Annotated in this window: 57 protein-coding genes and 1 pseudogene; 45 read left to right on the top strand and 13 right to left on the bottom strand. The window is 44.5% G+C overall.

Going from position 1 to position 57,671, the window contains the following annotated elements; translation table 11 throughout:
- The first annotated feature begins 7 nt into the window (after positions 1–7).
- The 5 genes from WJQ40_RS01555 to WJQ40_RS01535 are packed head-to-tail and all read left to right on the top strand — an operon-like array spanning position 8 to position 4,378.
- Positions 8–943 (top strand): N-acetylmuramoyl-L-alanine amidase, encoded by a 936-nt coding sequence (locus WJQ40_RS01555; RefSeq protein WP_262574781.1) that lies wholly within the window; start codon positions 8–10, stop codon positions 941–943.
- Positions 944–984: 41 nt separating this feature from the next.
- Positions 985–2,034 (top strand): L-threonylcarbamoyladenylate synthase, encoded by a 1,050-nt coding sequence (locus tag WJQ40_RS01550; protein ID WP_118797954.1) that lies wholly within the window; start codon positions 985–987, stop codon positions 2,032–2,034.
- 22 nt (positions 2,035–2,056) lie between these two features.
- A complete protein-coding gene (gene rpiB / locus WJQ40_RS01545; protein ID WP_262574786.1) occupies positions 2,057–2,509 on the top strand; it encodes a ribose 5-phosphate isomerase B in 453 nt (150 codons plus the stop codon).
- Positions 2,510–2,557: 48 nt separating this feature from the next.
- Positions 2,558–3,187, top strand: coding sequence for a uracil phosphoribosyltransferase (gene upp / locus WJQ40_RS01540; protein WP_118797956.1), 630 nt, complete (start codon positions 2,558–2,560; stop codon positions 3,185–3,187).
- A gap of 27 nt (positions 3,188–3,214) precedes the next feature.
- The gene (locus WJQ40_RS01535) at positions 3,215–4,378 is read left to right on the top strand and encodes a cell wall hydrolase (RefSeq protein WP_262575007.1); all 1,164 of its coding nucleotides are present in this window, start codon (positions 3,215–3,217) and stop codon (positions 4,376–4,378) included.
- 77 nt (positions 4,379–4,455) lie between these two features.
- Here WJQ40_RS01535 and WJQ40_RS01530 read toward each other — a convergent pair whose 3' ends face one another.
- Entirely contained in the window at positions 4,456–4,932 is a 477-nt protein-coding gene (locus tag WJQ40_RS01530; protein WP_118797958.1) for a DUF402 domain-containing protein, read from the bottom strand.
- Between the two features lie 215 nt (positions 4,933–5,147).
- Here WJQ40_RS01530 and WJQ40_RS01525 point away from each other — a divergent pair, with 215 nt between their 5' ends.
- From WJQ40_RS01525 to WJQ40_RS01465, 13 genes are all read left to right on the top strand, one after another.
- A complete protein-coding gene (locus tag WJQ40_RS01525; RefSeq protein WP_262574788.1) occupies positions 5,148–5,438 on the top strand; it encodes an AtpZ/AtpI family protein in 291 nt (96 codons plus the stop codon).
- 1 nt (position 5,439) lies between these two features.
- A complete protein-coding gene (locus WJQ40_RS01520) occupies positions 5,440–5,895 on the top strand; it encodes a hypothetical protein (RefSeq protein ID WP_118797960.1) in 456 nt (151 codons plus the stop codon).
- 4 nt (positions 5,896–5,899) lie between these two features.
- Positions 5,900–6,625 carry a F0F1 ATP synthase subunit A gene (atpB, locus tag WJQ40_RS01515; RefSeq protein ID WP_337537681.1) on the top strand — a complete coding sequence of 242 codons (726 nt, stop codon included), beginning with the start codon at positions 5,900–5,902 and terminating at the stop codon, positions 6,623–6,625.
- Between the two features lie 46 nt (positions 6,626–6,671).
- On the top strand, positions 6,672–6,926 hold the full coding sequence (gene atpE, locus WJQ40_RS01510; protein ID WP_118797962.1) for an ATP synthase F0 subunit C: 255 nt from the start codon (positions 6,672–6,674) through the stop codon (positions 6,924–6,926).
- 36 nt (positions 6,927–6,962) lie between these two features.
- Positions 6,963–7,481, top strand: coding sequence for a F0F1 ATP synthase subunit B (gene atpF / locus WJQ40_RS01505; RefSeq protein WP_118797963.1), 519 nt, complete (start codon positions 6,963–6,965; stop codon positions 7,479–7,481).
- Positions 7,469–8,023: an ATP synthase F1 subunit delta gene (gene atpH / locus WJQ40_RS01500; RefSeq protein ID WP_118797964.1), complete on the top strand. Its 555-nt coding sequence runs from the start codon at positions 7,469–7,471 to the stop codon at positions 8,021–8,023. Before atpF ends, atpH begins: the two co-directional genes overlap by 13 nt.
- Positions 8,024–8,049: 26 nt before the next feature.
- Entirely contained in the window at positions 8,050–9,555 is a 1,506-nt protein-coding gene (atpA, locus tag WJQ40_RS01495) for a F0F1 ATP synthase subunit alpha (RefSeq protein WP_262574792.1), read from the top strand.
- 26 nt (positions 9,556–9,581) lie between these two features.
- On the top strand, positions 9,582–10,463 hold the full coding sequence (gene atpG / locus WJQ40_RS01490; RefSeq protein WP_337537680.1) for an ATP synthase F1 subunit gamma: 882 nt from the start codon (positions 9,582–9,584) through the stop codon (positions 10,461–10,463).
- Positions 10,464–10,504: 41 nt separating this feature from the next.
- Positions 10,505–11,896, top strand: coding sequence for a F0F1 ATP synthase subunit beta (atpD, locus tag WJQ40_RS01485; protein WP_118797967.1), 1,392 nt, complete (start codon positions 10,505–10,507; stop codon positions 11,894–11,896).
- Between the two features lie 11 nt (positions 11,897–11,907).
- Positions 11,908–12,312: an ATP synthase F1 subunit epsilon gene (atpC, locus tag WJQ40_RS01480; protein ID WP_118797968.1), complete on the top strand. Its 405-nt coding sequence runs from the start codon at positions 11,908–11,910 to the stop codon at positions 12,310–12,312.
- Between the two features lie 155 nt (positions 12,313–12,467).
- On the top strand, positions 12,468–12,857 hold the full coding sequence (locus WJQ40_RS01475) for a hypothetical protein (protein ID WP_147371207.1): 390 nt from the start codon (positions 12,468–12,470) through the stop codon (positions 12,855–12,857).
- A 12-nt stretch (positions 12,858–12,869) separates the two neighbouring features.
- Positions 12,870–14,027, top strand: coding sequence for an SAM-dependent methyltransferase (locus WJQ40_RS01470; RefSeq protein ID WP_337537679.1), 1,158 nt, complete (start codon positions 12,870–12,872; stop codon positions 14,025–14,027).
- Positions 14,028–16,562 carry a hypothetical protein gene (locus WJQ40_RS01465; RefSeq protein ID WP_337537678.1) on the top strand — a complete coding sequence of 845 codons (2,535 nt, stop codon included), beginning with the start codon at positions 14,028–14,030 and terminating at the stop codon, positions 16,560–16,562.
- A gap of 55 nt (positions 16,563–16,617) precedes the next feature.
- On the opposite strand, the gene WJQ40_RS01460 is transcribed toward WJQ40_RS01465, so the two are convergent.
- Positions 16,618–17,112, bottom strand: a complete 495-nt coding sequence (locus WJQ40_RS01460; protein ID WP_337537677.1) for a QueT transporter family protein — start codon at positions 17,110–17,112, stop codon at positions 16,618–16,620.
- Between the two features lie 160 nt (positions 17,113–17,272).
- On the opposite strand from WJQ40_RS01460, the gene WJQ40_RS01455 reads away from it, so the two are divergent.
- The 3 genes from WJQ40_RS01455 (at position 17,273) to guaA (ending at position 22,293) form a co-directional block, all read left to right on the top strand.
- Entirely contained in the window at positions 17,273–20,284 is a 3,012-nt protein-coding gene (locus tag WJQ40_RS01455) for an AAA domain-containing protein (protein WP_337537676.1), read from the top strand.
- 66 nt (positions 20,285–20,350) lie between these two features.
- Complete coding sequence (spoIIID, locus tag WJQ40_RS01450; protein ID WP_118797973.1) at positions 20,351–20,620, top strand: sporulation transcriptional regulator SpoIIID; 270 nt, start codon at positions 20,351–20,353, stop codon at positions 20,618–20,620.
- A gap of 131 nt (positions 20,621–20,751) precedes the next feature.
- Entirely contained in the window at positions 20,752–22,293 is a 1,542-nt protein-coding gene (gene guaA, locus WJQ40_RS01445; protein ID WP_337537675.1) for a glutamine-hydrolyzing GMP synthase, read from the top strand.
- 249 nt (positions 22,294–22,542) lie between these two features.
- Here guaA and WJQ40_RS01440 read toward each other — a convergent pair whose 3' ends face one another.
- A complete protein-coding gene (locus WJQ40_RS01440) occupies positions 22,543–22,884 on the bottom strand; it encodes a hypothetical protein (RefSeq protein WP_262574799.1) in 342 nt (113 codons plus the stop codon).
- A gap of 207 nt (positions 22,885–23,091) precedes the next feature.
- Here WJQ40_RS01440 and WJQ40_RS01435 point away from each other — a divergent pair, with 207 nt between their 5' ends.
- From WJQ40_RS01435 to WJQ40_RS01425, 3 genes are all read left to right on the top strand, one after another.
- Entirely contained in the window at positions 23,092–23,349 is a 258-nt protein-coding gene (locus WJQ40_RS01435; RefSeq protein WP_055054195.1) for a type II toxin-antitoxin system HicA family toxin, read from the top strand.
- Positions 23,333–23,695, top strand: coding sequence for a type II toxin-antitoxin system HicB family antitoxin (locus WJQ40_RS01430; RefSeq protein WP_087275051.1), 363 nt, complete (start codon positions 23,333–23,335; stop codon positions 23,693–23,695). The genes WJQ40_RS01435 and WJQ40_RS01430 overlap by 17 nt, the downstream gene beginning before the upstream one ends.
- A gap of 66 nt (positions 23,696–23,761) precedes the next feature.
- Positions 23,762–24,526, top strand: coding sequence for a hypothetical protein (locus WJQ40_RS01425; protein ID WP_337537674.1), 765 nt, complete (start codon positions 23,762–23,764; stop codon positions 24,524–24,526).
- Positions 24,527–24,951: 425 nt separating this feature from the next.
- On the opposite strand, the gene WJQ40_RS01420 is transcribed toward WJQ40_RS01425, so the two are convergent.
- Entirely contained in the window at positions 24,952–25,290 is a 339-nt protein-coding gene (locus WJQ40_RS01420; RefSeq protein WP_262574803.1) for a transposase, read from the bottom strand.
- A 334-nt stretch (positions 25,291–25,624) separates the two neighbouring features.
- Between WJQ40_RS01420 and WJQ40_RS01415 the strand changes: the two genes are divergently transcribed.
- The 5 genes from WJQ40_RS01415 to WJQ40_RS01395 all read left to right on the top strand — a co-directional run bounded on the left by WJQ40_RS01415 (position 25,625) and on the right by WJQ40_RS01395 (position 31,290).
- On the top strand, positions 25,625–25,984 hold the full coding sequence (locus WJQ40_RS01415) for a restriction endonuclease subunit S (RefSeq protein ID WP_262574804.1): 360 nt from the start codon (positions 25,625–25,627) through the stop codon (positions 25,982–25,984).
- Positions 25,985–26,159: 175 nt separating this feature from the next.
- On the top strand, positions 26,160–27,035 hold the full coding sequence (locus WJQ40_RS01410) for an Abi family protein (protein ID WP_337537673.1): 876 nt from the start codon (positions 26,160–26,162) through the stop codon (positions 27,033–27,035).
- 179 nt (positions 27,036–27,214) lie between these two features.
- The gene (locus WJQ40_RS01405) at positions 27,215–29,944 is read left to right on the top strand and encodes an AAA domain-containing protein (RefSeq protein ID WP_337537672.1); all 2,730 of its coding nucleotides are present in this window, start codon (positions 27,215–27,217) and stop codon (positions 29,942–29,944) included.
- A gap of 31 nt (positions 29,945–29,975) precedes the next feature.
- The gene (locus tag WJQ40_RS01400; protein WP_337537671.1) at positions 29,976–30,455 is read left to right on the top strand and encodes a hypothetical protein; all 480 of its coding nucleotides are present in this window, start codon (positions 29,976–29,978) and stop codon (positions 30,453–30,455) included.
- A 31-nt stretch (positions 30,456–30,486) separates the two neighbouring features.
- A complete protein-coding gene (locus WJQ40_RS01395) occupies positions 30,487–31,290 on the top strand; it encodes a DUF4299 family protein (protein ID WP_337537670.1) in 804 nt (267 codons plus the stop codon).
- 19 nt (positions 31,291–31,309) lie between these two features.
- Here WJQ40_RS01395 and WJQ40_RS01390 read toward each other — a convergent pair whose 3' ends face one another.
- The 4 genes from WJQ40_RS01390 to WJQ40_RS01375 are packed head-to-tail and all read right to left on the bottom strand — an operon-like array spanning position 31,310 to position 33,472.
- Positions 31,310–31,777, bottom strand: a complete 468-nt coding sequence (locus WJQ40_RS01390) for a hypothetical protein (RefSeq protein ID WP_337537669.1) — start codon at positions 31,775–31,777, stop codon at positions 31,310–31,312.
- Complete coding sequence (locus tag WJQ40_RS01385; RefSeq protein WP_337537668.1) at positions 31,774–32,214, bottom strand: LytTR family DNA-binding domain-containing protein; 441 nt, start codon at positions 32,212–32,214, stop codon at positions 31,774–31,776. The genes WJQ40_RS01390 and WJQ40_RS01385 overlap by 4 nt, the downstream gene beginning before the upstream one ends.
- Positions 32,215–32,880 (bottom strand): ABC transporter permease, encoded by a 666-nt coding sequence (locus WJQ40_RS01380; RefSeq protein WP_337537689.1) that lies wholly within the window; start codon positions 32,878–32,880, stop codon positions 32,215–32,217.
- Positions 32,786–33,472 carry an ABC transporter ATP-binding protein gene (locus tag WJQ40_RS01375; RefSeq protein ID WP_337537667.1) on the bottom strand — a complete coding sequence of 229 codons (687 nt, stop codon included), beginning with the start codon at positions 33,470–33,472 and terminating at the stop codon, positions 32,786–32,788. The genes WJQ40_RS01380 and WJQ40_RS01375 overlap by 95 nt, the downstream gene beginning before the upstream one ends.
- Positions 33,473–33,853: 381 nt before the next feature.
- Here WJQ40_RS01375 and WJQ40_RS01370 point away from each other — a divergent pair, with 381 nt between their 5' ends.
- Positions 33,854–34,693, top strand: a complete 840-nt coding sequence (locus tag WJQ40_RS01370; protein ID WP_337537666.1) for a TIGR02452 family protein — start codon at positions 33,854–33,856, stop codon at positions 34,691–34,693.
- A gap of 283 nt (positions 34,694–34,976) precedes the next feature.
- Positions 34,977–36,320: a sodium-dependent transporter gene (locus WJQ40_RS01365; protein ID WP_337403420.1), complete on the top strand. Its 1,344-nt coding sequence runs from the start codon at positions 34,977–34,979 to the stop codon at positions 36,318–36,320.
- Positions 36,321–36,329: 9 nt separating this feature from the next.
- Here WJQ40_RS01365 and WJQ40_RS01360 read toward each other — a convergent pair whose 3' ends face one another.
- Positions 36,330–37,193: a MerR family transcriptional regulator gene (locus WJQ40_RS01360; protein WP_337537665.1), complete on the bottom strand. Its 864-nt coding sequence runs from the start codon at positions 37,191–37,193 to the stop codon at positions 36,330–36,332.
- A 124-nt stretch (positions 37,194–37,317) separates the two neighbouring features.
- Here WJQ40_RS01360 and WJQ40_RS01355 point away from each other — a divergent pair, with 124 nt between their 5' ends.
- The 7 genes and pseudogenes from WJQ40_RS01355 to WJQ40_RS01325 all read left to right on the top strand — a co-directional run bounded on the left by WJQ40_RS01355 (position 37,318) and on the right by WJQ40_RS01325 (position 43,851).
- The gene (locus tag WJQ40_RS01355) at positions 37,318–38,565 is read left to right on the top strand and encodes an iron-containing alcohol dehydrogenase (protein WP_337537664.1); all 1,248 of its coding nucleotides are present in this window, start codon (positions 37,318–37,320) and stop codon (positions 38,563–38,565) included.
- On the top strand, positions 38,522–39,901 hold the full coding sequence (locus WJQ40_RS01350) for an aldehyde dehydrogenase (protein WP_337537663.1): 1,380 nt from the start codon (positions 38,522–38,524) through the stop codon (positions 39,899–39,901). Before WJQ40_RS01355 ends, WJQ40_RS01350 begins: the two co-directional genes overlap by 44 nt.
- Positions 39,902–40,079: 178 nt before the next feature.
- On the top strand, positions 40,080–40,874 hold the full coding sequence (locus tag WJQ40_RS01345; RefSeq protein ID WP_262574816.1) for an Rpn family recombination-promoting nuclease/putative transposase: 795 nt from the start codon (positions 40,080–40,082) through the stop codon (positions 40,872–40,874).
- 149 nt (positions 40,875–41,023) lie between these two features.
- Positions 41,024–41,518 carry a hypothetical protein gene (locus tag WJQ40_RS01340; protein ID WP_337537662.1) on the top strand — a complete coding sequence of 165 codons (495 nt, stop codon included), beginning with the start codon at positions 41,024–41,026 and terminating at the stop codon, positions 41,516–41,518.
- A gap of 186 nt (positions 41,519–41,704) precedes the next feature.
- Positions 41,705–42,250, top strand: a complete 546-nt coding sequence (locus tag WJQ40_RS01335) for a winged helix-turn-helix domain-containing protein (RefSeq protein WP_337537661.1) — start codon at positions 41,705–41,707, stop codon at positions 42,248–42,250.
- Positions 42,251–42,265: 15 nt separating this feature from the next.
- Positions 42,266–42,604: pseudogene (locus tag WJQ40_RS01330) on the top strand (restriction endonuclease); the annotation flags it as partial.
- A 23-nt stretch (positions 42,605–42,627) separates the two neighbouring features.
- The gene (locus WJQ40_RS01325) at positions 42,628–43,851 is read left to right on the top strand and encodes a hypothetical protein (protein WP_337537660.1); all 1,224 of its coding nucleotides are present in this window, start codon (positions 42,628–42,630) and stop codon (positions 43,849–43,851) included.
- Positions 43,852–43,925: 74 nt separating this feature from the next.
- Here WJQ40_RS01325 and feoB read toward each other — a convergent pair whose 3' ends face one another.
- Positions 43,926–46,274: a ferrous iron transport protein B gene (feoB, locus tag WJQ40_RS01320; RefSeq protein ID WP_337537659.1), complete on the bottom strand. Its 2,349-nt coding sequence runs from the start codon at positions 46,272–46,274 to the stop codon at positions 43,926–43,928.
- Positions 46,275–46,410: 136 nt separating this feature from the next.
- Here feoB and WJQ40_RS01315 point away from each other — a divergent pair, with 136 nt between their 5' ends.
- The 7 genes from WJQ40_RS01315 (at position 46,411) to WJQ40_RS01285 (ending at position 55,237) form a co-directional block, all read left to right on the top strand.
- Complete coding sequence (locus WJQ40_RS01315) at positions 46,411–47,895, top strand: C69 family dipeptidase (protein ID WP_337537658.1); 1,485 nt, start codon at positions 46,411–46,413, stop codon at positions 47,893–47,895.
- A 331-nt stretch (positions 47,896–48,226) separates the two neighbouring features.
- Positions 48,227–49,420 (top strand): starch-binding protein, encoded by a 1,194-nt coding sequence (locus tag WJQ40_RS01310; protein WP_337537657.1) that lies wholly within the window; start codon positions 48,227–48,229, stop codon positions 49,418–49,420.
- Between the two features lies 1 nt (position 49,421).
- On the top strand, positions 49,422–50,651 hold the full coding sequence (locus WJQ40_RS01305) for an extracellular solute-binding protein (protein WP_337537656.1): 1,230 nt from the start codon (positions 49,422–49,424) through the stop codon (positions 50,649–50,651).
- 46 nt (positions 50,652–50,697) lie between these two features.
- A complete protein-coding gene (locus WJQ40_RS01300; RefSeq protein WP_118797986.1) occupies positions 50,698–51,621 on the top strand; it encodes a sugar ABC transporter permease in 924 nt (307 codons plus the stop codon).
- Positions 51,622–52,464 (top strand): ABC transporter permease subunit, encoded by an 843-nt coding sequence (locus WJQ40_RS01295; protein WP_337537655.1) that lies wholly within the window; start codon positions 51,622–51,624, stop codon positions 52,462–52,464.
- Between the two features lie 17 nt (positions 52,465–52,481).
- A complete protein-coding gene (locus WJQ40_RS01290; RefSeq protein WP_337537654.1) occupies positions 52,482–54,212 on the top strand; it encodes a glycoside hydrolase family 13 protein in 1,731 nt (576 codons plus the stop codon).
- Positions 54,213–54,217: 5 nt separating this feature from the next.
- The gene (locus WJQ40_RS01285) at positions 54,218–55,237 is read left to right on the top strand and encodes a LacI family DNA-binding transcriptional regulator (protein WP_337537653.1); all 1,020 of its coding nucleotides are present in this window, start codon (positions 54,218–54,220) and stop codon (positions 55,235–55,237) included.
- 98 nt (positions 55,238–55,335) lie between these two features.
- On the opposite strand, the gene WJQ40_RS01280 is transcribed toward WJQ40_RS01285, so the two are convergent.
- From WJQ40_RS01280 to WJQ40_RS01270, 3 genes are all read right to left on the bottom strand, one after another.
- The gene (locus WJQ40_RS01280) at positions 55,336–56,361 is read right to left on the bottom strand and encodes a sugar kinase (RefSeq protein WP_337537652.1); all 1,026 of its coding nucleotides are present in this window, start codon (positions 56,359–56,361) and stop codon (positions 55,336–55,338) included.
- Between the two features lie 22 nt (positions 56,362–56,383).
- Positions 56,384–57,340, bottom strand: a complete 957-nt coding sequence (eda, locus tag WJQ40_RS01275; RefSeq protein ID WP_337537651.1) for a bifunctional 4-hydroxy-2-oxoglutarate aldolase/2-dehydro-3-deoxy-phosphogluconate aldolase — start codon at positions 57,338–57,340, stop codon at positions 56,384–56,386.
- 127 nt (positions 57,341–57,467) lie between these two features.
- On the bottom strand, positions 57,468–57,671 hold a 204-nt coding region (locus tag WJQ40_RS01270; protein WP_337537650.1), incomplete at its 5' end, for a hypothetical protein.

The raw sequence follows: 57,671 nt of genomic DNA, 5'->3' as shown, positions 1-57,671 counted from the left end.
AAGGAAAATGACAGAGAGTCTGCAAGAGAAAAGCAGATTCTCTGAGGCAGGAAAAGATGTGGGCAGAAGGAGCAGCCACCGGGAATACCGGCGGCTGTTTTTTCATATTTATATTAGGAAAAGAGCGGTATGGTTTGGAAATATGACAGAGAACCAGAACAGAATATTACGGCTTGTGATGACAGGGATCCTTTTGTTTTCCATGTTTCTGACAGCAGGAAGGGCTGGAAGCTATGTGTCTTCCATAAGGGTGCAGACATATGGGGACAGCGTCCAAAAGGGATCACAGAACAGTGGCAGCTCCTGGGTGGAAGAGCAGGATGAGAAGGGTGTGTGGAAAAAAAACAGAAAAATGGCAAAGTACTGTGTGGTAGTGGATGCAGGACATGGCGGCTCAGATCCTGGCAAGGTGGGAATCAACCAGGCACTTGAAAAGGATGTCAATCTGCAGATCGCAGAGAAGCTGAAAGCATTTCTGGAAGCAGAGGATATCCGGGTGGTGATGACCAGGGAAACAGATGGGGGACTGTATGACGAAAACGTTTCCAACAAAAAGGTGCAGGATATGAAGCGCCGGATCGCAATTATCGAGGAAGCGGATCCGGTACTTGTGGTAAGTATCCATCAGAACAGCTATCAGCAGGAAAGCGTAAAGGGGGCACAGGTCTTTTATTATGCGACCAGTGAAAGAAGCAGAATGCTTGCGTCTATGATCCAGAAGGAATTCCAGGTGCTCCAGCCCGATAACAGAAGGCTGGAAAAAGGCAATGACAGCTATTATCTTCTGAAAAAGACGGCAAAACCCATCGTGATCGCAGAGTGTGGCTTCCTGTCGAATGCGGAAGAAGCGGAAAAACTGGTGACACAAGAGTACCAGGAGAGGGTCGCATGGCGTATTCATATGGGAATCATGAAGTATATCGGTACTGGTCAAACGGCCTGAAATGTGATAGAGTGAAGAGGATTAGTAAGAAGGAAATATACATGAAGACAGAGATTGTAAAGATAGACGAAGAACAGATTGATCAGGAGGCAATTGCCAGGGCGGGAGAAATCCTGAAACGGGGTGGCCTTGTGGCATTTCCTACAGAAACAGTATATGGTCTTGGTGGGGATGCCCTGAATGAAAATTCATCCAGACTGATCTATGCTGCCAAAGGAAGACCTTCCGACAATCCGTTGATCGTGCATATTACGAACATGGAGGCACTTAAGAAGATCGTGACAGAGATTCCGCCGGCAGCAAGAAAGCTGGCAGAGAGATACTGGCCGGGACCACTGACCATGATCTTCCATAAATCAAGTGCTGTACCCCTTGCAACAACGGGGGGACTTGATACAGTGGCTGTCCGGATGCCTTCTCATAAGACAGCAAGGGCAATGATCGATGCAGCAGGTGGCTATATTGCAGCACCAAGTGCCAACCGGTCAGGAAGACCAAGCCCAACGGTTGCCAGATATGTGATCGAGGATCTGGATGGTCTTGTGGACATGATCATAGACGGGGGTGAAGTAAATATCGGACTGGAATCTACGATCATTGATCTGACGGGGGAGGTACCGACGATACTGCGGCCCGGGTATGTGACACAGGATATGCTCACGGAGACACTGGGACTTGTGGATGTGGACAGGACGATCCTGGATGCCAATTCCCGTCAGGCACCGAAAGCACCTGGCATGAAATACAGACATTATGCACCGAAGGGAAATCTTTCTATCGTGGAGGGAGAGCCGGAGCGTGTAGTTTCCTATATTAATGAGAGGATTTCTGCCCTTCAGAAAGAAGGCAGAAAAACGGGTGTGATCGCTACGGATGAGACAGTCGCCCGTTATCATGGAGATGATATCAAGAGTGTCGGCAGCAGGCGGGATGAAGAGGTGATTGCAAGGCATCTGTTCCGGATACTCAGAGAGTTCGATGATGATAACGTAGAAGTGATGTTCACAGAGTCTTTTGAGACAGCAGGGATCGGACAGGCAATCATGAACCGGCTGCTGAAGGCGGCAGGTCATCAGGTGATACAGGTATAGAAAACAGACAGGAGGAAAAGAAATGATAGCAATAGGCAGTGATCATGGTGGATACGACCTGAAAATGAAAATAATCGCACATCTGCAGGAGAGAGGACTGGAAGTAAAGGATTTTGGATGTTATGACAAGTCATCCTGTGATTATCCGGATTTTGGACAGGCAGCAGCCAGGGCAGTGGCAGACGGAAGCTGTGAAAAGGGGATCGTTGTCTGTACTACAGGAATCGGAATTTCCATTGCAGCCAATAAAGTGAAGGGGATCCGCTGTGCACTGTGCACCAATTCCTATCTTGCTAAAATGACAAGACTTCACAATGATGCCAATATGCTGGCTCTTGGCGAGGGGAATACAGGTGTAAATCTTGCCGTGGAAATAGTGGATACTTTTCTTGATACTCCTTTTTCGGGCGAGGAAAAACATGCAAGAAGGATCAGAAAACTGGAAATGGCAGCCGAAGAAACATCAAAAGACTGACAGATATAGAAGAAAATAAAATGTAAAAGAAGGTACGGAGGTAGAAAAATGGCAAGAACAGTCATCATGGATCATCCGCTGATCCAGCACAAAATTGGTTATATCAGGAGAACAGACACAGGTACCAAGAGCTTTCGTGAAACGATCAGCGAGATCGCAACTCTGATCTGCTATGAAGCAACCAGAGATCTTCAGCTTTCTGATGTGAAGATCCAGACACCTATCTGTGAGACAACAGTTAAGGAACTGAAGGGTAAGAAAATGGCGATCGTTCCAATCCTGAGAGCAGGACTTGGCATGGTAGATGGTATGCTGACACTGATCCCTGCGGCAAAGATCGGACATATCGGTCTTTACAGAGATCCCAAAACCTTAAAGCCCGTAGAGTATTACTGCAAGCTTCCTGCTGACTGTGCAGAGAGAGAGGTATTTGTAGTTGATCCCATGCTGGCTACAGGCGGCTCCTCTATTGCCGCAATCCAGATGCTGAAGGAGAGAGGCTGTAAGAATATCCGTTTCCTTTGCATTATTGCTGCACCAGAAGGTGTAAAGGCCATGCAGGAAGCACATCCGGATGTAGATATGTATATCGGCTCCCTGGATGAGAAGCTCAATGACCACGGGTATATCGTACCCGGTCTTGGAGATGCGGGTGACAGGATTTTCGGTACCAAATAAAGAACAGAAAGCAATGCGGTGAAACGGATGAAGGGAGCAGGCAGGCAGGTAGTCGCCGTATTGACAGCAACTGCGCTGCTTGCAGTTTCTGGACATACGACTGCTTATGCCGGAATCAAAGAAACAGAACAGAAGTTAAATGAGGCCAAGGAAGAGAAGAAAAAGACGGAAGAAGCTATTGGAGATACCAAGGAGGAAATTTCATCTCTTCAGGGTACGGTTGCGGGATTGCAGCAGCAGCTTAGCGGATTGAATGAAGATCTTGAAGAGGTCAGCAATAATCTGGCTGATCTCGAGAACAGGATCACTCAAAAAGAAGAAGAGATCACACAGACACAGGCTGAGCTCGAGGAAGCGAAACAGATCGAAGCTGATCAGTATGCAGCCATGAAAAAACGTATCCAGTTCATGTATGAAAAGAGAGATTATGTAATGCTGGAGGTCTTGTTCGGGTCAGCTGATTTCGCAGATCTGCTGAACCGGAATGATTATTTTGAACAGCTTTCTGCCTATGACAGAAAGAAGCTGACAGAATTTCAGGAAACAAGGGCAGCAGTAGAGGATAAGGAAGCTACTCTTCTGCAGGAAAAGGAAGATCTGGATGATCTGAAGGTAAAGGTAGAGGCAGAGCAGAGTAAGGTGTCCGGTCTTGTAAGCCAGACCTCCGGGGCGATTTCTGCAAATCAGCATCTGGTATCGGAAGCAGAGAAGGAAATGCTTGCCTATGAGCAGCAGCTTGCAGAGCAGAACAATAACATTGCGGAGCTGCAGAAACAACTGGAAGAAGAAAGAAGATTGTCCCTTCTGGCAGCACAGAGCAGGTGGAGAGATATTTCGGAGATCACCTTTGCAGAGGGAGACAGATATCTTCTGGCTAATCTGATCTACTGTGAAGCGGGTAATCAGCCTTATGCCGGACAGGTGGCTGTCGGAGCGGTCGTGATCAACCGTGTGAAGAGTGCAGTATTTCCGGACACGGTAGTGGGTGTCATCTATCAGAATAAACAGTTCTCACCGGTGGCTAGTGGGCGTCTCGCCCTTGCCCTCGCAGAAAACCACGCAACAGCTGCCTGCTATAAAGCAGCTGATGAGGCTATGGGTGGTGCGACTACAGTAGGAGACTGTCTGTTTTTCCGTACGCCGATAGAAGGACTGACAGGAACACAGATCGGCGGACACATCTTCTATTGATAAAAAAATATCAGGTAAAAAGATGATCCTGACAATATGTGCGTGCAGAATTTCATACACATATCATCAGGATCATTTCAGTGGTACTGTGTAATATAGTAAGTTAAGGTGTTCAGCTGTCCGCCATAAATAATATGAAGCAGCTTGTCAAGCTGACGAAGGGATGCTTTCAGGGTATCCAGAGAAAGAGATCTGCATTCCAAAGCGGTCACAAGCTCGTCCAGATCCACAACCTTGACGAAGCCATCCGGATAAATGATGACATCAGCCAGAAGATCCGTAACGATCATGGTATTCTGTGTTTTATCAAAGTCATAGGAGACAATATCGCAGTACCAGTAAAGGAGACTGCCGTCTTCAGCGAGAAATTCACTTACCTTGAAGCCTTCCTTCAGGAAGTAACAGGAGCTTCCGTGATGGAGATCCTTTTTGGGATGGAGGGCCTTCCATGAGGTTACGATCCTGTCTTCATTCCATTCCAGAACAATATCGTCCTTCAGGAGAATACATTCATCGGGGATCAAGCGTCTTCTGTACAGTGCGGGATATGTCATGAGACTCCTCCTTTTTATGAAAAATTTGGATTATTTTAAAAATATTTTATGGAAATGTATTTTTCAAAATAGTACTCTTATATGTGCCAAAAGTCAACTGCCCTTTAGTGCAGAAAGTCAACTTTTACCTAGACATAAGATGTAAAACTGGGTATAATTAATAAATGTATGAAAAGGTCGGTTTTCAGGAACAGACATGTGGAAGGAAGAGGCATTTGAAGTATAATCGGACCGTTTTTCAGGCACTGGCTATGATTGGCCAGTTCGGTATCAATATATTGGTTCCGGTAGGAGCATGTTCCTTTGCAGGAGGCGTTCTTGACAGATGGCTTGGCACCTCCTTTCTGGTCATTATCCTGTTTTTTGTAGGTGCGGTAGCAGGCTTTTGGAATATTTACCGTTTTTCCAGAAAGATCTTTGAAAAGCAAAGCGATGAAGAAGCATATCTTCATCGGGGCAGATCGAGATCCAGGAAAGAACGGAAAGGAAAAGCAGGAGAGAAGTAGGATGAAGGAATGGCTTCTGAAAGTAAACCGGACATTGTTCGAACTGGAAACGGGGATCCTTCTGTTTGCACTGGCCTGTCAGGTAGTGATCGCCTTTTTCCCACAGAGAGGGGAATGGAGCAGAGGTCTGTGGATCGGGATCCTGACGGCATGTTTATGTGCTTTTCATATGTGGTACAGCCTGGATAAGGGACTTTCTCTTACGGAGAAAGGGGCAGCAGGTTATCTTGGCAGACAGAGTATGCTGAGAATGGCGGTTGTAGCTCTTGTTCTGGTTATCTGTGCTGTTACATCTGCAGGCAATCTTCTGACGGCATTTATTGGTGTGATGGGGCTGAAGGTATCAGCCTATCTGCAGCCAGTTACGAAGAAGATCAGCAGAGCAGTTTATGGGGAGGAGATCCTTCCTGATATCATAACAGAGAATCCTGTGGATGAACAGGAAACAAGGAGGTGAGAATATGGGGTATGGAACTCTGCTATCGCAGGGTGCAGACGTTGATTTCATGATACATGGCGTATTTTCCTATCAGCTGTTTGGACAGACGCTCTGGATCACTACCACACATGTGTGTGCTTTGATCGTCATGCTGATCATCATCGGTTTCTGTATTGCAGCAAACCGGATGCTGAAACATGCGACTGAGGTGCCTGGCGGTTTCCAGAATGTAGTGGAACTGTTAGTGGAGAAGCTGGATGGCATGGTCAGCGGTGTTATGGGAAAACAGGCAGTCAGGTTCAGGAATTATATTGGAACATTATTCTTCTTTATTTTCCTGAGTAATATATCAGGACTGTTTGGTCTCAGACCACCTACAGCAGACTATGGTGTAACCTTTGCACTGGCGCTGATGACCTTTACACTGATCCGGTTTAACGAGCTGAAATATCAGAAGCTTTCTGGTGTACTGAAGGGCTTATGCGATCCATGGCCGATCTGGGCGCCAATCAATATCATCGGTAATCTGGCGGTTCCGATTTCATTATCACTGCGTCTGTTCGCCAATATCCTGTCGGGTACAGCCATCATGGCACTGATCTATACGCTGCTTGGCAAGATCGCACTGATCTGGCCGGCCGCACTGCACGTGTACTTTGATATTTTCTCCGGTGCGATTCAGACCTATGTATTCTGTATGCTGACGATGACTTACATCGCAGATGCATGCGGCGACGGAGAACCTTAAAAACGGTATTAATTAAACATGTATAACCTTAAGGAGGAAACAAGGAATGGAATTTAATAGTAATTTTATCTTAGGATGTTCAGCAATTGGTGCGGGACTTGCAGTTATCGCAGGTATCGGACCTGGTGTAGGACAGGGTATCGCAGCAGGACATGCAGCTGCAGCAGTAGGAAGAAATCCCGGAGCAAAATCTGATATTACTTCTACCATGCTTCTTGGACAGGCGGTTGCCGAGACAACAGGTCTTTATGGTCTGCTGATCGCAATCATCCTGTTATTCGTGCAGCCTCTGGTAAAATAAGAGCCTTGCGTAAAATAAAAGAAAGGAGGCTCACAGATGGAACCCAGAGTATTTGACCTTGACTTACAGCTGCTTGCAGATTCCGCACTGATGATCGTGGCAGTGTTTGTGCTGTTCCTGATCGCATCTTATCTGCTGTTCAATCCGGTCAGAGACATGATGGCCAAGAGACAGGCTAAGATCAAGGGAGAGCTGGATGATGCAGCGAAGGATAAGGAAGACGCAGCAGCGCTGAAGGCAGAATATGAAGAAAAGCTGAAAAACGTGGACAAGGAAGCGGAAGAGATCTTAAGCGATGCAAGAAAACGTGCACTCGCCAATGAAAACAGGATCGTGGCAGATGCCAAGGAAGAAGCTTCCAGGATCATTGAAAGAGCGAAAGTGGAAGCTGCCCTTGAAAAGGAAAAGGCGGCTGATGATATGAAACGTGAGATGGTCGTACTGGCATCCATGATCGCAGGCAAGGTAGTAAAGGCATCAATCGATACTACCGTGCAGGAGAGTCTTGTCAATGAAACATTAAAGGAAATAGGTGAGAGCACATGGCAAAGCTAGTTTCAAAAACATATGGTGAAGCTTTGTTTGAACTGGCAGTAGAGGAAGGCAGAGAGGACAGCCTCCTTGAGGAGATCATGGCTCTGAAAAAGATTCTTAAGGAGAACCCGGATTTTGAGAAATTAATGAATCATCCGAAGATCCTGAAGGAGGATAAGCTTGCGGTGCTCGACCGTGTATTCAAGGGAGAGCTTTCCGATGAACTGACGGGCTTTCTCCGTATCATTGTGACAAAGGACAGATACAAGGAAATTGATGCCATTCTTGATTACATCATTCTGGAGATCAAGAAAAAGAAGGGTATCGGTATCGCCTATGTGACAACAGCAGTTCCTCTTAATGAAGCAAAGCAGAAAGAAGTAGAACAAAAACTTCTTGCCACCACCGCCTTTAAGAAGATGGAAATGCATTTCCAGGTGGAAGAAGAGCTGATCGGCGGAGTGATCATCCGGATCGGCGACAGAGTTGTGGACAGCAGTATCCGTACGAAACTTTACGAGATGCGCAGGCAGCTTTTGAAATCATCAGAAAGTAAGCAGTAAAATATGAAGAAAGGTGCGTAAGATACATGAATTTAAGACCGGAAGAAATCAGTTCCGTGATCAAAGAGCAGATCAAACGATATGCATCGGAACTTGAAGTATCAGATGTCGGCACTGTCATTCAGGTAGCCGATGGTATCGCACGTGTGCATGGTCTTGAAAATGCAATGCAGGGAGAGCTTCTTGAGTTCCCCGGAGAAGTATACGGCATGGTTCTCAACCTTGAGGAAGACAATGTCGGTGTTGTACTTCTGGGAAGCCAGAGAAACATCAGCGAAGGTGACACTGTAAAGACCACCGGAAGAGTGGTTGAGGTTCCCGTAGGTGACTGCATGCTGGGCCGTGTTGTGAATGCCCTTGGACAGCCGATTGACGGCAAGGGACCCATTCAGACAGACAGATACCGTAAGATCGAAAGAGTAGCATCCGGCGTCATCACAAGAAAATCAGTAGATACCCCTCTTCAGACGGGTATTAAGGCAATCGATTCCATGGTTCCCATCGGAAGAGGTCAGAGAGAGCTGATCATTGGTGATAGACAGACAGGAAAGACGGCTATTGCCATCGATACAATTATTAACCAGAAGGGACAGGGCGTAAAGTGTATTTATGTAGCGATCGGCCAGAAGGCTTCTACCGTAGCAACGATCGTTAAGACACTGGAGGATGCAGGTGCCCTTGCCTATACAACCGTTGTTGCAGCGACAGCAAGTGAGCTGGCACCACTCCAGTACATTGCTCCCTATTCAGGCTGTGCGATCGGTGAAGAGTGGATGGAGAACGGAGAAGACGTACTGGTTGTTTATGACGACTTAACCAAGCATGCGGCTGCATACCGTACGCTCTCCCTGCTTCTTAAGAGACCGCCGGGCCGTGAGGCATATCCTGGTGACGTATTCTATCTGCATTCCAGACTGCTTGAAAGAGCAGCGCGTATGAGTGATGAGTACGGCGGAGGATCCCTGACAGCACTTCCGATCATTGAGACACAGGCAGGAGATGTTTCTGCATATATTCCTACCAACGTTATTTCCATTACTGACGGACAGATCTATCTGGAAACAGAAATGTTCAATTCCGGTTTCCGTCCTGCAGTAAATGCAGGTCTTTCTGTATCCCGTGTAGGTGGTGCAGCACAGATCAAGGCAATGAAGAAGATCGCAGCCCCTATCCGTGTGGAGCTTGCACAGTACAGAGAGCTGGCATCCTTTGCACAGTTCGGATCCGAACTGGATGCAGATACCAGAGAGAAGCTTGCACAGGGTGAAAGGATCAAGGAAGTATTAAAGCAGCCTCAGTACAATCCCATGCCGGTACAGTATCAGGTTATCATCATTTATGCGGTAACCAAGAAGTATCTGCTGGATGTTCCCACAGAGGATATTACCAGATTTGAAACTGAGTTCTTTGAGTTCCTGGATACCAAGTTCCCAGAAGTACCTTCTGCGATCGCAGCAGAGCAGGTTATTTCCGAGGAAACAGAGCAGAAGCTTGTGAAAGCCCTTGAGGAGTTCAAGAAGACCTTTAAATAAAGCAGTAGAAAGACAGGTGATTAATTATGGCCTCAATGAGAGACATAAAAAGGCGCAAGAGCAGTATTCAGAGCACCCAGCAGATTACCAAAGCCATGAAGCTTGTTTCTACTGTTAAGCTGCAGAGAGCACGGCAGAATGCAGAAAAGTCCGAAGATTATTTCCATGCCATGTACAGTACTGTACAGTCTATCCTGGGACGTACCGGTAGCCTTGAGCACCGGTATCTGAAGCCGGGAGAGGGTGGAAAGAAAGCCGTTATCGTCATTACCTCTAACAGGGGACTGGCAGGCGGCTACAACTCCAATGTGGTCAAGCTGATTACAAGGGGAGAGCTGAAGGACGAAGACTTAAGTATTTATGCAATCGGTAAAAAAGGAAAGGAAGCCTTACAGAAGAATTATGAGATCAAGGCTGACTATTCCTATGTAATCGAGGAGCCTGCCTATGCAGATGCCATGGCGATCAGCAAGGAAGTGCTCAGTGCCTTTGAGAATGGCGAGATCAGTGAGATCTATCTTGCCTATACCGGGTTTAAAAATACGGTAGTGCATGTTCCTACGCTGGTTAAGCTCCTTCCGGTGGAAGTTTCAGAAGAAACATCCGGAAAGGCCGGTGAGGCAGTAAAGGAAGCAGAGGATGATAACAGAGCACCCATGAACTTTGAGCCTGAGGACGAAGAAGCACTGGATATGATCATTCCTAAATATGTAACCAGTCTGATCTACGGTGGTATGATTGAAGCCGTAGCAAGTGAGAATGGTGCGAGAATGCAGGCAATGGATTCTGCAACCAGCAATGCAGAGGATATGATCAGCAGCCTGTCACTGCTTTACAACAGAGCAAGACAGGGATCCATTACACAGGAATTAACAGAAATCATTGCAGGAGCAAATGCAATATCATAGATATCATGAGAGGTATGGTATCAGTAAACTAGGAGGAAGAAATGGCAGATTTAAAAAGCTCAGGAAAGATCACGCAGATTGTCGGCGCCGTACTGGATCTGAAGTTTACGGGCAGACTTCCCGAGATTAACGAAGCTGTTAGAATTCCTTTGGAGGACGGCAGTGCGCTGACCGTGGAGGTAGCGCAGCATCTGGGAGATGATACTGTCAGATGTATCGCGATGGGTACCACCGACGGACTGAAGAGAGGCATGGATGCAGTAGCAACCGGCGCTCCCATCAGTGTACCGGTAGGTGAGAACACACTGGGGCGTATCTTTAACGTACTTGGCAATCCCATTGATAATAAGCCGGCTCCCGAAGGAGTAAGCTATGAGCCGATTCACAGACCGGCTCCCGAATTTGTAGAGCAGTCCACACAGCAGGAGCTGCTGGAAACTGGTATTAAAGTCGTTGACCTTCTCTGTCCTTACCAGAAGGGTGGAAAGATCGGACTTTTTGGCGGTGCTGGTGTAGGTAAGACAGTCCTGATCCAGGAGCTGATCAGAAATATCGCAACCGAGCACGGCGGCTATTCCGTATTTACCGGAGTAGGTGAAAGAACAAGAGAGGGAAATGACCTGTATCACGAAATGACAGAGTCTGGCGTTATTGATAAGACTACCATGGTATTTGGTCAGATGAATGAGCCCCCTGGAGCGAGAATGAGAGTTGGTCTTACCGGACTTACCATGGCAGAGTACTTCCGTGATAAGGGTGGTAAGGATGTCCTTCTTTTCATTGATAATATTTTCCGTTTTACCCAGGCAGGTTCCGAGGTGTCCGCACTTCTCGGCCGTATGCCTTCTGCGGTAGGTTATCAGCCTACACTGCAGACTGAGATGGGTGCTCTGCAGGAGCGTATCACCTCTACCAGAAACGGATCCATTACTTCTGTTCAGGCAGTTTATGTGCCTGCGGATGACTTGACTGACCCGGCACCGGCAACAACCTTTGCCCATCTGGATGCAACAACCGTATTATCACGTTCTATCGTAGAGCTTGGTATTTATCCGGCAGTGGATCCTTTGGAGTCCACCTCCAGAATTCTGGATCCCAGAGTTGTTGGCGAAGAGCATTATGAGGTTGCCAGAGGCGTACAGGAGATTCTGCAGAAATATAAGGAACTGCAGGATATTATCGCAATCCTTGGTATGGATGAGCTTTCTGAAAGCGACAAGCTTGTTGTTTCCAGAGCAAGAAAGGTACAGAGATTCTTATCCCAGCCTTTCTTCGTTGCAGGACAGTTTACCGGGCTTCCCGGAAAATATGTGCCGATCAACGAAACCATCCGTGGATTTAAGGAGATTCTGGAAGGTAAGCATGATGACATACCGGAAAGCTATTTCCTGAATGCAGGAAGCATTGATGATGTACTTGCCCGTGTTAAGTAGGGAGGGTACCTATGGCAGATAATCAGTTATTTACACTTAAGATCATTACTCCTGACAGAGTTTTCTATGAAGGAGAGGCCTCCATGGTGGAGTTCAATACCACTGAGGGAGAGATCGGAGTTTACAAAATGCACGTACCGACAACCGTGATCGTAAGTCCGGGTGTCCTGACGATCACAGAGGCTGAGGGTCAGAAGCATGCAGCACTGCATGCGGGCTTTGTGGAGATCCTTCCAGAGAAGGTGACTATACTGGCAGAGATCATCGAGTGGCCGGAGGAGATCGATCTGGATCGTGCAGACCGTGCGAAGGAACGTGCCGAAGAGAGACTTCGTTCCAAAACACCGGAAACCGATATTTTGCGGGCAGAGACAGCACTCCAGAGAGCACTTGCCCGTATTCATGTACTGAAATAAGCCGGGAAGCGAAAGCAGACGGTGAATATGGGATTTATACGGGGGCAGATAGTATCTGCCCCTGTTTTCCGGTTGCGGGATGTAAAAGCAGAAGCAGGGAACAAAAGCGGAACGCTGTTCATATGATAAGGATAAAGAAGCCAGGAGTCTTTTTTATGTATGAGCGCAAAATTCTGCCTTTTTATATGACATATCCGCTTCCTCTGTATTATCAGGAGGAAGATACGATCCTGAAGGATCTTGAGTATCTTCAGCAGATGTATCCGGCAGACGCCAGAAAATATCAGAAGAAAATAGCGGAAATTTTGGATAAACTTGACTATGAAGGCAGCATGATCTATGATGAATTTCCAGACAGATGGCAGTTGTATAAGCTCTCATCCGATATCCTTGACAGGATCAGAAGAGAGGAAGAAAAAAATGAAAGCAAAGAGCAGGCTCCACCAGAAAAATGGCAATGGGCAGGTGATCTGATCCAGATCCTGCTTTTTTATGAAATATATAAGAGAAGACACGATTCCCACAGGGGGATTCTGCGGTTTTAGAAAGAGGATAGCATGGAAGAACTGAGGATGGCACTAGACCTTCTTCTGTCAGAGGGACTTTCGGAGATTATAATCAGTAACCCGAGACAGAAGGAAGGTACTGTAAAAGTAAAAATAAGACCAGTTCTTTTAAAGGAACAGCTTATGTTCCAGGTCACCCGTTTCCGGGGCAAACAGGTTTTCCATGAAAATCTTGACAGGGAACAGGCAAAAGAAGAGATCGAGGCTCTTCTGACAGAGGATTTCAGGCAGCTTGAGGGTGAAAACAGAGGGAAAAAGCTTCTTGTCCTTGTGAGCAAAAAAGGGAAAATGACAGTAAAATGGACTGGAAAGCAGACAAAAATGCAGCCGGCAACAGCAGTGCAGGCTCTTTCCCATAACAGAAAAAAGAAATATCTGCTGGAAGAGGGGATACCGGTTCCATTTCTGGTTGATCTTGGTGTGCAGACAATAGATGGCAGGATCGTACATGCCAGATATGATAAATTCCGTCAGATCAATCGTTATCTGGAATTTGTGGAGGATATCCTTCCTGTTTTTTCAAAGGACGAATGTATCCATATTATTGATTTTGGCTGTGGTAAGTCCTATCTGACTTTTGCCCTGTATTATTACTTACATGAAAAGAAAGGCTATCAGATAGCAATCACAGGACTTGATCTGAAGGAAGATGTGATCGACCATTGCAGTGCCCTGGCTGAGAAGTATGGATATGAGGCGCTGCATTTTGAAAAAGGAGATATTGCCGGGTTTACAGGAGCAGACCACGTGGACATGGTGGTGACACTGCATGCCTGTGATACAGCTACAGATTATGCGCTGCAAAAGGCAGTGGACTGGGGAGCAAGAGTGATCCTTTCCGTACCCTGCTGTCAGCATGAGGTCAATAAACAGATCAGGAATGAAGCGCTTGCACCGGTGCTGAAATATGGTCTGATCAGGGAGAGAATGTCGGCGCTTCTGACTGACGCGATCCGGGCAGATCTTCTGGAGGAGCATGGCTATGACACGCAGATCCTGGAATTTATTGATATGGAGCATACACCGAAGAACATCCTGATCCGTGCGGTAAAGGGCAGAGGGAAAAAGGATACCGGTATCCAGAGGCTGACGGAGGAGCTTCAGGTGCATACAACCCTGCAGAAACTTTTTGAACAGACGGAGAGCTAAATGAAGAAGTATATCATAAAGGCAATAATTGTGATTGCTGTATTTTTCATGTCAATGACAGTGATCAGCAGAGTGATGAACAAGGGAAATACGGATATGACAGTAGAGATGTCAAAGGCATCTTACCCGGTGATCACAATGCAGTATCAGGGAATAGAGATCAATACACTGCATGGCTATGCAGATGCCATGGAGATCAATTATATGCGGGAGGCCATCACTCCATTAATGGAGGGTAGACGGGTATCCTGCAAGATTTCGTGCTATGGACGGGAAATAGAAGGAATCCGCTATGAGGTTCGTAGTCTCGACGGGGAGCGGCTTGTAGAGGATACAGCTATACCAGAATTTTCCGAGGAAAATGATGAGATCACGGTGAACTTCGGACTGAAGGATCTGATCGACAGCGGCAGGGAATATATGCTGGTGATGATCCTGACTACTTCCTCAGGGAATGAGATCCGTTATTATACGAGGGTTCTGTATGGAGATAATTATTATGCGGCTGAAAAGCTGGATTATGTACTGGATTTTTCTGAACGCACATTTGACAAGGAGCGGGCAAAGGAGCTGACGAAGTATCTGGAGTCCAATTCAGAAGGAGATAATACTACGCTTGGAAAAGTGACAATCCACAGCAGCTTTCAGCAGGTGACCTGGGGGAGCCTTTCTGTCAAAAAACTGGCAGAGCCAAGGATCACAGTCAGGGAACTGGCGTCCCAGACAGCGAGCATCCTGTTAGACTATATGGTTTATGAAGGCAGCGGGAAAAATACCATTTATTATCAGGTAGAGGAATTTTACCGGATCCGTTATACATCAGATCGCATGTATCTGCTGGATTATGAGAGAACCATGAACCAGGTTTTTGATGATTCTGGCAAGGTCTTTGGCAATAAGAAGATTTATCTTGGAATCACTGGAGACGAGGTTCCTCTTACGGAGAGCAGCGGTGGTGGAGTGGCAGCATTTGTCACGGGACGGAGGCTGTACAGCTATAATATTGCAGACAATAAGCTGGCCTATCTGTTTGGTTTTACGGACCGGCACGATCAGGATGAGAGAGACAGCTACGATAAACATGACATCCAGATCCTGAATGTGGACGAGGGTGGCAATGTGACCTTTATGGTATATGGCTACATGAACCGCGGCCGGCATGAGGGAAAGGTTGGAATTTCAGTTTATTATTATGATGGTGCGGTGAACACTATTGAAGAAATGCTTTATGTTCCAAGCAGTAAGTCACCGGAGCTTCTCATGGCAGAGGTCAAGGAGCTGTCTTATATCAATAAGGGTGGTACACTGTATCTCCTGCTCGACAATGTCCTGTATGGCATCAGCTCGGCCAGCCGCTCCTGCGATGTGATCGTCAAGGATCTGAAGGAGGGCTGCTATCAGGTATCGGACAGTAATCAAATGGTCGTCTGGCAGAAGGAAAATGAGCTTTATGAAGGAACAGAGCTGATCCTGATGAATCTGAATACTGGTGTACAGAGTCATATCAAAGCCGGGAACGGAGAGGCGATCGCTCCTATCGGTTTTATCGGGGATGATCTGATCTACGGAGCTGCAAGAAAAGATGATATTGTGCCGGATGAAACGGGAAATCTGGTATTTCCCATGTACAGTGTCAGGATCGAAAACGAAACGGAAGGTATTTTAAAGGAATATCATCAGGAAGGCATTTATGTTACTTCCGGCAGTGTAAATGGAAATCAGATCAATTTAAAGAGAGTGACCCGTACAGAAGCAGGAAACTATGAATCGGTCAGTGATGACCAGATCATCAATGCAGAAACACAGACAGAAAGCAGTAATTATCTGGAAACTGTTGCAGTGGATCTTTATGAAACAGTAACGCAGATCGCACTGAAGGAAGACATCAATACAGACTCTATGAAGCATCTGACACCGAGAGAAGTGCTTTTCGAAGGCGGAAGAAATATTGTGATCGCTGCTTCTCAGGAGCGGGGAGACAGATACTATGTCTATGGAAAGAATGGTGTGGAGGGCATTTTCATGAATGAAGGAAATGCCGTGAGGCTGGCCAGTGATGTATCCGGCGTAGTGGTAGATGATACCGGCTCTTATATCTGGATGAAGGGCAATCGGAGCCTGAAGAATCAGATCATGGCAATTCAGGGAATGGCAGCGGAAGAGAATCAGGGAAGCCTTGCTGTATGTCTGGACACGATCCTTGAATATGAGGGAATCAGCAGAAATACCCAGTATCTTCTGGATCGGGGAGAGGGGGTCCTGCAGATCCTGAAGGATAATCTGGAGCAGTCCAGAGTACTGGATCTGACAGGTGTCAGCCTTGACAGTGTGCTTTACTATGTCAATCAGGATATCCCGGTGCTTGTCATGACAGAAGAGGGGGAAGCGGTGCTTCTGATCGGATTCAATGAGATGAATACGGTGATCATGAATCCGGCAACCGGAACAGTTTACAAGATGGGAATGAATGATTCCAAAGACTGGTTTGAAAAGAATGGAAACCGCTTTATTACTTATGTAAGAATGGAGCAGTAACAAAAAAAGAAGACACCCCGGACGTGATGGTTCACGGATCACTTCCGGGGTGTCGTTAGTCCTTAAAAAGGACAGAAGCATATTTTTGCAGGGCAAATAGTAGGAGCATTCCTAGAACACCGCAGGAAATGATCTCTCCGGCAGTTACTGTTACAAGGGAAAACCAGATGGGCTTTACCCCATAGGCAAAGTAAAGAACCGGGGGGATGATCAGGGCATTGGCAAGGATCGGAGGCACGGGAGCGAGCCATTTATACTTGCGAAGAAGCCTTGTAAAAACAGCCCCAAGCAGAGTGGCCAGTGTTCCGAAAATGATATCCGGAAGGGCACATCCTGTCAGGATATTTGCCAGAAGACAGCCTACTGTAAGGCCAGGCACTGCGGAAGCGGTAAAGTAGGGCAGGATCGTGAGTGCCTCGGAAAAGCGGATCTGTACCGCTCCGGAGGCGATGCCAAGCAGATTGGCGATAAAGGTGAGCACAATATAAAGTGCTGCGATCATTGCAGCCTGTGCAAGGCGCAATACGTGTTTGTTACGTGTCTGTTCCATATTTTTTCTCCTTTAGTATTTTTTTTACGAGTGGAAGGTCTCGAACACTCGGGTGTGAACCTTTATGAGTATAGCATGAGGTGGGAAAAAGTCAAGTTTTCTGGTATGATAAAGGAAACAGCTGATAAAACAGACAGTGATCATACAGAGTGGGAAATTTATGAAAACGATAAGTCGTGATATTTTCAGAGCGATCCATGAAAATAAATGGCTCAGTATTGAATACAAAAACAAACAGGAAGAAATCACAAAGTACTGGATTGGGATTATAGATGTCAATCCGCTTACAAAAACACTTCTGGTGGAAGGCCTGCATCTGGAGAAGTGCACGATTTTGGAACTGCATATCTATCTGGATTCTATTCTGTCTTCTACAGTGATAGAAGGCTCCTATTATGAAGTACCGGAAATGCTGAAAGAAGATATCTGCAGGAATCCTCACCGGTATGAGTCCATTTTTCATAATGTATCAAATCTGAAGCTTCTGAATTACTATATAGACTGCAACAGGCTGGATGCGGTTCCCTATAAAACGGAATACAGCCTGCTCCGCTATTTTGACGGGGACTGTATCAGAAGAGGGGATTATCATCTGACCGGCGAGCAGTTCCGGGAGATCATTACCGGTTTCCAGTATGGCAGTGCCAGCACTTCCGGAGGCAGGAGAATCAAACAACTGGCGCTGAATGTTTTAAGTGTGCCAGTCAAACAGGGACTTTATGTGCTTGCCTACAGAGGAATGAGCCTTGATGTGAAGAACAGATGTCTCAAGCCTGCAGATGAAGTGACAATCTGTACGGAGTTTACGATAGATGGAAGCCAGCAGAGTATCCGGAAATTTCTGGATGCAGACGATTATGAGTTACTGAACGATTTTGAAAAGAATGCAGAGCTGATCAAGGACAGGATCACAGAGTGCAACAATCAGATCAGAGGTGTGGATGATATGCCATACCTTATAGCAATCGGAAGGAACATCCTGCTGGATCTTCATGAAGAATACAGAGCAATCGATGAAATGTTCCAGAAGGATGAGGTGACAGCCCCGATACAGGCCTTTTTCGGAAATCTGGTGCAGGAGCCTGCCAGCAGAAAAGTATTTCCGATCGCACTTTTAAATAAGCAGATCAATCTGGATCAGCTTTTGGCCATTCATAATGCGATGAAATATCCGCTTGCCTATATCCAGGGACCGCCGGGAACCGGGAAAACCAATACGATCGTCAATACACTGGTAACAGCCTTTTTTAACGAGCAGACCGTTCTGGTTACTTCTTATAATAATCATCCGATTGATGGGGTGTGCGAAAAGCTGCAGAATATCCCGTATGGAAAGAAAGGGATGATCCCTTTTCCGGTGATAAGGCTTGGCAGTGATGACAGGGTGGCAGCGGCACTTGACTATATCAGAGAACTCTATGAAAGTACCAGAAGCATTAATATTTTCGAAGGTACACTGGAAAAAAGAAAATCGGACAGAGTAGCCAGGACAAGAAAACTGACAGCACTTTTGCAGAATTATGAGGAACGTTTGCGGCTCCTTGAAACAGAGGAGGCGATCCGCAGCCTGATGGATTCCAATAAACATCTGACTTTCCAGACACAGCTTCAGGGTGTGCAGCTGACACAGGTAAAAGAAAAGATCAGCAAAACAGAGGATATTACAGATGAAGAAGCACTGAAGCTGGTATTAGAGGATGAAGATGCTTTTAAAAATTATCTGTATTATACCTCTGCCAAGTGCATCAAGCGGCTGCAGGAGCCAAAAAATGCAGATCTTCTGGATATTGTGTATACGGAAAGCAAAGAGAAAAAGGTAAAAGCCTTCAATGATTATCTGAAAAAGGAAGAAAATCTGAAGAAATTCCAGAGGATCTTTCCCATTATTGCAACAACATCTATTTCAGCACACAAGATCGGAAATCCGGGTGTTCATTTTGACATGGTGGTGATGGATGAAGCCAGTCAGGGAAATATTGCAGTTTCTCTTGTCCCGATCCTACGGGGAGAAAGCCTTATGCTTGTCGGGGATCCGCAGCAACTCAATCCGGTGATCCTGCTGAACCAGATTGAAAACCTGAAGCTTCGGAAGATGTATCATATTACAGATGAATATGATTATATCAAAAATTCTATTTATAAGGTTTATCTGGCATGTGATTCTGTCAGCAGGGAAATTCTGCTGAGCCATCACTACAGATGTAATGAAAAGATCATTCAGTTTAATAATAAGAAGTATTATAATAACAAGCTTAAGATATGCAGCCAGAGTAAGGAAGCCATGCCGCTGACCTTTGTGGATGTGCCGGATAATCAGACCTACAGTAAGAATACGGCACCACTTGAGGCAGATGAGATCGTAAAATATGCGGCCATGAACAAGGATAAAAAGATAGCCGTCATCACACCTTTTGCCAATCAGAGGGAGCTGATCAATGAAAAACTGAAGGAAAATGGACTCTCCAATATTTCCTGCGGTACAGTTCACGCTTTTCAGGGTGATGAAAAGGATGTGGTTCTTTTTTCCCTGGCATTGACAGACAGGACCGGGCAGGGAACGTATGAATGGCTGAAAAATAACAAGGAACTGATCAATGTGGCAGTATCCAGGGCAAAAGAGCGGCTGATCGTGCTTTCAAGTGATCAGGAGCTGGAAAGGCTGCATGCCGGCTCCGATGACGATGATCTGTATGAACTGGTGCAGTATGTGAAGCACAATGGGGAAACAAAGGTCACGCCGAAAACCAATGCGTCAAGAGCGCTTGGGATCAAGCCATACAGCACAGAAACAGAACAGGCCTTTCTGGAGAATCTGAACCATGCACTGGATAATGTGCTGAATACCAATCAGAAGTGTATTGTACAGAAAGAAGTCAGCCTTGCTCATGTATTTCAGGATAACAGTTCTTATAATGATCTGTTTTATACAGGAAGATTTGACTTCGTGGTCTATGAAAGACAGGGAAGAACCAAAGTAGATATCCCGATCCTGGCGATCGAGCTGGATGGAAGAGAGCATCAGGAAAATGCTGTTGTCATGGAGCGTGACAGGAAAAAGAATGAGATCTGCCGGGAGCATGGTTTTGAACTGATCCGGATCGAGAACACGTATGCAAGAAGATATCAGTTTATGAAGGAAATACTGATGAAATATTTTGCAAGTGTGAAATAAGGGAAGAAGGGCATAACCCCTCAGGATACTTCATAGAATGTAAAAAAGTATTCTGAGGGGTTTCCTTTGAAGGATTATATTGAAGAGAGAGCAATCGATATTGCAGGGTATATCATCGAAAACAATGCAACGGTAAGACAGACAGCCAAGGCATTTGGGATTTCCAAAAGTACAGTGCACAAGGACGTGACGGAAAGGCTGATGCAGATCAATCCCTCCCTTGCCATGGAGGCGAGAAAGGTTCTCGATGTGAACAAAATGGAGCGTCATATCAGAGGCGGACTGGCAACCAGAGAAAAATATCTGCATCAGCACGAGATGAGTCTGCAGTCCTGAAAATAATTTTGACAAGGCTTCGGAAGATAGCATATAATGATGTGGAGCAGGGATGGAAAGAGAGGCTTCTTTCTTTGCCCCGCATGATTAAATATGCTTTCAACAATCGAAAGAGACAGAGGAGAAGCAGCGTGGAAAGAGAAACAGTTATCGTACTTGACTTCGGCGGACAGTATAATCAGCTGATCGCCAGACGTGTCAGAGAATGTAATGTATATTGTGAGGTACATCCTTACAGCATGAGCCTTGAGGACATCAAAAAGATGAACCCGAAGGGCATTATTTTTACCGGAGGACCAAGCAGTGTATATGCTGAGGAGTCTCCGAGATGTTCCAAAGAAATTTTTGAACTGGGAATTCCGATCCTTGGTATCTGCTATGGTTCCCAGCTTATGTCCTACCTTCTTGGAGGCAGCGTAAAGACAGCACCTGTCAGTGAGTATGGTAAGACGGAAGTGACCGTGGACAAATCCTCTGTGCTTTTCCATAATGTATCAGAAAAAACGATCTGCTGGATGAGCCATACAGATTATATTGAGGCAGCTCCTGCAGATTTCAAGGTAACAGCGCATACACCGGTATGTCCGGTAGCGGCAATGGAGAATCCGGAGAGGGGACTTTATGCAGTACAGTTCCATCCGGAAGTCATGCATACACAGGAAGGTATGAAGATGCTTTCCAATTTCGTATATCAGGTATGCCACTGCAAGGGTGACTGGAAGATGGATTCTTTCGTGGAGACAACGATCCAGCAGATCCGTGAAAAGGTAGGAGACGGCAAGGTGCTCTGTGCACTTTCCGGCGGTGTGGATTCCTCTGTGGCAGCAGTCCTTCTGGCAAAGGCAGTAGGCAAGCAGCTTACCTGCGTATTTGTAGATCATGGTCTTCTCCGCAAAAATGAAGGAGATGAGGTAGAAGCAGTCTTTGGCCCGGACGGCCCTTATGACCTGAATTTTATCCGTGTGAATGCACAGGAGCGTTTCTACAGCAAGCTTGCCGGTGTGGAAGAGCCGGAAAGAAAGAGAAAGATCATTGGTGAAGAGTTTATCCGTGTCTTCGAGGAAGAGGCCAAGAAGATCGGTAAAGTAGATTTCCTGGTACAGGGTACCATTTATCCGGATGTGATCGAGAGTGGCCTTGGCAAGAGTGCTGTGATCAAATCTCATCACAACGTAGGCGGATTGCCGGATTATGTAGATTTCAAGGAGATCATTGAGCCGCTGCGGCTTTTGTTCAAGGACGAGGTTCGTCGTGCCGGTCTCGAACTTGGTATTCCGGAGTACCTCGTATACCGTCAGCCGTTCCCCGGTCCCGGCCTTGGTATCCGTATCATCGGAGAGGTTACTGCCGAGAAGGTCCGTATCGTTCAGGACGCAGATGCAATCTACCGTGAGGAGATTGCCAAAGCCGGTGTGGACAAGGGTCTTGGTCAGTACTTTGCAGCCCTTACCAATATGAGAAGTGTTGGTGTCATGGGTGATGAGCGTACCTATGATTATGCAGTGGCACTGAGAGCCGTAAATACTTCTGACTTCATGACAGCAGAAGCTGCACAGATCCCCTGGGAGGTACTTGCCAAGGTGACCAGCAGGATCGTGAATGAAGTGAAGGGCGTGAACAGAGTCATGTATGACTGCACGGGGAAACCACCGGCGACGATTGAGTTTGAATAAAAAGGTTGTTAAAGGGCAATATGGTTTATCGTCTTTAGGGCAAAAAACTATATCGTCAACAATAAAATAAAAAGTATCAGAGACCATAAGATGAGTCCAAGTTTTCCTCACCTTACGGTCTCTTTTATTTTTATTTCATATTAGCCGAAAGCCTTGTAGAATCAATGTTTTATGAATTATGAGAAAGAATCTGAGCAAGAGCAGCATATATTACTTTTTATGTGCAAATGGGTACGATTTGGGTACAAGTTATTTGTATTTAGACATGACTTTTCTAACTAAAATAACGATTATTTTTTTTAACTGTATATACAAAAAGGCTACGACTAAACTAATAATAACTGCAAATGTTAAATAAATTATATTACCTTTTGTGACTTGGGCGGCATATTTTGCCTTAACAAATTCTAGCTTAACTAGAATAAAAACATATGGAACTATTAGAAGAATAAATGCAATACAATTTCCGATGAAAGCAGATCGTGAGTTGAATTGTTTTTCTTCTTTTTGAATTTGTGCATTTTTATAATTTTCGAAATCTTCTTTTAAAGAATTAAATTCTCCAGATAATTCTGCATTTTTTTGTGTCAACAAATTGTTCTCAAAAATAATATTTTGCAAGTCAGACGAGGGAAATCTTTTTCTGATATAAAACAAATGCATGAGGATGCACTTGAATTTGTAAGGTATTTAAAGACAAAATTCTCATAGTGATTTTTATAAAAATAATGTATAATACATAAAAAAGATTGACACCATATACGACACCACATATAATATACGTAGGAGGTATAACAAATGTCAAAGTGGGATAAACTGATAACACGTATATGCAATTTATCGAAAGACCTCCGATTTGATGAGTTACGGAAGGTATTGGAAAGCTACGGATACGAAATGAATGCACCAAGAAGTGGAAGCAGTCATTACACTTTCAGAAAGCAAGGGTGTATGCCAATTACAATACCAAAGCATGAACCAATCAAGAAAGTATATGTAGAAATGGTAAGGCAGATTGTAGAAAGTGAGGCGAAGAATGATGAAGACGCTGAATGATTATATGACAATGTCCTATCGTATGGAAATTGTGGAAGACAAAGATGAAGGCGGATTTGTAGTTTCTTATCCGGATTTGCCTGGTTGCATTACTTGTGGTGAGACAGTGGAGAGTGCGGTAGCAAATGCACTGGATGCAAAAAAAGCATGGATTGAAGCTGCATTAGAAGACGGTGTAGAGATTCATGAACCAGACAGTCTGGAAGACTATTCTGGACAGTTTAAATTAAGAATTCCACGAAGCCTACACAGATCACTGGCAGAGCATTCTCAGAGAGAAGGAATCAGTATGAATCAGTATTGCGTGTACCTTCTTTCCAGAAATGATGCAGTGTATTCAAAATAAAGAATGTGTAGGGTTGGTAAAGAGAAATTTACAGGCTATAAAACAATTTAATAGTGGAGGGGTACAATGGATAAGGTATGTTTTATAATAACACCTATTGGAAAAGAAGGTACAGAAATACGAAAAAATGCAGATGAAGTTTTAGAATATATTATCAATCCAGTCTGTGACTCGTTTGGTTATTCTGTTGTGCGAGCTGATAAAATGACAAACAGTGGATTAATTACGAAGGCGATTATAGAACAAATTATTTCTGCTGATTTAGTAATTGCTGATTTGACTGGAAGTAATCCAAATGTATTTTATGAATTAGCTATTAGACATTCATATCGTAAACCGGCGATTCAGATTATAAAGGGAGATGTGAATATACCTTTTGATATAGCTAATATGAGAACTATATCATATGAAACAACATTGAGTGGTGCTGATTTAGCTAAGAAGGATATTGAGGCTATGATGCAAGCTATTGAAAATGGTGAAACGGTTCATAACCCAGTTAGTGAAGTAAGTGCATTGTTAAATATATCAGAGAATAGTGCAGTAGAAAATGCGGAGATATTATCAACATTGTTACTAGAAGTGCAACAAATTCCAGATAGTATGAAAGAACTTGAAAGCAATATTGAAACTAGATTTTCACAAATGCTTTCTGCATTTATAGAAACAATAAAACATGAACAAGTTGGTAGTGCTGTTAAGCTAGAGGACAAATTACTTGAAATTTTTATGAATAAGTTGATGGAGAATCCACAAAAGGGAATGCAGAGTTTTGATGCATTAATGAAATTACAAGAAAAGATGGATAAAGCCCAAAATAATCAAAAATAAAAGTTCTGGCAACAAATTGGCAACAGAAAATCAGTGAGCCAAAGTAATATATACAACTGAAATAAAAAAACGGCAAAAAAGATACAAAACTTAAACAAATATGATTAAGTTTTGTATCTTTTTTGCCGAGTTTGAATAGTAAACACAGCTTCAGAAACAGCGAAAACAAGCCATTTCTGGAGCTTTTTTCTTTTCGTTAATACCTATATGATACCTGTTTGGGCAGTACCGGGCTTATTTTGGAATACTGCAAAAGGTATTTAAGGTATTTCTATTTCTTACAAATCTTTTTCTTTTCAAAATTTCCCATTTTATAAAAAATCGTAATAATACTACGACTTTTATTTCGAAATTCGGAATATCTCTCGGTTTTAATCAGCTTTTGGATATTTTATCATTTTATGTGTAGGAGAAATCAACTACCACTAAGTTGGGTAGTAAACAGTAGATTTAGAGAAAGACTCTCCACAGAGTTCTTCCGTTACTTTTTTGACATTTCTGGTTGATATACCCTGCACTACCATTTCCATCATGGTTGTAATTAAAGCTTGCTCATTACGCTGGTAATTCTCGAATAAGGAAGTCTTAAATGGGACATTACGATGTCTAGGAACTTGTAATTCAATCTTTCCGATGCGAGTAGTTAATGACCTTGTCCTGGTTCCGTTTCTGTAATCAGAACGTTCCAGAGAACGTTCATAGTTATTAGCACCAAGTTGTTCGGTAGATTCAGCTTGAAGAACCTGATTAAGTAAAGCTTCCATAAGCTTGCCGAATGCTTCATCCTTAGTTTCTGAAAAAAGTCCTACAAAAAATCACTATCTAATGTAAAATGTAATTGAGCTATGGGTTTCATCCTTTCAATTTTGTTTTGTGTGGTAACTTAATTATAACTGGAAGATGAGCACTTGGCTCTTTTTATATAGATTTGTAATTTACACCATTATATAGACTTTATCATGGTGTTTATACACTTCTTATCTGATGTTGTTGAAAAGATGAATAATCAACGTGAGAAAAATAATCTGCCGCGAAAAACGGTAAAGTTAGCCGTTTTGTTGCCAGTTTCAACAGCCATTGGTTCAAAGAGCAAGATAATTGCTGATAGAAAAGAGAAATGCGATAACCATAGGAGATACAACAGCAACATGCTTCTATCAAGATGAGCAGTTTATTACCGGAGATCATATGATAGTTATAAGGGCAGATTGGCTGAATAAATATACCGCTATGTTTATTTTGACATTTCTAAAAAATGAGCAGTTCAAATATTCATATGGACGTGCTTATTTAATGGATAGAGTTAAAGAAACAATAGTAAAACTTCCGTATAAAAAATCTGATGATGGAAGCCCTTTATTAGATGAAACACATAAGTATTCAGATGAAGGATATATACCAGATTGGGATTATATGGAGAAATATATTAAGTCATTACCTTATGGAGACAGAATATAAAGAGTAGAATTATTTCTGCTACAAAGTATTTTGGATTATTTAATAGTCTAAGACAAACAACAACTTTTTATTGATTTTTCTGAAAAACTTGCATATAATATCTATTAACAGAACCCAACACGCCTCTCAACGATGCGGACCACGTTGGGTCTTTTAATTTTAAGGAGAATATTGTATGGGAGAACTTAAAAAGCATCAGCCTCCTATGACAATTGATGAACAGGTCGAAAATCTGAAAAGTATTGGTTTGATTGTCGATGATGAGGCGTATGCAAAGAAAATACTTAATGATATTTCATATTTTAGGTTAGTAAAGGCATACAGCCTTAATCTGAAAACGAAAAATGGTTGTTATAATAAGCAGACAACATTTAAGGAAATAGTGGATTTATATTTGTTTAATGCAAATTTGAGACAGATTATTTTTCCTGAGATTGAAAAGGTTGAGATTAACGTAAGATGCAGATTAGCTAATTTTTTTGCTGAGCAATATGGTGTTTTGGGATATCTGCAGGCGGAAAATTTTGCCAATGAGAATTATCATGCAGAGTTTTTGAAAGATATCAATGAAGAAATAGGACGAAACTCAAAGGCACCATTTGTACGTAATTTTAGAGAAAACTATGAAGGTGGTTACTTGCCGATCTATGCATTGGTAGAAGTTTTTAGTTTTGGTACACTATCGAAGTTTTATAAGAATATGCTTAATAAGGATAAAAAGGCTATTGCAAAGACATTTGGTGTAGGTTATACATATTTCGAAAGCTGGTTGGAGAGCATATCGTATGTGAGAAATATCTGTGCACATTACGGAAGAATATATAATGCCAAGTTGTCCAAGACACCCATATTATATAAGGAGTACACACAAGCCGGAATAGGGAATAATAGAATATATGGTGTGCTTTTATGTTTGAAACATTTGCTAAAAAATGATACACATTGGAATTTGTTTGTGGATAATATTGAGCTTCTTTTTGACAAATATGAGTGTGTTCAGATTAGTACGATGGGATTTCCGGAAAACTGGAAAGAGTTGCTTCAGCACTAAGAAGAATTATTAAAATAGTGCTTGTGTATCTTAATCTTTGGAGCCCAAAGTTATAATAATGCAAGCAAGGGATATTGGAGTTAACATAAATTGGTTATTTATGAGTTATTGTAAATTCTTTAAAATAACTATGAAGGAAAAGTGGAGGAGAAGGATATATTGAAGAGGCTTGTTAACAAATGAATACTAAGAATAATATGCTTATTATTAAAGGGGAGATTAAAACCTCTGAAGTAATAGCCTGTCAATACAACCAGGATACTCACAAGTGGGATGTAAAATTTAAAAACGGAAAGCTTTATGCATACACATATTCGAATGTGGAATGGTTAAAAACCCCGGAATCATTGAATCCTAATTTGTACCGTCTCAGCAGAGAGAGACGGCCTTTTTTTAATGTGACAGCCATATATGTATTTAAAGGAGAGTGTGAGTACTGGCATATCTGTTTTGGAGACGGCAGTGAAAGGGATTACAGGCGGGATGACCTGACCATTGAAAAATCTGTCTTAAGTCAGAAGCAGGCAATGAGTGTGCTTGCATATATAAAACAGATTGCGCAGGTAAGCAATCTCAGGAATGAAGAAACTGGTGAAAATCTACTGACAAAACAATATGAAAAAGTAAATTTTGTAGGTGAGAACATTGTGCTGGCGAAGTATTTAAATCCGGCATTACTTCAAAAGGGCAAAGATAAAAAAGAATGTGGATTTGTACCTATTTTTCCGTTTGGTTGTAATAACAGTCAGTATAAAGCTGTTAAAAATGCGATGGAAAGTCAGATCAGTATTATTCAGGGACCGCCAGGGACCGGTAAGACGCAGACAATATTAAACATAATTGCTAATATTTTGATGCAGGATAAAACAGTGCAGATCGTTTCCAATAACAATGCGGCGACAGAAAATGTATATGAGAAATTATCTTCGCCTCGTTATAATTTGGGATTTATAGCGGCGACATTAGGAAAATCCGATAATAGGAAAAGCTTTGTTGCTAATCAGAATATAAATTATCCTGATTTTACAGCCTGGAAAACAGAGGATGACCTGACAAAATTACAGCAGCAAATAGCAGAACAGTCAACACAGTTAAAATTTGTTTTTGATAAAAAGGAGAAACTGGCCTGCTTAAAACAGGAACTTTCAGGTCTGATTACAGAGCTTGAATATTTTAGGCAATATATTGAGGAATCTGATGTTGATACAGAACTGATAAAGCTAAGCAGAAAATTATCATCAGAGGACTGGATGACGTTATGGCAGGAGAGCCAGCTGATTTCTGAAAAGGAAAAAACAACGGGATTTATATTTAAAATCAAGGCTCTCATAAGATATGGAATAATAAGCTGGAACTTCTATAAACAGGATATTGCCAAAATAATTATAACCTTTCAGGCAATGTATTACTGTGCGAAGCAGGCAGAGCTGTCAGATGAAATTGCTGAGATAGAATCTTACTTGGATAATGTTGATCAAAAGTTGCTCGATAATTTATGTGATGGATCCATGAGACTATTGAAGAATAAATTGGCTGGAAGATATGGGGAAAATGACCATCGCAGAATATTTAGTGAAGATGATTTAAAGAAAGAGCCCTATAGCGTTTTGCAAGAGTATCCAGTTATATTAAGTACAACATTTTCTTCAAGAAATAGTTTGAATGCTGATGTGGTTTACGATTATCTTATTATGGACGAGGCATCACAGGTGGACATAGCAACAGGGGCATTGGCTCTTTCCTGCGCCAGAAATGTTGTGATTGTGGGTGATACGAAACAATTACCCAATGTGATCCCAAGTGAGATGAAGAATACCGTAGATTCTATATTTGACAGCTTTCAGATTAATGAAGGTTATCGATATACAAACAGTTTCCTGCAGTCTGTTTTGGATGTTATGCCAGATGTAACACAGACGTTGTTGCGTGAGCATTACAGATGTCATCCGAAGATAATCAATTTCTGCAATCAGAAATTTTATCGGGGAGAGCTGATTATTATGACCACCGATAGAGGGGAGCAGGATGTGCTCTCGGTAGTTAAAACAGTGGTTGGGAATCATGCACGTGATCATTATAGCCAACGGCAAATCGATGTGATAAAGAATGAAATTCTACCTAAGTATGCGCCTGATCCACAGGAAACGGGAATTATATCACCTTATAAAAATCAGGTAGAAGCATTGCGGAAAGAAATTACAGACATTGATGCTGCTACAGTACATAAGTTTCAAGGGAAAGAGAAAGACAACATTATTATATCTACTGTAGACGATGAAATTTCAGATTTTGCAGATGATCCATATTTAATCAATGTGGCAGTATCGAGAGCAAAAAAGAAGCTGATGCTTGTTGTGACAGGAAATGAACAGCCAAAAGAACGGAATATAACAGATCTGATAGACTATATTCAGTATCACAATTTTGAAGTAACGGAAAGCAAAACCTATTCTGTTTTTGATTATCTTTATACACAGTATACAAAAGAGAGAATAGAATATCTGAAAAAACATAAAAAGATATCAGAATTTGATTCAGAGAATTTGATGTATTCCCTGATTGAAGAAATTATTGCTGATAATAAATATTCATTTTTAGAGGTTGTCTGTCATTTTCCTTTGAGTACCCTGATCAGGGATACGCAATTATTAAATGAGCAGGAAGACAGATATGTAAAGAATTCGTCTACACACCTAGATTTCCTGATATATAATAGAATCAGTAAAAAGCCTGTATTGGCCGTGGAAGTTGATGGATATGAGTATCATAAAAATGGGACAAAGCAGAATCAAAGAGATTTAATGAAGAACCACATCATGGAAGTATATGGTATTCCTTTGCTGAGATTTAAAACAAATGGCAGCGGGGAAAGAGAGAAAATAACAGAGATGCTGGAAAAACAGCTTTAATTAAGATAAGAGGCAGGAACAGAGGTATAGAATGATGAAAAGAAACCTGAAATTGATATCGTTATATATAGCTGCACTATTAGTATTAGCCACAGTCGGCTGCGCCACTAAAGAGAACAAAGAAACAAATAATTCTGCCGCTGCAGAGACAGCAGATCTTTTATATCAGGCAACCGTTTCACCGAATGAACAATATGCAGAATCGGATGAAGATGTCGTATACTATACGGTTGAGGTTTACCAGAATGAGGAAAACGACATCATTGTCAGTGCAGATTCCAATTCAGAGTTTTTTGACAGGATGCAGTACGTGATTCTGTGCAATAAGAAAATTTTGGAAGCTGACATTCAGGTGGAGTGGACGACACTTATGGGGAATCCCAAGCCAGCAAAGGACGATCAGTTAGCGGTAGCACAGGTGACCATATCAGAGAATGGTGAGATCATCAGTCAGAGAAAAATCAACTTTGCCAGAAAAGTGATTGAAGTTATTGCGGATGCAGGCAATTAGAAAGCAGACAATTAAATGAGGGGGACAGGAAATGGCTTTTACACTGGTGATCAACCGTAAAGGATTGTTTGGAAAAGTAAAAAATATCCAGATGGCTGTGCTGTACAATGCAAAGCGCACAGGACGGGGTATCTTTTTTGATGGAAGCAGGATTGCTGACGGACAGGTTACGATCAGCTATAACATTCCGACGACCAAAACAGAGATCCATGACTTCATACAGGTGGCAAGGGAGATAGAGAGGCAGTTTAAGAAGGCTTCTTTCTATTGTACAGAAGAGAAAAGAAATTATACGATTGATGAGCTTGAAAATAAGGAAGAAGCCATGGCAGCATTCAGCCTGGAAAGCCTGCACCGCTTCTGCAATGATCTAGAGATGAAGCAGTGCATTTTGACACTTGCCCTGTATCCATGGTTCATGGAGCCTGAAAAACGGGAATATTATAAGACCTGTCCGGATCTCAATGATTTTGAAGAGACGATTCATGAGCTGCAGGCAGGGGATTTTTACTATGCGAAGCTTTCCCTGATGAAAAATAGAAATGATGGCAAGGTTCTGGCAGTTTATACGCTGACAGATGAATGCGCAAGTATTTTCCCGATGGATGCGAAAGCGTTCCTGAATCTGGATGGCATTCAGGTGGATGAGGGACTGATCAGCTTCTGGATCTATGGAGAGCAGAGGAGAGTGGAAGGTCTTTATCCCTATGATAAGTTTGTCGAGTATATGATGAACCATGGGGCAACGAAATTCGATGCCAGTCATATGAGGATTCCGGGGAATGTTACAAGGGAAGAGATCGATAAGATGATTGCGGGTATAGGCCAGGAATAAAGTGGAATAGTAATTATGATTATTTTTGCATTCTTCCAAGAGCCTGCTCCATTTTGTTGTTCTCGGTCTTTTCCTTTAGCCGGCTGATCGCAACACTGGCTGCAGTACAGGCTGCAAAGGACAGTGCAAAGCCAGCCCAGGCAGACAGGTCATCGATCGGAAACCAATCAAACAGGATGACAAAGATGACAATGGTAAGGATAACGGTTGTGAAAAACAGGATATTCCTGAGAATCAGAGCCAGATTTTGGATCCATCTGTCAGTGAGGAAAGTGATCTGAGCAAGGGAAATGATCACAGCCAGAAAAAAAAGCTGCAGGATCGTTGCGATGGAAAAGCCTTGGCGGCCAAGAGCGAACAGGGAAGAGTATTCTTTTACGCTGTCACCGATTGTTAGTCCAAACAGGACAAAAAGAAGCAGAATGATGCCGAAGGTGGCAAATACCTGACTGATATAAGTAAAGATTGTTTTATTATTTTCCATCATTGAATTCCAAGCCTCCTTCTGAGTTCGTCTGCGTACATGCGGGATACAAGGATCTGTTCTCCATTCTCGAGCGTAACCCGTATCTTGCGGTTAATATCGGCCTTTAAGCTTTTTACTTTCTTCAAGTTCAGGATGCTCTGTTTGCTGGCACGGAAAAAGCCCTGTTCCAACAGCTTCTCTTCCATCTCGTAAAGCCTGAAATCTGATTCGAAGGTGGCATCTTCGGTATAAACGAAGGTGCTGCGTTCTACGGCTTCTATATAAAGAATTTTCTCAGTATCGAGTAGGTGAGTTTCCCCATCTCTTTTCACTGCAATCTGCATATTAAGCATTCTGATCAGAGAAATCAGCTTTTCTGTGTCTGGTGTCAGCCGGGGCGTGTGAATAACGATCGCTGTGTCGGAATATGCCTCGTCCACATCAATTTCTATTTTCATCTATTCCAGTCCTTTTCTTTTATAAATTACAACGTACACACCTGTTATAATGATAGCATTGATCAGAATAATGGCCAATGCTTCTCCGAAAACAGAGGAAGCAAGGCTGGCATCAGGTATATGATCCAGGCAGAGCTTGAGCTGCTGGGTATAAAATATCCGGGCAACCTTACGAATGCTGTCATTAAACATGGAGAGCATCGGTAAAAAGGACAATATCATCATGACCGGCATGGTCAGAGAGGTTGCGGCCATCTGATTCTCTGCAAAGATGCCCACACAGGCACCAGTCAGAATCGAAAGAAGAAAGCCGGCAGCCATGATCAGCATATAAAAAGGAATAGCAGTCAGGGGCAGCCCGGAGGCCATAACACCTGCTCCTGCCATGCAGATCAGAAAAGCATAAGAACCAGTTCCAGCCAGATACTGCCATGGTTTTACATTTGCCATCATAAGCACCCGCAGGGTGTTTTTCTCTTTTTCTTCTGAGATAATAGCGGCCATAGCGGTCAGTGGTGCCATGCCGATGTACATGGTAGAAAACAGCCTTGTAAAAAAGAGTTCCGGCATATCATTCAGGGTAATGGCGTGTTCCATGATCAGGGTCATGACAGGGAAAAGAAGGAACTGGATCAGGACAGTTTTGTTTTTCAGTGTATCCTTCAATTGCTTTTTTAGGATAATGAAAACGTTTCGCATAGATGATTCCTTCCTGTTTCTTTTTCAGGATAAGCTGGTGGATCATTTGCATGGAAGCCGGATCCAGTCCACTTGTAGGTTCATCCAGAAAAAGGATTTCCGGGGAATGTATAAAAGCACGGGCAAGCTTCAGCCTTGCAGTCATACCTTTTGACAGACAGGCAGCAGGCTTTTTCAGAGAATCGGCAAGGCCAACTGCAGCCAGTGCGTCTGCGGTTCTTTGATGAGAAATTTCATAAATATCTGCATAGATATTCAGATTGTCTGCACAGGTCAGCCGTTCATAAAGCCCGAACTGGTCCATCATGATTCCCATTTCTCGTTTATCTTCGCCGGTCAGTGTTTCTACCTTTTTCCCAAAGACAGTGACGGAGCCTTCGTCAGGGGAAAGCTGCCCGGTCAGTATTTTGATGAGGGTTGTTTTGCCGGCACCGGATGGACCAAGAAGGCCGAAGATCTGGCCTTTGGAAATCGAAAAGCTGATATCACTAAGGACAGCTTTCTGTTGAAAGGACTTCTGTAAATGCTGACATTGAATAATGGATTCTGAAGTTGACATGATGTTGCTCCCTCCTGCCCTGCGCTGATATTCTGACGGTAACAGAAAAATCTGCGCAGGGCAATGGGGAGAAACGTAAGCTGCCGATAGGGCGGCATGAGTTGCCGGATATTAGATCGTCCCGTTCTTTTCAGCCTGATCTACCTCACCGGCAATTTTTTCCTTAGAGGATACACCGACAGATAATGTCATATGGAGAGATGGTACATACCTGGATGAATATAAAAACCCTGTTTGGTGTAATGAGAAGGAAAATGTATATTTATTAGATTGTGGCTGCGGATTTAAAAGTGGAAGACTGGCCTGTATCTGTTTAGAGAGTGGGCAAAGATATTATTCAGAGTAATCAGGTAATCCTGGAATAATTGTTGGAGAATGATCATGGGAAGAAATGAAAATATAGCGATATTTAAAGATACAGAAAAGCTATGCAGAACAAATAGAAGAATTAAGGAGTCTCTGGAAAATTCAATTAAGCTGCAGAAGCTTATTTTAGAAGGGGATAAGATCAAAACACCAGAGCTTACCCTATATGATACGGAAGCCAGGGTTCTTGTTTCAAGGAAAAGAACATATGAGGCTGCAGGTCATTACAAAAATCAGAAGGTGGCTGTACATAATTTTGCGTCAGCATCCAATCCGGGTGGCGGAGTAATAAGCGGAGCAGGTGCTCAGGAAGAATGTCTCTGCAGATGTTCAAGCTTATATTTTTGCCTTAATACAGACGCAATGTGGAAAGGATTTTATTATCCGCATAGAAATGCGCATAATCCAATACATAATGATGATATCATTTATACTCCTGCGGTGACCGTATTTAAAACGGATACGGCATTACCCAGACTTATGACGGAAAATGACTGGTTTGATGTCGATGTTATAACATGTGCAGCACCAAATCTTCGATTAAGACCCACAAATAGGTATAATCCGGCTGATGGAGATGCAGTAAGGGTGAGGGATAAAGATCTGTTGTTATTACATGAAAAAAAGTTAAGAAGAATGCTCGATGTTGCTGTCATGGAGGGAACTGAAACTATAATACTTGGTGCTTTTGGATGTGGAGCCTTCTGTAATAATCCGGAGGTAGTTGCACTAGCCAATAAGAATGTGATAAAAGATTATTTACATGCGTTTAAGAACATAGAATATGCGGTTTATTGTAGTCCTGGGGATGATAGAAATTACCGGATTTTTGAAAGAGTTTTGAGACTGGTTTGACTTTAGGGGAGTGATACATGTGGGGAAGATAATAAACGTTCAGGCAGGCAACGATCTGGATATGTTTCAGATATTTAAAAGCTTCGTTCATCAGACAGAGAAGAATGAATTATGATAAAAGAAAAACTGAAGTTTTCAATCTGGTGGGATTGAAGAAAAGATCCGCAGCCTGATCCATCCCATCATTCGTCTCACGTATTCATCTCACCGTTAATTCATTTATTGATATTAAATATTGGATAAGTTATAATAGAGATCATAACTTATGGAGAAATTGAGAAGAATGGAAAAAAGAGAAAGACTGGGAAGCAGACTGGGATTTATCATGCTTTCAGCAGGATGTGCGATCGGTTGTGGAAATGTGTGGAAATTTCCGTGGATGTGCGGACAGAATGGCGGCGGCAGCTTTGTGCTGATTTATATATTGTGCCTGCTGGTACTTGGTCTGCCAACGATGCTCATGGAGCTTACCGTAGGGCGTGCGGCGCAGACGAGTCCGCTATATATGTATGAAAAGCTGGCGCGTTCTGGAAAGAAGAAAAAATGGAAGGCCTGCGGGATACTCTGTCTGATTGGAAATATCGCACTGATCGCCTTTTATTCTGTAGTGACGGGATGGATCATTTACTATTTTGTAAAGTTTCTGACAGGACAGAACAGGGAATTTGGCTTTGAAGCAATGATTGCAGATCCTGCAGTAAATGTAGTATATCTGCTTGTGACAGTGGTGATCGCCTATGTGATCCTGAGCTTTCATCTGCAGGGCGGACTTGAGAGGATCACCAAGTATATGATGCTGGCGCTGATCGTGCTGATGCTGGTACTGGCAGTGCACAGTCTGATGCTGAAAGGAGCGGCAGAAGGACTTTCCTTTTATCTGGTTCCTGATTTTTCAAGGATTACAGGAGCTACGGTGGTAAGTGCCATGAATCAGGCGTTCTTTACACTGTCAGCCGGTATGGGAGGCATGGCGATCTTTGGAAGCTATCTGGAGAAAGACAGATCACTGATGGGAGAATCGATCAATATTATTGCACTGGATACGCTTGTAGCAGTCATTGCCGGTGTGATCATGTTTCCTGCATGTTATACCTATGGACTTGAAGTCAATGCTGGACCAAGTCTTCTGTTTGATACGATGGCAAGTGTGTTTAACAACATGAGCGGTGGCAGATGGTGGGGAACGCTGTTCTTCCTGTTTATGGTATTTGCTGCCATGTCAACGGTGCTTGGGGTATGTGAAAATATCCTGGCTATGATCCGGGAGCTGACCGGCTGGTCCAGACCAAAAGGATGCCTTGTGTGTGGTATAGGTACTTTTCTGATCGCGTTGACAACAGCGCTTGGTTACAGTGTATTCCGGTTCCAGCCCTTTGCTGAAGGAACAGCCTGGCTGGATTTCTGGGATTTTATCGTATCGACCAATGTGATGCCGATCGGAGCACTCATTCTGGCATTGTTCTGCAGCAATAAGCTTGGCTGGGGCTGGGAAAATTTCTTAAGCGAGGCCAATGCAGGAGAGGGAATGAAAGTAAAGGGCTGGATGAAGCCTGTTTTCCGATACTTTGTTCCTGTCGTGATCCTGTTTATCTATATTTATGGAATGATCAACTTCCAGTGGAAATAGCGGGAGCGGCTATTCTACACAGGCAAAGATATATTTCAGATATTTCCTGCCGGCATGCGGATCCAGAACATTAACGATGCTGAGGCTGTAAATATCGGTGCAAAGGTGTTTCCGTTGCTGTTTTGTGAGGGTGGCGATGTCTGCATAGGTTTTGCAGATGTCGCCATCGTTTTCTGTACAGACGGAAACAATGGCATTCCTGGAGGGCAGAGGAAACAGATCATGGTCTGCTTCAGCCTGTGGGGAGTCCTTACCAATCCGGGCAATGCTGAATATATTGTTGTAGACATAACAGCTGTTCAGAAAATCAGAGGAGCCAATAGAGGCGCCCATGGGAAAGGGCTGGATAGCAGATGCTGTACAGGACTCCAGGTGACGCCGGATATCGGAGGCAATTTCTCCTGAGGAGGTAGCCGGTGTGGACAGTACCGGAGTCAGCTTCAGGAAGATATCCTCAGGAAAGGTGTAAAGGATGGGATGACCGATATCGTTGACCCGCATCTGCTTCAGGATTTTTCTGGTATTGGAGATCAGGCTGAGCTTCTGATCGATCTGCAGCTTCAGCTGAAGAAGGGAATCGTACTGCTGGTCAACAAATTCGTCAAAGCGGATTTCCTCGCCGCTTAGCAGATAGGTACGGATATCGGCAGCAGAGCAGTCAAGGCTGCGGAAGGTTTTGATGAAGTAATAGGAGCTTAACTGGGAATAGCTGTAATAGTGATATCCATTTTCCTTGTTTTGATAAGGAACAAGAATTCCCTGCTTTTCATAATAGCGCAGGGTATCTCTGGTAGTCTGGCACATGCGTGCAAATTCTCCGGCAGTGATGCAGTATTCGCTGTGGGAGCTTGTGGAAGGTATATCTGATGTCATAATAAAGAAATCTCACTTTCTGTAAAATTCTGTACTGAAAGACAGCGGCTTGACATGGGGGTTACACCCAGGTTTATTCTAGCACAGAAAGATAAGAAGTGACAGAATTCCAGGGAGGTTTCTTATGAATATTTTAAAAAAGATATACTGCAGGATTTTTCAGAAATGTTTTCATGTGGCAATTCCGCTGCTGCCATACAGGGAGCCGGAGCTGATCCGGGGATTTACTGGTGTACCAGGGGTGCTGGCAGAAAAGAAAATCAGCCGTGTCATGTTGGTGACAGATCCGGGGGTATATGGCCTTGGACTGACAGAGCCGCTGGAAGATCTTCTGAAGGCAGCAGGTATTTTTGTAAGTGTGTATAAGGATACGGTAGCCAATCCGACTTCTGCCAATGTAGAGGAAGCCCGCAGACAGTATCTGCAGGATCAGTGTCAGGGACTCATTGCCTTTGGCGGAGGGTCTTCCATGGACTGTGCCAAGGGAATTGGGGCAAGGCTTGCAAGACCGGGAAAGTCACTGGCAAAGATGGAAGGGATCCTGAAGGTGATGCGAAGGCTTCCTCTTCTGATCGCCATTCCCACAACTGCAGGTACAGGCAGTGAAACAACACTGGCAGCAGTGATCACGGACGCAGACACCCACCACAAATATGCGATCAATGACTTTTTCCTGATCCCTGATTATGCAGTGCTGGAGCCGGAGATTACAGCGGGACTGCCACCGCAGCTTACAGCAACGACCGGAATGGATGCACTGACACATGCGGTGGAAGCCTATATTGGACGTTCAACCACCAGACAGACAAGGGATGCTGCCGTACTTGCCATCTGCCTTATTTTTGAGAATCTGGAAAGGGCTTACAGGGACGGAAAGGATCTGGATGCCAGAGCCTGTATGCTGAAGGCCTCCTATCTTGCGGGAACGGCCTTTACCAAGAGCTATGTTGGCTATGTACATGCTGTAGCGCACAGCCTTGGCGGGCGCTATGGAATTGCCCATGGACTGGCAAATGCGGTGCTGCTGCCCATCGTCCTTCGGGAGTATGGAGCAAGCGTATATGGAAAGCTGGCAAGACTTGCAAGGCTTACAGGCATCTCATCTGCAGCATCTGACAAAGAGGCTGCGGAAAGCTTTATTGAGCACATCCAGAAGATGAATGATGACATGAAGATCCCGGGAACACTGCAGGGAATCAGAAAGGAAGACATTCCCACGCTGGCGGCGTATGCGAACCATGAGGGCAATCCCCTTTATCCGGTGCCGGTATTGTGGAATGCCGGTGAGCTTGAACGGATTTATCATCTTGTACAGGAGGAACAGAAGCGTGACAGAACAGGAAATCAGACAGATTCTGGAAAAGCAGCATAGGCTTTTCCAGGAAGGAGCAACATTGCCGGTTTCTTTCCGGCTTTCCCAGCTTCAGAAGCTGAAGGATGGAATCCGGCGTTATGAGGAAAAGCTGGATCAGGCGCTTGAGGCAGATCTTGGCAAGAGCCGTATGGAAAGCTATATGTGTGAGATAGGCCTGACGCTGTCTGAGCTGACATGGATGCAGAAGCATCTGCGGAGCCTCGTGAGGGAAAAAAGAGTGGCAACACCTCTTGCGCAGTTTGCAGCAAGGAGCTTCCGGTCACCTTCGCCTTATGGTACGGTGCTGATCATGAGCCCCTGGAACTATCCTGTGCTGCTTACACTGGAACCGCTGATCGACGCCATTGCGGCAGGGAATACAGTGGTCATAAAGCCAAGTGCTTATGCGGAGCATACCAGTGCAGTGCTTAAAGAAATGCTGAAGGAGTGCTTTCCATCGGAGTATGTAGCGGTGGTGACAGGAGGAAGGGCAGAAAATAAGGCACTGCTGGAGCAACGGTTTGATAAGATCTTTTTCACGGGAGGTAAGACAGTAGGACGTGAGGTGCTCCGTCATGCAGCAGAATATCTGACACCGGTGACATTGGAACTTGGAGGGAAAAGCCCCTGTATCGTTGACAAAAGTGCGAAAATTCCGCTTGCGGCGAAGCGGATCGTGTTTGGTAAATATCTGAACTGTGGGCAGACCTGTGTGGCACCTGACTATATTTTGTGCGACCGTACGGTTTATGCTGAACTGATTTTAGCACTGCAAAAGGAGATCACAACACAGTTTGGGGAGGATCCCCTGAAAAATCCAGATTACGGAAAGATCATTAACCGGAAGCATTATGACCGGATCATGGGACTGATCGATCCTGATAAGGTGGTATGTGGAGGCTGTGGTGACGGACAGAGTCTCCGGATAGCGCCAACGATCATGAAAAATGTGACTTTCAGTGATACAGTGATGGGGGAAGAGATATTCGGACCGGTTCTGCCTATCTTGACCTATGATACGCTGGAGGAAGCAATCGACATTGTGGAAGAACATCCACATCCATTAGCGCTGTATCTATTCAGTGAGGATAAAGGGGCACAGAAAAAGGTTCTGGAGCTGTGCCATTTTGGCGGTGGCTGTATTAATGACACGATCATACATCTGGCTACCAGTGCCATGCCCTTTGGAGGAGTTGGTGAAAGCGGTATGGGCGGCTATCATGGAAAGACCGGGTTTGAGACCTTCAGCCATTTCCGCAGTATCGTGGACAAAAAGTCATGGATGGATCTGCCAATCCGGTATCAGAGGTACAGCAGGATGAAGGAAAGGCTGCTGCGGGTGTTTCTCAGATAAAGAAAAAGGTATTTATATTTCCTGGTTGCGTAAGAGAAAATGAATGTTATACTATTGATATAGTGTATGGGATTTTAGAATTTGTTTGCTGTAGTTCCGGGTATCAGAGGTATGGGTATCTGGTAGGTTTTCTTTTGATGACGTGATGAGAACATGAAAAGAAAGCGGGGTATAAAGATTGGAATTACAGGAAAAGGTAAGAAGAGTACAGGAATTCAGACTTATGGATGATGTATTCTTCGAAGTATTTGCGAAGGATATTCCTGCATGTCAGGAAATCCTGAGAACGATTCTGGAAGATGATAGGCTGATCGTAGAAGAGGTGATCGTACAGAGCAGTGAGAGAAATCTGTATGGTCGCTCTGTCAGGCTGGATGCGCTTTGCACACTGGGAAATGGCAGCAAGTGCAATATTGAAGTGCAGAGATCTGATCGTGACAACCACATGAAAAGGGCCAGATTTAATGCGTCTGTTATCACGACCAGATCAGCTGAACCGGGAGAAAGATTTCAGGATGTACTGGAGCTTTACATCGTGTACATTTCGGAGTTTGATTTTCTGGGAGGAGGTCTGACTACTTATCATGTGGATAAGACGATCCGTGAAAATGGAATGATTGTAGATGATGGACTTCATGAGATTTTTGTGAATACAGTAATTAAGGATGGAAGCAGGATTTCAGATCTGATGTCCTGTTTTTCATCTAAGGATGTTAATACTGCGGAATTTCCGGCAGTAACAAAAAGGTTCAGGGAGCTGAAAAGTGAAGGAGGTGCATCTGCTGTGTGTGAAGTTATGGAGAAATATCTGGAAGAAGCGAGAATAGAAGCAAGTGCTGAAGCAAAGAAATCAGAAAGAATTCAGGCGATTCGAAACATGATTGAACTGGAAGTTCCTAGGGAGAAAATCTTAAAAAAGTATTCTCTTGAAGAATACCAGGAGGCAGAGGCATCATTAGCAACAACACTATAAACGGATATATATAATCCGAGAGACGCTTGTCAGTAGGCAGGCGTCTTTTTCGTCTGAGAAATAATAAAATGTATACATTAGGTTCAAAAAATTATATAATGACAATGCTACATATAATGTGATAAAGAACTTATTACAGAGGATATATTATGAAAGAAACAAAAACAAATTATAAAATTTTATTATGTACCTGTATAATAAATGTATTTATGGCTCTATCCTTAAACAATTTTGTTTCATCAGATGTATTTTTGCCAGCTCTATTTTTATATTTTATTTCAAATTTTATGACATTCTTTGAGAAATCATACAATTATAAGTTTATTGCATCCAAGTATGAAAAGTATGTGTCATATACTTGCTGTATAGTATGTGGTGGGATATCATGTCTTTATACCGCTCATGCGCTTCAGATGGTTGAAATTGTTTTCTTTAAAGTAGAGGATAATTATAGAATTTTACTTCAAGGAATGCCAAATACATTTTTAAGTTTTAAATCTGTAGATATTACAGGAATAATAATTATATGTATTTTATTTATACCATTAGCCAGTGTATTGCTTTGTATTATCCCGTTTCTCCATGAACAAGGATTTTCTAAGCAGGACATAGAGAATATATTAAAAAACATAAATGTATACTAGTAGAGAGTATTGGCATGGCAGGAATTGCCGGAGGGGGTGGCGTGATTTATTGTTATATTAAATCGGTAAATGAACATAGCATATATGGAGTTCCTCAATATTGGAAGTATTTTACTGTATGCTTTATCGTTATATTCTTATTTTCATTATTTATAATAATAAAAAGATACAAAAGGGGGATATGATATGTCAATTCCAAAGTATGATCAAATGTATCGGTCATTTCTTAAGAGTTTAGAGGATGGAAAGGTGCATCCATATATTGATGCCAAAAGGCAGGTAATCAAAGATTTTAAACTGTCTGAAGAAGATGTTTCGGAAATGCTGGAAAACGGAAAACAGACCCTGTTCAATAATCGGATTGGATGGTGCAGAACCTATTTAAAGAAAGCAACCTTAATTGATAGTCCGTCTAGGGCTCACTTTATTCTGACATCTGCAGGTAGGAAGGAGTTGGAAGCAGGAGAAAATATTACGAACGAAATCCTAAAGAGATATCCATCTTTTGTGGAGTTTCTAAATGGAGAATCCAGTTGTGAAAAGGATAAAGGAGTTAAGGAACTTAGTGATGAAACGCCACAGGAAATATTGGAACGTGTACAAAGGGAATTAGATACGGTTTTAAAGGATGAGATTTTGGAACGGATACATCGGAATCCACCGGATTTTTTTGAACATTTGGTTGTTGGATTGATGGAAAAGATGGGATATGGAAGAGGGAAAGTAACGTAAAAGACACGGGATGAGGGAATTGATGGAGTTGTTTACCAAGATAAATTAGGTTTTGATGTTATTTACATTCAGGCTAAACGATATGATCCAAAGAAGATAGTTGGTAGTCCAGAGGTGAGACAATTTTATGGGGCAATGCCTGAGAAAAATGCCAAAGGAATGTTTATAACGACAGCGCAGTATTCAAAAGATGCAAAGCAATATGCAGAACAAAGGCATATTATTTTAATTGATGGGGCTAGACTGGCGCAACTTATGATTGAGTATGAATATGGGGTAAGTACTCAGTGCATATACAAGATTAAGAAGATAGATACTGATTTTTATGAGGAAGTTGATCAGGATATTGTTTAAATGTCTGATGTAATGAGGTTTCGATGATGCACACCTTTACCAATACTGAATTCACCAGGTCCATGAAAAAAACGCATACGATTTATATGCCTGAGATGCTGCACTATCACAATGAGCTGTTATGTGCAGCATTTGCTTTTGGAGGGTATAAACTGGCAGTGGTGCCGGAGCAGGAACACATCTGCTATGAGACGCAGAGTCTTGTGAATAAGGATTACTGTACCTGCGCCATTGGGATCATTGGAAATCTTCTTACCTTTGTGAAGAGTGATGACTGTGACAGGGAGCATATTGCATTTCTGGAGCCGCAGGCAGGCGGTGCCTGCCGGGCAGGAAATTATTATAACCTGATCATAGAATGTCTGCATAAGCTGGGATATGGGCAGATCCCTGTACTGAGTCTGAATGCGCATGGTCTGGAACAGCATAGTGGATTTCGGATTAATGGACGGATGCTTTTAGGAGCCATTGCGGCTGTGTGCTACAGTGATCTTCTGATGGATCTGACTCAGCAGATCAGACCCTATGAAAAAAATGCCGGTGAGACAGAAGGGCTGCGACAGCAGTGGTTACAAAGACTGACGGAAGAGATCAGGCATGGAAGGCATCTGTTTTACAGGAAAAAGGTATATCATGAGATTGTGGAAAGCTTTGGGAGGATTCCGGTGGACAGGGGACAGGCAAAGAAAAAGGTTGGTGTCGTCGGGGAGATCTATATTAAGTGCTCTCCTGTCGGGAACCGTCATCTGGAGGACTATTTGCAGAAAAACGGCTGTGATTACAGGATGGGTGGTTTCGTTAATTATTGCATTTATGTGGTGTACAGTGAGATGAAAAGTCTGGAACTGGGACATCAGAGCAGACTGGAAGCAGCAGGATATCAGAAGGTGCTGCAGTTTCTGTATTATGTGCAGAAGGAGATCGCAGAGGCGTTGGAGCAGGCAGGTTTTCTGCATGACAGAAGCTTTCAGGAGCTGATTGCAGAAAAGAAAGATATTTTAAGTGATTATTACAATATCGGAGATGGCTGGTTAATGACAGCTGAAATCATAGATCTGATCAAAAAAGGGTATGATAAGATTCTGGTGGTACATCCCTTTGGCTGCCTTATCAGCCATGTGGGTGGACGGGGCGTACTGAAAGCGTTGCATGAACGGTTCCCGGAAGCGAAGATCACATCCATTGAATATGACTATGACCAGTCAGATACCCTGCGGGAGAGCAGGGTACTGCTGGCGATAGAGTAAACATTATTCAGAACCCCATTCGCAAAACCGCAGTTTCACCGCTTTCCTTATGCTCATGTGGTTATTTCACCATATCAGAATAAAAACGGGATCCGGATCAGGAAAGCGAAAAGCCATGCCAGAACACACTGGGTGATCACGACGGTAATGGCCCATTTCCTGCCAAGCTCCCGGCGGATAGAGGCGATCGCAGCCACGCAGGGTGTATAAAGCAGGCAGAAAACAAGGAGGCTCGCTGCCGATAAGGGGGTCAGCACTGCCTGCAGCGCTTCGGTAGAGCCAAAGAGTACGGACAGGGTGGCCACTACGCTTTCCTTTGCCATGAAGCCGGTGATCAGGGCGGTGGAGATCCGGAAATCTCCAAATCCAAGGGGCCTGAAGATGGGTGCGATCAGGCCGGCAACGGATGCCAGCATGCTGTCAGCGGAATCGGTGACAAGGTTCAGCTTCAGATCAAAGGACTGCAGGAACCAGATCACGATCGTGGCAACAAAGATCACGGTAAATGCTCTCTGGAGGAAATCCTTGGCCTTTTCCCAGAGAAGCTGTCCTACATTTTTCATACCGGGCAGCCGGTAGTTGGGAAGTTCCATGACAAAGGGTACGGCCTCTCCTTTGAACAGAGTGCCCTTCAGAAGGAGAGCTGTCAGGATGCCGACCAGAATGCCGCCAAAATAAAGGGCGATCATAACAAGCGTACTGTACTTTGGAAAGAAAGCTACCGCAAAGAAGCTGTAGATCGGCAGCTTTGCGGAGCAGCTCATAAAGGGTGTCAAAAGGATCGTCATCTTACGGTCACGCTCGGAAGGAAGCGTACGGCTTGCCATGACACCGGGGACGGTACAGCCAAACCCTACCAGCATTGGTACGATACTCCGGCCGGAAAGCCCGATCTTCCGCAGGAGCTTATCCATAACAAAGGCAACTCTTGCCATATAACCGCTGTCTTCCAGAAGAGAAAGGAAGAAAAACAGGGTGACGATGACAGGCAGGAAGCTTAAAACACTTCCGACACCGTTAAATATGCCGTCAATGATCAGTGAATGGAGTGCTTCATTTACATTTGCGGCGGTCAGGGCATGGTCTGTCAGTACTGTCAGTGCATTGATGCCAAGATCCAGAAGATCTGACAGAGCAGCACCGATCACACCGAAGGTCAGGAAAAAGACCAGTGCCATGATGGCAATAAAGCATGGGATCGCAGTATAACGGCCGGTAAGGATGCGGTCGATCCGCCCGCTTCGCAGATGCTCCTTGCTCTCCTTTGGCTTGACAACGGCACTGTTGCAGATCTTTTCAATAAAGGTAAAGCGCATATCGGCAATGGCTGCGGCACGGTCAAGACCACGTTCTGCTTCCATCTGGATAATGATATGCTCCAGTGTTTCCTTTTCATTTTCATCAAGCTCAAGCTGCTCCAGGATCAGATGATCCCCCTCTGCCAGCTTGGCGGCTGCAAAACGGACGGGTATGCCTGCATTCTTCGCATGATCCTCGATCAGGTGCATGATTCCATGAAGGCAGCGGTGAACAGCACCGCCATGATCATCAGCATCACAGAAGTCCTGTCTGCCGGGACATTCCTGATATTTGGCTACATGCATGGCGTGGGAGATCAGCTCCCCGATTCCTTCATTTTTGGCAGCAGAAATGGGGACAACAGGAATCCCAAGCTGGGCTTCCATTTCGTTGACCAGAATGGAGCCGCCGTTTTCCCTGACCTCATCCATCATGTTGAGGGCAAGTACCATCGGGATATCCAGCTCCATCAGCTGCATGGTAAGATACAGATTCCGTTCGATATTCGTTGCGTCAACGATGTTGATGATACCCTTTGGGTGCTCGTTCAGGACAAAATTCCTGGTAACGATCTCCTCGCTGGAATAGGGGGACATGGAGTAAATGCCGGGAAGGTCAGTCACAAGAGTGTTCTTTTCTCCGCGGATCGCTCCATCCTTTCTGTCTACGGTTACACCGGGGAAATTACCAACATGCTGGTTGGAGCCGGTAAGCTGATTGAAAAGTGTTGTTTTGCCACAGTTCTGGTTGCCAGCCAGTGCAAAGGTAAGCAGGGTATCCTCCGGCAGAGGATTTTCATCATTTTTATCATGGAACCGTCCGCCTTCACCAAGACCGGGGTGCGGCATGACTTTTTTGTCAAAGGAAGGATCCGGCGTCCCGGACAGGGAAATGGCATCCCGGATAGAATCTATTTCTATTTTTTCTGCGTCGGAAAGCCGCAGGGTAAGCTCATAGCTGTGGATCCGTACTTCTACAGGATCACCCATAGGTGCATATTTTACCATGGTGATATCCGCTTTCGGGATAATTCCCATGTCAAGGAAATGCTGGCGCAGGGCACCTTCCCCGCCAACAGAAAGAATCGTGGCACTTTTGCCGATCGGCAGTTCTTTTAAAGTCATCTTCTGTACCTCCATGCCTTTTGTTCTGACGTAAGTATAGAACCATGGCGGTTCGCCGGTCAATGATTATTGAGAATATTTATCAAATAATATAGAATGGAATGGTATATAATGAACAGGTACAGGAGGTAAGAATATGGCATGTACAACAGTATTAGTGGGCAAAAAGGCATCCTATGACGGATCCACCATGATTGCCCGTAATGACGATTCAGGCTCCGGGCATTTTACCCCGAAGAAGTTCACGGTGGTGAAGCCAGAGGAGCAGAAGAGAACCTATGAGTCAGTGATCTCTCATGTAAAGATAGAGCTTCCGGACAATCCCATGCGTTACACGGCAATGCCAAATGCCCTGGAGGGAGAGGGGATCTGGGCTGCCAGCGGTGTGAATGAGGCCGGTGTTGGCATGACAGCGACAGAAACGATCACAGCGAACGCAAGAGTTCTCGGAGCCGACCCGTTAGTTGTTTATGAGCCGGCAGCTGACGGCAGGGAAGAGAAAGCCGGCGGCATCGGGGAAGAGGATATCGTTTATCTGACCCTTCCCTATATTCATTCTGCAAGAGAAGGCGTGCAGAGGCTTGGCAGCCTGCTGGAGCAGTATGGTACCTATGAAATGAACGGTATCGCTTTTCAGGATAAGGACGAGATCTGGTGGTTTGAAACCATTGGCGGACATCACTGGATGGCAAGAAGAGTGCCGGATGATGTCTATGTGGTGATGCCAAACCAGCTCGGACTTGACAGTCTGGATCTACAGGATGCACTTTCGACGGGAAAGGAATACCTTTGCTCCTCCGATATGAAGGAGTTTATCGAAAAGCATCATCTGGATCTTTCAAAGGATGGCATCCTGAACCCGAGAGATGCCTTTGGCACCCACGATGATTCAGACCATGTATATAATACACCACGCGCATGGTTTATGCTGAAGTACATGAATCCACACAGTTTTAAGTGGGAGGGACCGGATGCGCAGTATACCCCGCTGTCAGATGATCTGCCCTGGTGCATGGTGCCGGAGAAAAAGGTGACACCGGAGGATGTAAAGTACCTGTTATCCTCACATTATCAGGGAACTGAATACGATCCCTATGCAGCTTACGGAGAAAAGTCCATGCGCGGCGCTTTCCGGTCGATCGGCATTAACCGGAATGATTTCATGGCACTGATCCAGATGAGACCGGATGAGGAAAGGGATACGCAGGCTATTGAATGGGTGGCATATGCATCCAATGCCTTTAATGTAATGGTTCCCTTTTATACAGAGGTGACGAAGACGCCGGATTATCTTTCCGGAACAGCGAAGGAAGTGTCAACAGACAATTTCTACTGGGTAAGCCGCATGATCGCGGCCATGGCAGATGCGTCCTATCATAAATCTGTTTTCCATGTGGAGCGGTATCAGGAGAATGTGGCAGCAAAAAGCCATGAGCTTCTGAATCATTATGATGCGTTGCTGAAGGAAGAAAAAGATGCCGGCAGGCGTCTTGCTCTCAGGGAAGAGGCCAATGAAGCTGTGGCAGCCATGGTGAAGAAAGCGGCAGCAGATACGCTTGATAAGGTACTGTATGAACTGAGTAATGACATGAAGAATGCTTATTCCAGATCGGATGCTTAATGAAATCAAATCAGAACAGAAGTGAGGAAGGGACTGCCCTTTCCCTGCGGTAAAGCGGGGAGGGCGGTTCTTTTTTTCTGTCACAGAAAAAACAGGGAAACGGTTTCGTGAAAGTTTCACAAATATTGAGGGAAACAAAAGGAAACTGCAAAAACCATGTAAAAAACATACAAAATTTGAATACAATATTTGGCAAAAACAGATAAAAACAAAGGAAAACGGTTACCCAAAAACAAATTGACCGTCCGAAAAGATCAACGTTATAATCAGAATAACCAAAAGGAAAGTGCACTTCTGACAGGAAATAAGGAAAGAAAAGAGAGAGGATATTATGGGTAAGTATTTGAAGAGAATAGGAACGTTTTTTACCATGCTGCTCATGCTCACTGCTCTATGGTCCATGACAGCAATGGCAGCAACAGATACAGACAGAAATGCATTTTACGTACAGGTTCCGGCAGACTGGGAAAGCCCGTGCGTATGGGCATGGGACAGTGACGGAAACAACGCTTTTGAAGCGTGGCCGGGAGAAGAAATGGAAGCAGATCCGGAAAATGAAGGATGGTATTATATCTGGCTTCCTTCCTTTGCCAATCATGTGATCGTAAATGCCAATGATGGCAGCGTCCAGACAGAAGAACAGATTTTGGACAGCAATGCTGCATGGATGACAGTGAAGGCAGCGGATACGGTGGAAGTAACCTATGAGAAGCAGACAAGTGGAGAAGCACCCACCTATACAGAAAAGTTTACAGTACATGCCAAAGTAGATGAGAGCTGGGAAAATCCGTGTCTGTGGGCATGGTCAGCACCGGATGGAACCAATGCCTTTGAAGCATGGCCGGGAAAAGCCATGAAGGCCGGAGAAGATGGATGGTACACAGCCAAGGCTCCTGTTTTTGTAAACTCTGTGATCATTAACGGCAATGAAGGAAGTGTTCAGACAGAAGATATTTCTATTGATCCGGCAGAGGTCTGGATCACAGTAGAGGCAGACGGAACGTATGATTTCAGCTATACAGATCCGGATAAGGCAGCAGTAGCTGATATCACGGTTCACGTATCAGCACCGGCAGACTGGGAAAGCCCGTGTCTGTGGGCATGGTCGGCACCGGATGGAACCAACGCCTTTGCATCCTGGCCGGGAGAAGCCCTGGAAGAGGGAGAGAACGGCTGGCTTCAGAAAACAGTGCCTGGCTGGATCAATTCTGTGATCGTCAATGGAAATGAGGGCGGCGTCCAGACAACCGATATTTCTGTGGAAAGCGGAAAGGATATCTGGCTTGTGATAAACGGACCTGAAGATTATACCGTTTCCTATGAGGAGCCGGAGGTGGCAGCAGAAACAGAAGCAGATACTGCCGCAGAGGAAGTGACTGAAGCTGAAACGGCAGAAGAAGCGGAAGCTGTGGAAGAAACAAAGGAAAAGAGCAGTCCGGCAGGACCCATTGCGGCAGTAGTCATAGTAGTTGCAGCAGGAGCAGGAATTGGAATTGCAGCAAAGAAGAAAAAAGCGGGTAAGTAATATGAAAAGAAAAGGAAAGAGCAGGGCAGGTGCTCTGGCAATGGCGGCAAGCCTTACACTTGGTATGCTGACAGGCTGCGGTACGCAGCCTGCCGCAGAGGAAAGCGGTGAAGTGACCATTACTATATGGCATGACAAGGAAGAAGCAGTGACCCAGGTACTGGAAAATGCCCTGTCAGAGTTAGAGCCGGAGATCCATGTGGTTCTGGAAAAGAAAAGTGATCTGACAGAAGCACTGAAAATGGTTGGAAATGATCCCAAGGCAGCACCGGATATGTATCTGTTTGCCCATGATAAGATCGGGGTATATGCAGAAATGGGAATTCTTGCACCCATTACGGATATCATTCCGGAGGAAGAGCTTGCCGCATATATGGACAATACCATAGAGGCAGCTACCTATAAGGGGACTGTTTATCAGCTTCCGATCTATTATGAAACGCTGCTGTTCATGTATAACCGTCTTTATATGAGTGATGAGGAGATGCCGGCAACGACAGAGGAGCTTTATGCCTATATGCAGGAAAATACAAAGGGTGGACACTATGGCTTTGTGGAGCAGCACAGCACACCTTATTATGCAGCGGGCTGGATCAATGGCTTTGGCGGTTATCTTTTGAATGATCAGGGAGAACCGGGACTGAACAGTCCAGAAACAGAGGAAGCCCTTACCTATCATAAAAAGTTTGCAGAGCTCATGCCGGGAGAAACAGAATATGCAACGGTGAACACTTTGTTTAAGGAAGGAATGGCGCATGCTACGATCGCAGGTCCATGGCTGATCCCGACGGTACGGGAAAGTGGTATGGATGTAGGAATCGCACCAATGCCGGTGATCGACGAGACAGGAACTCCGATTTCTCCTTATATGGGAGTACAGGGTATTCAGGTACTGAGGAATGCAGCGGAAAAGAAGCCGGAGGCAGTGGAAAAGGTGCTGCGGGCGCTGATGAGTGATGAGCTTTTAATCGATCTTGCGAAGGCCAGCGGATGTGCACCTGCCAGGGAGTCCTGCTATGAACAGGAGAACATCACCAGTGATGAAGTGGTCATGGCGATGAAGGAAACAGCGGAAAATGCAGTGCCGATGCCGAACCTGCCGGAAATGGATGTCATGTGGACGGTAACAGGTACGCTTCTGACAGATGTGAATATGAGTGGCAAGGATGTAGCAGAAAGTGCAGACAGGGCACAGGAAGAAGCTCTGCAGCTCATTGAAAATATGAAGTAACGCAGACAACGGGAAGCACTGAAAAGAAATTCAGGGGAAACAGAACATGAAAAAGCAGCAATACACAGACAGGGAGAAAAGGAAGATCAGGAGAGACGCACTCTCAGCATACGGGCAGTCACTGCCATCACTCCTGCTGATCCTGCTGATCGTTATTTTTCCTATTATATATACAGGGTATATTTCTCTGACGAATATGAATGTATATCACTGGAATAACTATGAACTGATCGGTCTGGAAAATTATAAGGATGCCCTGCTTGTTTTTGACAACGGCTTTCTTACAGCATTGTTTGTAACAATACTCTGGACTATCGTGAACATGGTGCTCCAGCTTGTGATCGCCTATGGGATTGCCATGCTGCTGAACACGAAGGGACTCCGGCTGCGGAATGTATACCGGACGCTTCTGATCTTTCCGTGGGCGATGCCCGGTTATGTGTCGATCCTGCTGTGGAAAACAGGTATGTACAATTCACAGTTCGGTCTGCTGAACCAGTGGATCCAGAAGCTGGGAGGGGAGCCGGTACGGTGGCTTGGCAGCAATATACCTGCATTTATCAGCTGTACCGTAGTGAATCTCTGGCTGGCACTGCCCTTTATGATCACGATTATAGACGGTGCCCTGCAGAGTCTTGATAAGAGCTTTTATGAAAGTGCAGTTCTGGACGGGGCGACCTGGCTGGAGCAGACACGGTATATTACCATACCCATGATAAAGCCGATCATAGCGCCCTCTGTCCTGATCACAACGTTCACAACCTTCAAGCAGTTTGATATCATTTATCTGCTGACACAGCAGGTAGGGGCAAAAACAGGGGCGGATATCCATACGATTCTGACCTATGCCTATGAAAAGGCGTTCATTACCAACAATTATGGCTACAGCTCGGCGATTTCCATTCTGATTTTTGGAATGCTGCTCGTGTTTTCCATGCTGACAAGTGCAAAGAGCAGGGAGGAAGTATAAGTGAGTAAGAAGAATAAACAGCGGATCCGTCTTATTATCGTCAATCTGTTCTTTATACTGGTCTGCTTTGGGGTACTGATCCCGATCCTGTATGCGTTTTCGGTATCCCTGAATGCAGAAAACAGTCTGCTGGGTGCCAATTTCTCCTTTTTGCCAAAGAGGATGACTCTGCAGAATTATAAGGCAGTATTTACGGAGAAGCCGATCCTGCTCTGGTTCAGAAACAGCATGATACTGGCGGGGACAACACTTGTGATCTCACTGGGAACGGGAATTCCGGCGGCATATGCCTTTTCCAGAAAGCGGTTTCCGGGAAGAAAGCTGATCTTAAAGATTCTGATCCTTTTATATGCATTTCCGTCACTGCTTTCCATGATGGCGCTGTATAAGCTGTTAAGTCCCATGGGGCTGATCAATACAAAGACAGGGCTGATCATTGTTTACACTGGAACGATGGCGGTATTTGCCCTGTGGAATATGAAGGGTTATTTTGATACGATCCCGGTTGAGATCGAGGAGGCAGCCAGAATTGACGGGGCAACGCAGTTCCGGCTTGTGACAGGGATCGTGCTTCCGCTTGCGAAGCCGACCATTGCGGTGACAGCCATGATGATCCTGGTCTATGTATGGAATGAATATATTTTTGCAATTAATTTTATGACAGGCTCTGATACCTATACACTGGCAGCAGGATTATATTCCCTGCAGGCAACGGAAATGAGCGGAAGCTGGCCGGTATTCTCGGCGGCATCCCTGGTTGTTTCCCTGCCGATCCTGATCGTATTCTTTGCACTGCAGAAAAATATGACAACAGGACTGACCTCCGGTGGTGTGAAGGGTTAGGGTAGAAATGAGGATATATGAACAGAAGTGCAGTATTGCATATTCCTATGTCACAGTATGCATATGGGATAGATGAAAAACACGTAATGATCCGCCTGCGTGCCGGACGGGGTGACCTGAAGACCTGCAGACTGTATTATGGGGACCGGGCCTGCAGACTGACGCCGGTATTGTTTACCGCTAAGGAAATGCAGGTGGAAGCCAGAACGGAGGAATTTGACTACTGGCAGGTGGAACTTACCGATCCTTACAGGAGACTCTGCTATTATTTCCTGCTGGATGACGGAAACGAGCAGAGCCTGTATTATGGGGATCGGTTTACCAAAGAAACGGTGGACGACAGATCGGAGTATTACCAGCTGCCGTTTAATCACCGGGCAGATATCGTGGCGCCGCCGCAGTGGGTACAGGATACCGTGATCTATAATATTTTTCCGGACAGCTTTGCCACCGGGCACCGTTTTATCAGCGGAATGGAAACGGAGAGGGACTATGGACAGGAAAAGGTTCATGGAAAGCTTGGAGGAACCATAAAGGGGATCACAGAAAACATAGATTATCTGACGGAGCTTGGTGTCAATGCCATTTATATCAATCCGATCTTTGCAGCAGGGGAATATCATAAATATGATCTGGTGGATTACTATCATATCGATCCCTGCTTTGGTACGGATGAAGAGTTCGGGGAACTGGTGCAGCACTGCCATGAAAAAGGGATCCGTGTTATCATTGATGGTGTCTTCAATCATTGTGGATGGCACTTCATGGCTTTCAATGATGTTGTGGAAAAAGGAGAAGCATCTGACTATAAGGACTGGTTTTACCGGCTGGAATATCCGGTGGTACGTCCTGAGGATCCGGAAACCTATCCGGGCTATGAGTGCTTTGGCTATGAGCGGATGATGCCAAAGCTTGCACTCGATCAGGAAGAGGCAGCAGATTATTTCTGTCAGGTGGGACAGTACTGGATCGAGAGGTATAACATTGACGGCTGGCGGCTTGACGTGGCCAGTGAGATCAATGACGGCTTCTGGAGAAAATTCAGGGCGGCTGTCAAAAAATGTAAAAAGGATGCTGTGCTGATCGGAGAGGTCTGGGAAAGTGCGGGACACTGGCTGGATGGAACCATGTTTGATTCGACCATGAATTATGATTTCCGGAAGCACTGTAAGAGGTTCTTTGCAGAGGAAACAGCGGATGCCCTGGAGTTTGACAGCCGGGTGACAGATATGCGGATGAGGTATCGGAAGCAGACTGTTTTTTCTCAGTTAAATCTGTTGGACAGTCATGATGTGAGCCGGTTTCTTTCCCTCTGTAAGAACGTAAGGAGCTTCCGGCTGGCAGTGATCTTCCAGATGACCTTCCCGGGAATGCCGTCCGTATTTTATGGGGATGAGGCAGGGGTCACAGGTATCCTGGAAGCAGAGTACAGAAGTCCCATGCCATGGGATACGCTGGCAGAAACAGACGAGCTTTTCTACCTGTATCAGAGAGCGATCGAGCTTCGCAAAAGGGAGCTGATCCTGAAACGGGGAGAGTACCGGACGGTCACAGCAGAAAAAGGCAGCAGGCTTTATGGCTATGAGAGGTATCTTGGCAGTGAAAGAATACGTATCTTCCTGAACATGGAAGAGCATGCAGCTGAGCTCCGTCCAGAATGGCTGGAGGGGGAGATCCTGTGGCAGGAAGGACTTACAGAAAACAGACTGCAGGGCAGAGGATTTGTGATCATAAAAGGACGGGATTAAAGGGTATGGCACAGGAAAAAATGAGTGCAACGATCAGGGATGTAGCCAGACTGGCAGGAACTTCAACAGCAACGGTATCCAAGGTAATGAACGGTTCTTATTCCATATCAAGGGAAACGGCAGACCGGGTGAGAAAGGCTATGGATGAGCTGGATTATCATCCGAACCTCCGGGCCAAGAACTTTGCCAGACAGTCAGCAAGGACGATCGTGTTTGTGGCAGAGCTTGGCAGAAATACCGGGTTTTCCAATCCACATATGTTTGAAATGATGTGCGGTCTGATGCATGCGCTGGAGGAAAGGGGCTACACGCTGATCGTCAGGAATATGCGTGCGGAGGACTGCAGCCATTATATCCAGGAGGCGGCAGATTCCAAGCAGGCGGATGGCTTTGTCATTCACGCTTCGGTGATATCAGAGGAGCTGGATGAGATGATCTTTGAAAAGGGGATTCCGCATATTGTCATTGGCAATCCCAATTTTCAGAGCCATTTCTGCTGGATCGATATCAATAACAGGCTGGCCGGAGAACTGGCAGCAAGGCATCTGCTGGAGCGGGGCTGCCAGGCGGTAGCATTCATCGGCGGCAAGATGGAGGATAAGATTTCCATGCACAGACTGGATGGCGTGATCGCTGTGCTGAAGGAGCATGATGTCCTGCTTCCGAGGGAATATGTGCAGACTGGAGAATCTGACTGCGAGAGCGGTTACCGGATGACGGTACAGCTCCTGGACAGCAGGAAACGGCCGGATGCGGTGATCTGTGCCAACAATTATATTGCCTATGGCTGTGTGATGGCGCTGCATGACAGAGGAATCCTGATCCCGGATGAGATCCGGGTGATCACCTTTGATGACTATCCCTTTTCCCAGATCCTGAGGCCGATGCTGTCGGTGGTGGATATTGATGTCTATGATATGGGAGTGCAGGCCGGCAAATATATCCTGCAGAAGATCAGGAAGCCGAATCTGTATATCCAGTCACATATTACGGTACCATCGCTGATCGTGAGAGGGTCAACGTGAGATGAGGTATCTTATATAATGAATTATTATAGAATGAGAGCCGCAAATGCGGCTCTCATTTTATTTCATGGATAAATAAATAATAAAGCTGGAAAAATCTAACGCTGTACGCGGCCAGAGCCATCTCCATTTGCCAGCTTTTCTACATCGGAAACACTGACACGGTTAAAGTCACCGATAATGCTGTGCTTCAGGCAGGAGGCTGCAACAGCAAATTCCAGTGCAGCTGATAGTTCCTGATAGTGATTCAGACCGTAAATAAGTCCGCCTGCAAAGCTGTCACCACCACCTACTCGGTCTACGATATCGGTAATGTGATATTTTTTTGATTCATAAAAATGAGCTCTGTCGTTGATGCAGGCTGCCCAATCATTATGATCTGCACTCTTGGATTCCCGTAATGTAATAGCAATAAGCTTCATATTGGGATAGGAAGCAAGCACCTTATCACCAAGGGCTTTGTATTTACTGCGATCAAGGCTGCCGGATTCTACATCTATGTCAACGGTGATTTCCAGAGATTTCTGTACATCTTCTTCATTGGCGATGGCAATGTCCACGTAGCTTGCCAGTTCACGCATGACCTCAGAAGCTTTCTTGCCATATTTCCATAAATTTTTACGGAAATTCAGATCACAGGAAACTGTAATGCCTTTTTCTTTGGCTGCTTTTACACTAGCAAGGCTTAACTCCATTGCGGTTTCAGATAACGCCGGGGTGATACCGGTAATATGATACCAGTCTATACCATCAAATATCTCATTCCAGTTAAAAAGCTCCGGTTGTGCAATAGCGATAGAGGAACCACTGCGGTCATAGGTGACCTTACTGGGAAGCTGATTTGCACCGCTTTCCAGAAAATAGATTCCCATACGGCCTTCACCGCGTTTTACTTTTGAAACATCAACACCGAACTTGCGAAGTTCTTTTATACATTCATCGCCGATGACATTATTTGGTAAGACAGTGCAATACTGCACATCCATACCAAAGTTTGCGAGTGAAACAGCAACATTGGCTTCACCTCCACCAAAGGATGCCTCCATAATGGGAGACTGGAAAAAACGTTCCAGGCCAGGAGGCTTTAAACGCAGCAAAATCTCGCCAAAAGTTAATATTTTCATAGTGTAATACTCCTCGTTTTATTTATTTTTGTAATAAATGAATGGCAAATCCGCCAATTTCCTGCTTTAGATAAAGAGCGACCAACCGGTCATCTTTGTATTTTGCGGTTGATGTATCTGCATAAAAGCCAGCTTTTTCCAGCTCAGGAACTGCACAGAGAATATTGTTGGTTCTGATGGCAATATGTCCGTACGCTCCCAAATTAGGGGATTTCAAAATTTCAATATTGGGAGAGGCAAATACGGAGCTGCTGCCGTCTTTGAGGGGGAAATCAAAAGCTGTCTGGAAAAAATTACTTACCTCAGTGGAGGATTCGACATTTTCACAGTTGATTCCCAAATGTGCAAATTCAAAGCCGAGCGCATTTTGACGGGCTTCCCTGCAGAGAGCTGTAATCTTATCAAAATTGCCATCTGCAATGTCTTTGCGGGTACAAATCCAGCTGCCACCTACTGCGTGGATAAAGGGTGCCGCAATGTAGTCACCAATGTTATGGCTGTTAATACCACCGGTAGGCAGAAACTTTACTCCTGGAAAAGGTGCAGAAAGCGACTTTAAGGCAGTAAGTCCTCCGTATACATTTGCTGGAAAGAACTTTACAACAGAAAGTCCTAATTTTACAGCAGACATGATTTCTGATGGAGCGACACAGCCAGGGGTTACAGTAATACCTGTTTTGATGCAATATTTTATGATTTCTTCATCAAAGCCGGGAGAAACAATAAAGCCTGCACCGGCAGATACAGCAGCTTTGCACTGCTCGAGATTTATGACTGTGCCAGCTCCCACCAGCATATCCGGGCAGGCGGATGCAACAGCAGCAATGCTGTCTTTTGCAGCAGCTGTTCGAAAAGTGATTTCCATAACGTCAATGCCACCGGCAAGAAGTGCTTTTGCGGTTGGCACTGCATCTTCTACATTGTCCAGTACAACAACGGGAACAATGCAGGCACGTGAAAATCGTTCAAGTGGGTTCATAAGATACCTCCTAAATATAGAATAAATAGCATAAGTGGGGGCACTTCTGTTATTATCCTTTTGAAAATAGAAGGATTTGTATAATGCATGAACAGCAAAATAAGCGGGGGCGTCTTGCTGCTTGCTCTTAGTGTTTCAGAATAGTTGAGCCTGCAATTTGTAAAGGACAGGTCAACCGGGTTTCTTTCTTTGTAACAGAAGGATCTGCAATGCATTCAAGCAGTTTTTGTGCAGCCAGATTCCCGATAAGACGTGGCTGGACTACAATGTTGGTAATGCGGGGCGTCATCAGAGACAGCAGTATGCTCTGCTCCTCCCAGCCCCAGTCATC

It is taken from the genome of Suilimivivens sp., from assembly GCF_037359455.1.
Classification (GTDB): domain Bacteria; phylum Bacillota; class Clostridia; order Lachnospirales; family Lachnospiraceae; genus Suilimivivens; species Suilimivivens aceti.
The sequence above is the reverse complement of the archived record's forward strand: the minus strand, read 5'-3'. Positions and strand labels throughout refer to the sequence as shown.

What these genes read in the sequence shown, in the direction of transcription:
- WJQ40_RS01555 (WP_262574781.1), top strand. Translation starts at nt 8, where the DNA reads ATGACAGAGAGTCTGCAAGAGAAAAGCAGATTCTCTGAGGCAGGAAAA.
- WJQ40_RS01550 (WP_118797954.1), top strand. Translation starts at nt 985, where the DNA reads ATGAAGACAGAGATTGTAAAGATAGACGAAGAACAGATTGATCAGGAG.
- rpiB (WP_262574786.1), top strand. Translation starts at nt 2,057, where the DNA reads ATGATAGCAATAGGCAGTGATCATGGTGGATACGACCTGAAAATGAAA.
- upp (WP_118797956.1), top strand. Translation starts at nt 2,558, where the DNA reads ATGGCAAGAACAGTCATCATGGATCATCCGCTGATCCAGCACAAAATT.
- WJQ40_RS01535 (WP_262575007.1), top strand. Translation starts at nt 3,215, where the DNA reads ATGAAGGGAGCAGGCAGGCAGGTAGTCGCCGTATTGACAGCAACTGCG.
- WJQ40_RS01530 (WP_118797958.1), bottom strand. Translation starts at nt 4,932, where the DNA reads ATGACATATCCCGCACTGTACAGAAGACGCTTGATCCCCGATGAATGT.
- WJQ40_RS01520 (WP_118797960.1), top strand. Translation starts at nt 5,440, where the DNA reads ATGAAGGAATGGCTTCTGAAAGTAAACCGGACATTGTTCGAACTGGAA.
- atpB (WP_337537681.1), top strand. Translation starts at nt 5,900, where the DNA reads ATGGGGTATGGAACTCTGCTATCGCAGGGTGCAGACGTTGATTTCATG.
- atpE (WP_118797962.1), top strand. Translation starts at nt 6,672, where the DNA reads ATGGAATTTAATAGTAATTTTATCTTAGGATGTTCAGCAATTGGTGCG.
- atpF (WP_118797963.1), top strand. Translation starts at nt 6,963, where the DNA reads ATGGAACCCAGAGTATTTGACCTTGACTTACAGCTGCTTGCAGATTCC.
- atpH (WP_118797964.1), top strand. Translation starts at nt 7,469, where the DNA reads ATGGCAAAGCTAGTTTCAAAAACATATGGTGAAGCTTTGTTTGAACTG.
- atpA (WP_262574792.1), top strand. Translation starts at nt 8,050, where the DNA reads ATGAATTTAAGACCGGAAGAAATCAGTTCCGTGATCAAAGAGCAGATC.
- atpG (WP_337537680.1), top strand. Translation starts at nt 9,582, where the DNA reads ATGGCCTCAATGAGAGACATAAAAAGGCGCAAGAGCAGTATTCAGAGC.
- atpD (WP_118797967.1), top strand. Translation starts at nt 10,505, where the DNA reads ATGGCAGATTTAAAAAGCTCAGGAAAGATCACGCAGATTGTCGGCGCC.
- atpC (WP_118797968.1), top strand. Translation starts at nt 11,908, where the DNA reads ATGGCAGATAATCAGTTATTTACACTTAAGATCATTACTCCTGACAGA.
- WJQ40_RS01475 (WP_147371207.1), top strand. Translation starts at nt 12,468, where the DNA reads ATGTATGAGCGCAAAATTCTGCCTTTTTATATGACATATCCGCTTCCT.
- WJQ40_RS01470 (WP_337537679.1), top strand. Translation starts at nt 12,870, where the DNA reads ATGGAAGAACTGAGGATGGCACTAGACCTTCTTCTGTCAGAGGGACTT.
- WJQ40_RS01465 (WP_337537678.1), top strand. Translation starts at nt 14,028, where the DNA reads ATGAAGAAGTATATCATAAAGGCAATAATTGTGATTGCTGTATTTTTC.
- WJQ40_RS01460 (WP_337537677.1), bottom strand. Translation starts at nt 17,112, where the DNA reads ATGGAACAGACACGTAACAAACACGTATTGCGCCTTGCACAGGCTGCA.
- WJQ40_RS01455 (WP_337537676.1), top strand. Translation starts at nt 17,273, where the DNA reads ATGAAAACGATAAGTCGTGATATTTTCAGAGCGATCCATGAAAATAAA.
- WJQ40_RS01435 (WP_055054195.1), top strand. Translation starts at nt 23,092, where the DNA reads ATGTCAAAGTGGGATAAACTGATAACACGTATATGCAATTTATCGAAA.
- WJQ40_RS01430 (WP_087275051.1), top strand. Translation starts at nt 23,333, where the DNA reads ATGAAGACGCTGAATGATTATATGACAATGTCCTATCGTATGGAAATT.
- WJQ40_RS01425 (WP_337537674.1), top strand. Translation starts at nt 23,762, where the DNA reads ATGGATAAGGTATGTTTTATAATAACACCTATTGGAAAAGAAGGTACA.
- WJQ40_RS01420 (WP_262574803.1), bottom strand. Translation starts at nt 25,290, where the DNA reads ATGGAAGCTTTACTTAATCAGGTTCTTCAAGCTGAATCTACCGAACAA.
- WJQ40_RS01410 (WP_337537673.1), top strand. Translation starts at nt 26,160, where the DNA reads ATGGGAGAACTTAAAAAGCATCAGCCTCCTATGACAATTGATGAACAG.
- WJQ40_RS01405 (WP_337537672.1), top strand. Translation starts at nt 27,215, where the DNA reads ATGAATACTAAGAATAATATGCTTATTATTAAAGGGGAGATTAAAACC.
- WJQ40_RS01400 (WP_337537671.1), top strand. Translation starts at nt 29,976, where the DNA reads ATGATGAAAAGAAACCTGAAATTGATATCGTTATATATAGCTGCACTA.
- WJQ40_RS01395 (WP_337537670.1), top strand. Translation starts at nt 30,487, where the DNA reads ATGGCTTTTACACTGGTGATCAACCGTAAAGGATTGTTTGGAAAAGTA.
- WJQ40_RS01390 (WP_337537669.1), bottom strand. Translation starts at nt 31,777, where the DNA reads ATGATGGAAAATAATAAAACAATCTTTACTTATATCAGTCAGGTATTT.
- WJQ40_RS01385 (WP_337537668.1), bottom strand. Translation starts at nt 32,214, where the DNA reads ATGAAAATAGAAATTGATGTGGACGAGGCATATTCCGACACAGCGATC.
- WJQ40_RS01375 (WP_337537667.1), bottom strand. Translation starts at nt 33,472, where the DNA reads ATGTCAACTTCAGAATCCATTATTCAATGTCAGCATTTACAGAAGTCC.
- WJQ40_RS01370 (WP_337537666.1), top strand. Translation starts at nt 33,854, where the DNA reads ATGGGAAGAAATGAAAATATAGCGATATTTAAAGATACAGAAAAGCTA.
- WJQ40_RS01365 (WP_337403420.1), top strand. Translation starts at nt 34,977, where the DNA reads ATGGAAAAAAGAGAAAGACTGGGAAGCAGACTGGGATTTATCATGCTT.
- WJQ40_RS01360 (WP_337537665.1), bottom strand. Translation starts at nt 37,193, where the DNA reads ATGACATCAGATATACCTTCCACAAGCTCCCACAGCGAATACTGCATC.
- WJQ40_RS01355 (WP_337537664.1), top strand. Translation starts at nt 37,318, where the DNA reads ATGAATATTTTAAAAAAGATATACTGCAGGATTTTTCAGAAATGTTTT.
- WJQ40_RS01340 (WP_337537662.1), top strand. Translation starts at nt 41,024, where the DNA reads ATGAAAGAAACAAAAACAAATTATAAAATTTTATTATGTACCTGTATA.
- WJQ40_RS01335 (WP_337537661.1), top strand. Translation starts at nt 41,705, where the DNA reads ATGTCAATTCCAAAGTATGATCAAATGTATCGGTCATTTCTTAAGAGT.
- WJQ40_RS01325 (WP_337537660.1), top strand. Translation starts at nt 42,628, where the DNA reads ATGATGCACACCTTTACCAATACTGAATTCACCAGGTCCATGAAAAAA.
- feoB (WP_337537659.1), bottom strand. Translation starts at nt 46,274, where the DNA reads ATGACTTTAAAAGAACTGCCGATCGGCAAAAGTGCCACGATTCTTTCT.
- WJQ40_RS01315 (WP_337537658.1), top strand. Translation starts at nt 46,411, where the DNA reads ATGGCATGTACAACAGTATTAGTGGGCAAAAAGGCATCCTATGACGGA.
- WJQ40_RS01310 (WP_337537657.1), top strand. Translation starts at nt 48,227, where the DNA reads ATGGGTAAGTATTTGAAGAGAATAGGAACGTTTTTTACCATGCTGCTC.
- WJQ40_RS01305 (WP_337537656.1), top strand. Translation starts at nt 49,422, where the DNA reads ATGAAAAGAAAAGGAAAGAGCAGGGCAGGTGCTCTGGCAATGGCGGCA.
- WJQ40_RS01300 (WP_118797986.1), top strand. Translation starts at nt 50,698, where the DNA reads ATGAAAAAGCAGCAATACACAGACAGGGAGAAAAGGAAGATCAGGAGA.
- WJQ40_RS01290 (WP_337537654.1), top strand. Translation starts at nt 52,482, where the DNA reads ATGAACAGAAGTGCAGTATTGCATATTCCTATGTCACAGTATGCATAT.
- WJQ40_RS01285 (WP_337537653.1), top strand. Translation starts at nt 54,218, where the DNA reads ATGGCACAGGAAAAAATGAGTGCAACGATCAGGGATGTAGCCAGACTG.
- WJQ40_RS01280 (WP_337537652.1), bottom strand. Translation starts at nt 56,361, where the DNA reads ATGAAAATATTAACTTTTGGCGAGATTTTGCTGCGTTTAAAGCCTCCT.
- eda (WP_337537651.1), bottom strand. Translation starts at nt 57,340, where the DNA reads ATGAACCCACTTGAACGATTTTCACGTGCCTGCATTGTTCCCGTTGTT.